Origin of the sequence: Microcoleus sp. S36b_A4 (genome assembly GCF_036700645.1) — a bacterium.
Classification (GTDB): Bacteria; Cyanobacteriota; Cyanobacteriia; order Cyanobacteriales; family Microcoleaceae; genus Microcoleus.
Map to the genome: position 1 here is coordinate 1 of NZ_JAUBPI010000027.1, position 57,671 is coordinate 57,671.

At 46.2% G+C, this 57,671-nt stretch carries 45 protein-coding genes and 1 tRNA gene (1 of these 46 running past the window's edge); 20 read left to right on the forward strand and 26 right to left on the reverse strand.

Annotated features, from left to right (window positions below; genetic code table 11):
- Nucleotides 1-874: 874 nt before the first annotated feature.
- Together QUA03_RS11070 and QUA03_RS11075 are read left to right on the forward strand one after the other, a co-directional pair.
- Nucleotides 875-5,743: a glutamate synthase-related protein gene (locus QUA03_RS11070; RefSeq protein ID WP_333212019.1), complete on the forward strand. Its 4,869-nt coding sequence runs from the start codon at nt 875-877 to the stop codon at nt 5,741-5,743.
- Between the two features lie 303 nt (nt 5,744-6,046).
- Nucleotides 6,047-6,490 carry an endonuclease domain-containing protein gene (locus tag QUA03_RS11075; RefSeq protein ID WP_333212021.1) on the forward strand — a complete coding sequence of 148 codons (444 nt, stop codon included), beginning with the start codon at nt 6,047-6,049 and terminating at the stop codon, nt 6,488-6,490.
- A gap of 314 nt (nt 6,491-6,804) precedes the next feature.
- Here the strand turns inward: QUA03_RS11075 and QUA03_RS11080 are convergent, their stop codons facing one another.
- From QUA03_RS11080 to QUA03_RS11090, 3 genes are read right to left on the reverse strand one after another with little or no spacing between them, the layout of a single operon-like run.
- Nucleotides 6,805-10,188 carry an Eco57I restriction-modification methylase domain-containing protein gene (locus QUA03_RS11080; protein WP_333212023.1) on the reverse strand — a complete coding sequence of 1,128 codons (3,384 nt, stop codon included), beginning with the start codon at nt 10,186-10,188 and terminating at the stop codon, nt 6,805-6,807.
- Nucleotides 10,189-10,242: 54 nt separating this feature from the next.
- Nucleotides 10,243-10,830 carry a Uma2 family endonuclease gene (locus tag QUA03_RS11085; RefSeq protein WP_333212024.1) on the reverse strand — a complete coding sequence of 196 codons (588 nt, stop codon included), beginning with the start codon at nt 10,828-10,830 and terminating at the stop codon, nt 10,243-10,245.
- 53 nt (nt 10,831-10,883) lie between these two features.
- Entirely contained in the window at nt 10,884-11,033 is a 150-nt protein-coding gene (locus tag QUA03_RS11090) for a hypothetical protein (protein WP_333212026.1), read from the reverse strand.
- 201 nt (nt 11,034-11,234) lie between these two features.
- Here QUA03_RS11090 and QUA03_RS11095 point away from each other — a divergent pair, with 201 nt between their 5' ends.
- The 3 genes from QUA03_RS11095 to gcvT all read left to right on the forward strand — a co-directional run bounded on the left by QUA03_RS11095 (nt 11,235) and on the right by gcvT (nt 13,008).
- The gene (locus tag QUA03_RS11095; RefSeq protein ID WP_333085722.1) at nt 11,235-11,438 is read left to right on the forward strand and encodes a hypothetical protein; all 204 of its coding nucleotides are present in this window, start codon (nt 11,235-11,237) and stop codon (nt 11,436-11,438) included.
- 153 nt (nt 11,439-11,591) lie between these two features.
- Nucleotides 11,592-11,664: transfer RNA gene (locus QUA03_RS11100), tRNA-Ala, on the forward strand.
- Nucleotides 11,665-11,856: 192 nt separating this feature from the next.
- On the forward strand, nt 11,857-13,008 hold the full coding sequence (gcvT, locus tag QUA03_RS11105) for a glycine cleavage system aminomethyltransferase GcvT (RefSeq protein WP_333212028.1): 1,152 nt from the start codon (nt 11,857-11,859) through the stop codon (nt 13,006-13,008).
- A gap of 121 nt (nt 13,009-13,129) precedes the next feature.
- On the opposite strand, the gene QUA03_RS11110 is transcribed toward gcvT, so the two are convergent.
- Nucleotides 13,130-13,963 carry an alpha/beta hydrolase gene (locus QUA03_RS11110; protein ID WP_333212030.1) on the reverse strand — a complete coding sequence of 278 codons (834 nt, stop codon included), beginning with the start codon at nt 13,961-13,963 and terminating at the stop codon, nt 13,130-13,132.
- 60 nt (nt 13,964-14,023) lie between these two features.
- On the opposite strand from QUA03_RS11110, the gene gcvH reads away from it, so the two are divergent.
- From gcvH to QUA03_RS11125, 3 genes are all read left to right on the forward strand, one after another.
- The gene (gcvH, locus tag QUA03_RS11115) at nt 14,024-14,413 is read left to right on the forward strand and encodes a glycine cleavage system protein GcvH (protein ID WP_333212032.1); all 390 of its coding nucleotides are present in this window, start codon (nt 14,024-14,026) and stop codon (nt 14,411-14,413) included.
- A gap of 438 nt (nt 14,414-14,851) precedes the next feature.
- Nucleotides 14,852-17,803 carry an aminomethyl-transferring glycine dehydrogenase gene (gene gcvP / locus QUA03_RS11120; protein ID WP_333212034.1) on the forward strand — a complete coding sequence of 984 codons (2,952 nt, stop codon included), beginning with the start codon at nt 14,852-14,854 and terminating at the stop codon, nt 17,801-17,803.
- 281 nt (nt 17,804-18,084) lie between these two features.
- Nucleotides 18,085-18,396, forward strand: a complete 312-nt coding sequence (locus tag QUA03_RS11125; protein ID WP_333212035.1) for a hypothetical protein — start codon at nt 18,085-18,087, stop codon at nt 18,394-18,396.
- A 112-nt stretch (nt 18,397-18,508) separates the two neighbouring features.
- On the opposite strand, the gene QUA03_RS11130 is transcribed toward QUA03_RS11125, so the two are convergent.
- A complete protein-coding gene (locus QUA03_RS11130; RefSeq protein ID WP_333212037.1) occupies nt 18,509-18,910 on the reverse strand; it encodes a helix-turn-helix domain-containing protein in 402 nt (133 codons plus the stop codon).
- 189 nt (nt 18,911-19,099) lie between these two features.
- Between QUA03_RS11130 and acsF the strand changes: the two genes are divergently transcribed.
- The 7 genes from acsF (at nt 19,100) to QUA03_RS11165 (ending at nt 26,850) form a co-directional block, all read left to right on the forward strand.
- Nucleotides 19,100-20,176 (forward strand): magnesium-protoporphyrin IX monomethyl ester (oxidative) cyclase, encoded by a 1,077-nt coding sequence (gene acsF, locus QUA03_RS11135; RefSeq protein ID WP_333212039.1) that lies wholly within the window; start codon nt 19,100-19,102, stop codon nt 20,174-20,176.
- A gap of 11 nt (nt 20,177-20,187) precedes the next feature.
- Nucleotides 20,188-20,934, forward strand: coding sequence for a heme oxygenase (biliverdin-producing) (locus QUA03_RS11140; RefSeq protein ID WP_333212041.1), 747 nt, complete (start codon nt 20,188-20,190; stop codon nt 20,932-20,934).
- A gap of 86 nt (nt 20,935-21,020) precedes the next feature.
- Entirely contained in the window at nt 21,021-22,418 is a 1,398-nt protein-coding gene (hemN, locus tag QUA03_RS11145; protein ID WP_333212043.1) for an oxygen-independent coproporphyrinogen III oxidase, read from the forward strand.
- 253 nt (nt 22,419-22,671) lie between these two features.
- Complete coding sequence (gene hcp, locus QUA03_RS11150) at nt 22,672-24,321, forward strand: hydroxylamine reductase (RefSeq protein ID WP_333212045.1); 1,650 nt, start codon at nt 22,672-22,674, stop codon at nt 24,319-24,321.
- A 210-nt stretch (nt 24,322-24,531) separates the two neighbouring features.
- Nucleotides 24,532-25,380: a fatty acid desaturase gene (locus QUA03_RS11155; RefSeq protein WP_333212046.1), complete on the forward strand. Its 849-nt coding sequence runs from the start codon at nt 24,532-24,534 to the stop codon at nt 25,378-25,380.
- Between the two features lie 22 nt (nt 25,381-25,402).
- A complete protein-coding gene (locus QUA03_RS11160; protein ID WP_333212047.1) occupies nt 25,403-26,218 on the forward strand; it encodes a radical SAM protein in 816 nt (271 codons plus the stop codon).
- Complete coding sequence (locus QUA03_RS11165) at nt 26,215-26,850, forward strand: 4Fe-4S single cluster domain-containing protein (protein WP_333212049.1); 636 nt, start codon at nt 26,215-26,217, stop codon at nt 26,848-26,850. Before QUA03_RS11160 ends, QUA03_RS11165 begins: the two co-directional genes overlap by 4 nt.
- An 11-nt stretch (nt 26,851-26,861) precedes the next feature.
- On the opposite strand, the gene QUA03_RS11170 is transcribed toward QUA03_RS11165, so the two are convergent.
- From QUA03_RS11170 to nfi, 12 genes are all read right to left on the reverse strand, one after another.
- A complete protein-coding gene (locus QUA03_RS11170) occupies nt 26,862-27,734 on the reverse strand; it encodes an MBL fold metallo-hydrolase (protein WP_333212050.1) in 873 nt (290 codons plus the stop codon).
- Between the two features lie 246 nt (nt 27,735-27,980).
- On the reverse strand, nt 27,981-29,219 hold the full coding sequence (locus QUA03_RS11175) for an HhoA/HhoB/HtrA family serine endopeptidase (RefSeq protein ID WP_445304845.1): 1,239 nt from the start codon (nt 29,217-29,219) through the stop codon (nt 27,981-27,983).
- 102 nt (nt 29,220-29,321) lie between these two features.
- Nucleotides 29,322-29,561, reverse strand: a complete 240-nt coding sequence (locus QUA03_RS11180) for a hypothetical protein (protein WP_333212057.1) — start codon at nt 29,559-29,561, stop codon at nt 29,322-29,324.
- A 237-nt stretch (nt 29,562-29,798) separates the two neighbouring features.
- The gene (locus tag QUA03_RS11185) at nt 29,799-30,881 is read right to left on the reverse strand and encodes an AI-2E family transporter (RefSeq protein WP_333212058.1); all 1,083 of its coding nucleotides are present in this window, start codon (nt 30,879-30,881) and stop codon (nt 29,799-29,801) included.
- A gap of 261 nt (nt 30,882-31,142) precedes the next feature.
- Nucleotides 31,143-32,213: a D-alanine--D-alanine ligase family protein gene (locus tag QUA03_RS11190; RefSeq protein ID WP_333212060.1), complete on the reverse strand. Its 1,071-nt coding sequence runs from the start codon at nt 32,211-32,213 to the stop codon at nt 31,143-31,145.
- Between the two features lie 197 nt (nt 32,214-32,410).
- The gene (gene miaB / locus QUA03_RS11195) at nt 32,411-33,751 is read right to left on the reverse strand and encodes a tRNA (N6-isopentenyl adenosine(37)-C2)-methylthiotransferase MiaB (protein WP_333212062.1); all 1,341 of its coding nucleotides are present in this window, start codon (nt 33,749-33,751) and stop codon (nt 32,411-32,413) included.
- A gap of 195 nt (nt 33,752-33,946) precedes the next feature.
- The gene (locus QUA03_RS11200) at nt 33,947-35,098 is read right to left on the reverse strand and encodes a DNA cytosine methyltransferase (protein WP_333212065.1); all 1,152 of its coding nucleotides are present in this window, start codon (nt 35,096-35,098) and stop codon (nt 33,947-33,949) included.
- A 137-nt stretch (nt 35,099-35,235) separates the two neighbouring features.
- Nucleotides 35,236-35,664, reverse strand: a complete 429-nt coding sequence (locus QUA03_RS11205; RefSeq protein WP_333212066.1) for a hypothetical protein — start codon at nt 35,662-35,664, stop codon at nt 35,236-35,238.
- A gap of 149 nt (nt 35,665-35,813) precedes the next feature.
- Entirely contained in the window at nt 35,814-37,817 is a 2,004-nt protein-coding gene (locus QUA03_RS11210) for an FHA domain-containing protein (protein ID WP_333212067.1), read from the reverse strand.
- Between the two features lie 234 nt (nt 37,818-38,051).
- The gene (locus tag QUA03_RS11215; protein ID WP_333212069.1) at nt 38,052-38,579 is read right to left on the reverse strand and encodes an FHA domain-containing protein; all 528 of its coding nucleotides are present in this window, start codon (nt 38,577-38,579) and stop codon (nt 38,052-38,054) included.
- Nucleotides 38,580-39,056: 477 nt separating this feature from the next.
- Nucleotides 39,057-39,287, reverse strand: a complete 231-nt coding sequence (locus QUA03_RS11220) for a KGG domain-containing protein (protein ID WP_333083789.1) — start codon at nt 39,285-39,287, stop codon at nt 39,057-39,059.
- Nucleotides 39,288-39,744: 457 nt separating this feature from the next.
- On the reverse strand, nt 39,745-40,392 hold the full coding sequence (nfi, locus tag QUA03_RS11225; protein WP_333212070.1) for a deoxyribonuclease V: 648 nt from the start codon (nt 40,390-40,392) through the stop codon (nt 39,745-39,747).
- Between the two features lie 726 nt (nt 40,393-41,118).
- On the opposite strand from nfi, the gene QUA03_RS11230 reads away from it, so the two are divergent.
- The gene (locus QUA03_RS11230; protein WP_333212072.1) at nt 41,119-41,952 is read left to right on the forward strand and encodes a prohibitin family protein; all 834 of its coding nucleotides are present in this window, start codon (nt 41,119-41,121) and stop codon (nt 41,950-41,952) included.
- A gap of 119 nt (nt 41,953-42,071) precedes the next feature.
- Here the strand turns inward: QUA03_RS11230 and QUA03_RS11235 are convergent, their stop codons facing one another.
- Complete coding sequence (locus QUA03_RS11235; protein ID WP_333212074.1) at nt 42,072-43,397, reverse strand: transposase; 1,326 nt, start codon at nt 43,395-43,397, stop codon at nt 42,072-42,074.
- Between the two features lie 425 nt (nt 43,398-43,822).
- Here QUA03_RS11235 and QUA03_RS11240 point away from each other — a divergent pair, with 425 nt between their 5' ends.
- Both QUA03_RS11240 and QUA03_RS11245 read left to right on the forward strand, forming a co-directional pair.
- Nucleotides 43,823-46,834 carry an EAL domain-containing protein gene (locus QUA03_RS11240; RefSeq protein WP_333212117.1) on the forward strand — a complete coding sequence of 1,004 codons (3,012 nt, stop codon included), beginning with the start codon at nt 43,823-43,825 and terminating at the stop codon, nt 46,832-46,834.
- 133 nt (nt 46,835-46,967) lie between these two features.
- Nucleotides 46,968-47,684, forward strand: coding sequence for a Uma2 family endonuclease (locus QUA03_RS11245; protein WP_333212076.1), 717 nt, complete (start codon nt 46,968-46,970; stop codon nt 47,682-47,684).
- 59 nt (nt 47,685-47,743) lie between these two features.
- On the opposite strand, the gene QUA03_RS11250 is transcribed toward QUA03_RS11245, so the two are convergent.
- From QUA03_RS11250 to QUA03_RS11260, 3 genes are read right to left on the reverse strand one after another with little or no spacing between them, the layout of a single operon-like run.
- Nucleotides 47,744-49,204, reverse strand: coding sequence for a DUF1802 family protein (locus QUA03_RS11250; protein WP_333212078.1), 1,461 nt, complete (start codon nt 49,202-49,204; stop codon nt 47,744-47,746).
- Nucleotides 49,205-49,206: 2 nt separating this feature from the next.
- Nucleotides 49,207-51,186 carry a P-loop NTPase fold protein gene (locus QUA03_RS11255; protein WP_333212079.1) on the reverse strand — a complete coding sequence of 660 codons (1,980 nt, stop codon included), beginning with the start codon at nt 51,184-51,186 and terminating at the stop codon, nt 49,207-49,209.
- A 47-nt stretch (nt 51,187-51,233) separates the two neighbouring features.
- On the reverse strand, nt 51,234-51,956 hold the full coding sequence (locus QUA03_RS11260) for a hypothetical protein (protein ID WP_333212081.1): 723 nt from the start codon (nt 51,954-51,956) through the stop codon (nt 51,234-51,236).
- A 145-nt stretch (nt 51,957-52,101) separates the two neighbouring features.
- Between QUA03_RS11260 and QUA03_RS11265 the strand changes: the two genes are divergently transcribed.
- Both QUA03_RS11265 and QUA03_RS11270 read left to right on the forward strand, forming a co-directional pair.
- Nucleotides 52,102-52,242 (forward strand): hypothetical protein, encoded by a 141-nt coding sequence (locus QUA03_RS11265; protein ID WP_333212082.1) that lies wholly within the window; start codon nt 52,102-52,104, stop codon nt 52,240-52,242.
- 93 nt (nt 52,243-52,335) lie between these two features.
- A complete protein-coding gene (locus tag QUA03_RS11270) occupies nt 52,336-52,848 on the forward strand; it encodes a rhodanese-like domain-containing protein (RefSeq protein WP_333212084.1) in 513 nt (170 codons plus the stop codon).
- A 259-nt stretch (nt 52,849-53,107) separates the two neighbouring features.
- On the opposite strand, the gene QUA03_RS11275 is transcribed toward QUA03_RS11270, so the two are convergent.
- From QUA03_RS11275 to QUA03_RS11295, 5 genes are all read right to left on the reverse strand, one after another.
- Nucleotides 53,108-53,575 carry an NUDIX domain-containing protein gene (locus QUA03_RS11275; RefSeq protein WP_333212086.1) on the reverse strand — a complete coding sequence of 156 codons (468 nt, stop codon included), beginning with the start codon at nt 53,573-53,575 and terminating at the stop codon, nt 53,108-53,110.
- Between the two features lie 37 nt (nt 53,576-53,612).
- A complete protein-coding gene (locus QUA03_RS11280) occupies nt 53,613-54,338 on the reverse strand; it encodes a peptidase (protein WP_333212088.1) in 726 nt (241 codons plus the stop codon).
- Between the two features lie 91 nt (nt 54,339-54,429).
- Complete coding sequence (gene secG, locus QUA03_RS11285; protein WP_015175238.1) at nt 54,430-54,669, reverse strand: preprotein translocase subunit SecG; 240 nt, start codon at nt 54,667-54,669, stop codon at nt 54,430-54,432.
- Between the two features lie 350 nt (nt 54,670-55,019).
- Nucleotides 55,020-56,618 carry a 2,3-bisphosphoglycerate-independent phosphoglycerate mutase gene (gene gpmI / locus QUA03_RS11290; protein WP_333212089.1) on the reverse strand — a complete coding sequence of 533 codons (1,599 nt, stop codon included), beginning with the start codon at nt 56,616-56,618 and terminating at the stop codon, nt 55,020-55,022.
- A gap of 429 nt (nt 56,619-57,047) precedes the next feature.
- Nucleotides 57,048-57,671: the 3' portion of a retropepsin-like aspartic protease gene (locus tag QUA03_RS11295; RefSeq protein WP_333212091.1), read on the reverse strand. Its footprint extends 117 nt past the window's final position; the window shows 624 of its 741 coding nt (coding positions 118-741); its start codon lies beyond the right edge, outside the window; it ends in the stop codon at nt 57,048-57,050.

Here is a 57,671-nt window from a genome sequence, read left to right on the forward strand (position 1 = left end):
ATGTCGCTCATGTTTCTGGGTCAAAAAAGCTTTATGATGTGATATTACCACGAACTGTTACTATTTTGGAGATGTCTATTGATGAGTGATATCCATTCCCGTTGTATCGGAATGATTAAACCGCAGAGGACGCAGAGGATACAGAGAAAGGGAAGAGAGAGATCAATAATTCCGATGCCAACGGATTTGAGATGACAAAACTTTGTGGGTAAAAAAATCTCAATTAGAGTTATGGAAAACTGTCAACCTTTTTCGGCTAGGCATCTTAGCGTGAGTTCTGGACGATCGCTGACAAGACTTGCACGCAAACTCTAAGTCTAATGGGTGAAATTTTATCAATTTTTTGATAAACTTGATGTTCGCGGCTTGAGAGTTGACTTCACAATAAGACAGGTTTCACCAGTTGTGAACCGCGCTGCTACATTGCACCTACCGACTGAGCGGGCAGGTTGCTTTTGTGTCTGCGGGCGCTGACGAAAGCAACTCAACAGCGCAGCAAGCAAAATAACGCTAAAGTTACTATCTACCTGTGTTCGCTGCAAGGCTACCCTTGCGGACTCAGGAAAAACCCACACAAAAAACTAGATCGGCTGCAATGTATCTAGTTGCAGGGCGGCGATCGCCCAAAGAATCACTGCTTTTTAACAGCAGGGTATTCTAGGAGACATCTCTGAGGCGATGCGAGCGAGATAATTTAAAATCTGCAAACAGGGTTTCAGTGCTAGGTACAGGCCGCATAGACGTAAATTTTTAATCAAATCAGCTTCCAATGTGCTGTCTTAAAGTTTACTAGGCTCCCACCGCTCGGCAGCCTTCTCTCTCCGAGCTATAAAAACGCATCAACACACAATCACGGAAATAACATTCAATCAACATGGGTAACACGATCGATCCAAACAGAAACGTGCATCAAACAGAGCGAGGAACTCCATTCGCCGGCCAAAGCTGGTTAGTGGAAGAAAGAGATGCCTGCGGTGTGGGGTTTATTGCCAACCAAAGCGGCGAAGCTACGCACTCGATTATTGAAAAAGCGCTTCCAGCTTTAACTTGTCTGGAACATCGCGGCGGTTGCAGCGCTGACTCGGATTCCGGCGACGGTGCGGGTTTGATGACCGCGATTCCTTGGGAATTGCTGGATGCTTGGTTTGCCGAACAGGGAATTGTGCCTCCGGCGCGGGAAAACTGCGGCGTGGGAATGCTGTTTCTGTCTCAAGATAAATTTCAAGCGACTATAGCGCGGCAGGTGGTTGAGCAAGTTCTGACCGATCGCGGGCTGAAACTTTTGGGATGGCGCAAAGTTCCCATTGTACCGTCGGTTTTGGGCGAGCAAGCGCTAGAAAATCAACCTCAAATCGAACAAGTAATTGTCAGTTCACCGCACTTAGCCGGAGACGAACTCGACAAACATCTATTTTTGGCGCGCCGCACGATCGGACACGCCCTGTCAAATCGCCCCAACTTCACCCGCCGAGACTTTTATACTTGCTCTTTCTCCTGCCGCACGATCGTCTATAAAGGCATGGTGCGATCGGCCGTACTGGCAGAATTTTACCCAGACCTAAAAAATCCCGCTTATAAAAGCTCCTTTGCCGTCTATCACCGGCGCTTCAGCACCAACACCATGCCCCGCTGGCACTTAGCCCAGCCGATGCGCTTGCTGGGACACAACGGCGAAATTAACACGCTGTTGGGCAATATTACCTGGATGAAGGCGCGGCAAGCGAATTTAGCTCACCCGAATTGGAGTCAAGCTGATATCGACACGTTTAACCCAATTGTCAATCCCGAAAGCAGCGATTCGGCAAACTTGGACAACGTGATGGAGTTGTTGGTGCACTCCGGCCGCACCCCCCTAGAATCCCTGACAATTTTGGTGCCAGAAGCCTACAAAAATCAGCCGGATTTGGCTCCCTATCCAGAAATTGTCGATTTTTACGAGTATTACAGCGGCATTCAAGAACCTTGGGACGGCCCGGCACTGCTGGTATTCAGCGACGGCAAACAAGTAGGTGCTACGCTCGATCGCAACGGTTTGCGGCCGGCCCGCTACTGCATTACTAAAGACGGTTTGGTAATTGTGGCCTCCGAAGCCGGAGTTGTGGATATTCCCGAAGCAGATATTGTCGAAAAAGGCCGTTTGGGGCCAGGACAAATGATTGCAGTTGACCTGCAAACCAAGGAAATTCTCAAAAATTGGCAACTCAAGCAGCGCATTGCTAAGCGGCATCCCTACGGCGAATGGCTGGAAAAACACCGCGAAACCTTGGAACCGCAGCCTTTTGCCGAAACAGCAACCCTAGACTCGCAAACGCTGTTGGCAACCCAAACTGCTTTCGGTTACACAGCCGAAGATTTGGACATGGTAATCGTCGAGATGGCGAGTTCTGGGAAAGAACCGACTTTCTGCATGGGCGACGACGCTCCCTTAGCTGTATTGTCAGAAAAGCCTCAGTTGCTGTACAACTATTTCAAACAGCGGTTCGCTCAAGTCACAAATCCGCCGATCGACCCCCTGCGCGAGGGGATGGTGATGTCGCTGACGATGAATGTGGGCCTGCGGGGCAATTTACTGCAAGCAGTGCCGGAAAATGCCAAGCGGCTGAAAATTGATTCTCCCGTACTCAACGACGCTGAACTGTCTTTCTTGAAAGATCAAAAGTCTTTCCCAGCTACGGAATTGTCAACTCTTTACAAAATTTCTGCTGGGCCTTCTGGTTTGAAAACAGCAGTCGAGCAACTTTGTCAAAAGGCGGCTGCTTCGGTGCGCGAGGGTTCGAGAATTCTGATTTTGAGCGATCGACTATCGAAGGAAGAAGGAAGAAGGAAGAAGGAAGAAGGAAGAGGGGAGAAGGAAGAGGGAGATTTATCTAGTGTTGGATTGAGTGCTGAATGTACTTATATTCCGCCATTCCTGGCAGTTGGTGCGGTTCACCACCACTTAATTAGCGTCGGCCTGCGGATGCAAACTTCGCTGGTTGTGGATACCGCGCAATGTTGGAGCACTCACCACTTCGCTTGTTTGATTGGTTACGGGGCGGTGGCTGTTTGCCCTTACTTGGCATTGGAAAGCGTGCGCGCCTGGTGGTCTGACAGCAAGACTCAAAACTTGATGCAGCACGGCAAAGTTCCCAATATTACCGTGGAACAGGCTCAAGCTAGATACCGCACAGCGGTGGAAAACGGCTTGCTGAAGATTATGTCGAAAATGGGGATTTCACTGCTGGCTAGCTATCAGGGGGCGCAAATCTTTGAGGCGATCGGCATTGGCGGTGATTTGCTCGATTTGGGTTTCAAAGGCACTGTTTCCCGCATCGGCGGTTTGAGTGTGGCGGAACTGGCTAACGAGGTAATGTCTTTCCACAGTCAGGCTTTCCCAGAATTGCACCTCAAAAAGCTGGAAAATTACGGCTTTGTGCAGTACCGCCGGGGCGGTGAATATCACATGAACAGCCCGGAAATGGCGAAGGCTTTGCACAAGGCTGTGACTACTTTTAACGAAGGAAGAAGGAAGAAGGAAGAAGGAAGTTCGGCAACGGATTCTGTAACGGATGTAACGGATGTAACGGATGTAACGGATGTTAGGAAGAAGGAAGAAGGAAGCAACGGTAACGGCAATGGGGCCGAACCAAAAATGACACCAATTGGTGACAAAAATGGTGAAAGTGCTTACGATCACTACGAGGTTTACAAGAAACTGCTCGAAAATCGCCCGGTAACGGCTTTGCGGGATTTGCTGGATTTTGTGAGCGATCGCCCTTCCATTGCCATTGAAGACGTAGAATCTGTAGCAGATATTGTCAAGCGCTTCGCCACCGGCGGTATGTCCCTCGGCGCTTTGTCCCCGGAAGCCCACGAAACGCTAGCGATTGCGATGAACCGCATCGGCGGCAAATCCAACTCCGGCGAAGGTGGCGAAGACCCGGTGCGCTACAAAGTGCTAAACGATGTGAGTGCGGCTGGTTTCTCACAAACGCTACCTCACTTGAAAGGTTTGCAGAACGGCGATACAGCTTCTTCATCCATCAAACAGGTAGCTTCCGGGCGTTTCGGGGTGACTCCTGAGTACCTGATGAACGCCCAACAAATCGAAATTAAAATCGCACAAGGTGCAAAACCGGGTGAAGGCGGTCAATTGCCGGGGCCGAAAGTGAGTGAGTACATTGCTTATTTGCGCCGATCGAAACCGGGTGTCACGCTGATTTCGCCTCCTCCTCACCACGATATTTATTCGATCGAGGATTTGGCCCAGTTGATTTTTGACTTGCACCAAATCAATCCGAAAGCAGGAGTTTCGGTGAAGTTGGTGTCGGAAGTCGGCATCGGGACTGTAGCTGCGGGTGTCGCCAAGGCAAATGCTGATGTGATTCAAATTTCCGGTCACGACGGCGGCACCGGTGCTTCACCACTGAGTTCGATTAAGCACGCAGGTTCTCCGTGGGAACTCGGATTGACAGAAGTTCACCGGGTGCTAATGGAAAATAAATTGCGCGATCGAGTTTTGCTGCGCGTTGACGGTGGCTTTAAAAGCGGCTGGGACGTGATTGTAGGCGCTTTAATGGGCGGCGAAGAGTACGGTTTCGGCACGGTGGCAATGATTGCAGAAGGCTGCATTATGGCTCGCGTTTGCCACATGAATAGTTGTCCGGTGGGGGTGACAACTCAACAAGAACACTTGCGGAAACGGTTCCCCGGAACACCGGAACACGTTGTTAATTTCTTCTATTTCGTAGCACAAGAAGTGCGGAGTTTGCTGGCGAAATTGGGTTATAAGTCGATCGCAGATATCATCGGCCGGGCGGATTTGCTGACAATGCGCGAGGGGGTGAAACTAACTAAAACCCAAGCGATTAATTTGGATTGTTTGACCAAGTTACCTGATACTAAGAGCGATCGATCTTTCTTGATCCACGGCGACGTACACACTAACGGGCCTGTGTTAGACGATGATTTGCTCGCGGATGCTGAGATTCAAAGTGCGATCGCCAATCACGGCACTGTTAGCAAGAGTGTAAAATTGGTGAATACCGATCGCACTGTAGGCGCACGTTTGGCAGGTGCGATCGCACAGCAACACGGTAACACTGGTTTTAGCGGTCAAATCACCCTCAACTTCACTGGTAGCGCGGGCCAAAGCTTCGGCGCGTTCAATTTGCCGGGGATGACGCTGGTACTGTCAGGCCAAGCCAACGACTACGTTGGTAAAGGGATGCACGGTGGCGAAATCGCGATCGCACCGCCGGCTGGTGCGACTTATGATGCTTCCGAAAATGCGATCGTCGGTAACACTTGTTTGTATGGTGCGACGGGGGGAACTCTGTTGGCTGCGGGCAAAGCTGGCGAACGGTTTGCGGTGCGTAACTCGATGGCGAAAGCAGTCATTGAAGGTGCGGGCGATCACTGCTGCGAGTACATGACTGGTGGCGCGATCGTCGTGTTAGGAAAAGTCGGCCGCAACGTCGGCGCTGGAATGACTGGCGGCTTGGCTTATTTCCTCGATGAAGATGGCAGTTTCCCGGCTCACGTCAACGGGGAGATTGTGAAGATGCAGCGCGTTTGTACGGCGGCTGGGGAGGCGCAATTGAAGGAGTTGATTGAGGCTCAGTGCGATCGAACCGGCAGCAAGAAAGCTGAGAATATTTTAGCAAATTGGTCGGAATATTTGCCTAAGTTCTGGCAAGTTGTGCCGCCAAGCGAAGCGAATTCGCCGGAGGCTTCGGAACAAAAGATTGCTGTGGAAGCTTAATTTTCCAGTTGATTAAATAGAAGAGGGGCGACGCGAGTTGCCCCTTTTTTTCATCTACCGGACTTACACGGATAGTTCACAAAACCTCAAAAAACCCTCTTGCTCCTCCTTAGCAACGGGGGTAAAAAAAGCCAAGCAAGAACGAAAAACCCTCTTGCTCCCCCCCTTAGCAAGGGGGGGCTGGGGGGGGGGGTAAGAAAAGCCAAGCAAGAACGAAAAACCCTCTTGCTCCCCCCCTTAGCAAGGGGGGGCTGGGGGGGGTAAAAAAAGCCAAGCAAGCAACGAAAAGACCCCAATAAAAAAATGACAAAACTTTACAACAAAACCTCAGAAAAACTCAAGCGACAGCGGCTTCGCAGAGAAATGACAAAAGCTGAAAAACGTCTCTGGGACAAAATCAAAAACAGACAGCTTGAGAATTGTAAATTTCGCAGACAGTACAGCGTAGCAGAATTTGTGATTGATTTCTACTCACCGGAAATCAAGTTAGCACTAGAAGTTGACGGTGATAGTCATTTTCAAGAAGGTGCTGTAGAATATGATGCGGAAAGGCAAGAATTTATTGAATCAGCAAGAATTAATTTTTTGAGGTTTACAAATGATAATGTTTATCATAATTTGGATGGGGTTCTAGATGTGATTGTAGATGGGATTAAATCGCTGAGAACATTAGGTGTTTTACCCCCCCCCAGCCCCCCCTTACTAAGGGGGGGAGAAAGATGGGATAACAGGGGATTAAATCGCTGAGAGCATTAGGTGTTTTACCCCCTTGCTAAGGGGGAGAGCAAGAGGGTTTTTTCGTTGTTGCTTGGCTTTTTAACCCCCCCCAGCCCCCCCTTGCTAAGGGGGGGAGCAAGATGGGATAACAGGGGATTAAATCGCTGAGAGCATTAGGTGTTTTACCCCCCTTGCTAAGGGGGGAGCAAGATGACAGGAGATTAAAAATTACCTCAAAGGTCAAGAATTAACCTTTAAATCCCGCACAAATTGCATAATTGGTCGGCGGCAAAAATTGTTATCCCAACATTCCAGACGAAGACAAACACGGCTCTAATATTAGATCAAATCTGTCGGGTGATCGGCATTCGCGGAGGTGCTGTTTTCCACATCAAATCTATTTCTTCCGGTGTCAATCCGTAAGCTTGATTAACTAAGTCGGATAAACGGTGTTCGAGTCTCAACGCCTCAGCTTTGCGAGATTGAATGGCCGGTGCATATTCATTATAAGTTTCGCGGACTGCTTTTAGTCCAGCAACGCCGAGAGGATCGGAGGATTTAGTTTTCGGCATCCGCTTTCTGATTTCTGCTACAAACTCTGCCAAAGAAAGCGCAGAAAAATCTTCGAGTTTTTGTCCTAGTTTATCAATTAAATAAGTGATTTCCAGCCAGTGCAAGACATCTCGGTGAGTTTCTTGATTAGTTTTGGCGATTTCAATTAAACGGCTGACAATTGGTTCTACTTCGGCACGAATTAAGTCAGTTGGTGGTGCGATGGGTAAAGCTTCTACCTGTTCTCTAAACATTCGCAGTGTGCCATTGATTCCTTTTTGCAAAGTGTGGTGACAAATCCACCAAGTTATTGGCGAACACAGCCACCCAAGCATATAAAAATTTCCTGTTGGCCATAGATAGCAAGTATTCACTGGGTATATCTCTTGATCGACGAAGCAAAACCAAGAATAAGTAGCCAAATCTTGAGTGATAATTTTTGGTTCTTGAAAAACGTTATAGTAGGCACACGATCGCAGTTCCCACCAGTAACGCCCTTGGTCGGAACGCTTAGACAGTTTTTCTTGCATCGGCTTCATATACTTATATACCGATGGAAATGTTTGTGAAAATACTTCCTCTGCTTTATCGTTTGCGGTACTCCACGGCCATACACTATCGCTGCTAGACTTCAGCAGAATAATCCAAAGATTTTCCCACTCTGGACTCCAGCGTTTAATGTTCTGACCTCGCAATAATGGCTTGATGATTTCAGCGGATTTAGGGTCTGCTTGCACTAGACTGTTTTTAGTAGCTTCATCAATTAAAAAAGCTTCATTCAATCCTGTTAAAATACCTCGATAAGGCTTAACCCCTGCAAAATCTTTAAGCGGAACACCCACTCGTTGAATTTTTTGCATCAAATCATCAACAGCAGGAGGTTCCAAACTCCAAGCATTCGCAGTAAAACGATCTCGCGAAATTTGATAGCCGTGTTGTTGAACGTATTGTGTAAGGTTGATATTAGCAAGTTCCTCGCGCGGAACCGGACAAACAATCACAGACGAATTAGGTTCAAATTTACCTTGCTCACTCTCGCTTTCAGTTTCAGAGATACATAGAGAAGCGTTAGGTTTTCTAATTGCGACAATACAGGGAAAAGTATCAGCATCCTCAAAAATTGGCGCGTGTCCGAAATCAATAATTTGCTCTAGTAAACCTTGACTGGCAAAGAACTTGCGTAGAGGTTCGCCGTATCCCGACCGCAGCCATTTATTTGTGACAATATACGAAAGCACTCCCCCCGGTTTGAGAATCTTTAATCCGAGTTCATAAAAGTAAGTATAAAGGTCTGCTACGCCGTTATATGATTCATAATTTGCTTGCAAGTATGGTTTAATTGGAGACAGCAACTCCTGCCGCACGTAAGGTGGATTGCCAATGACAACATCAAAACCGCCATCAGCAAAAATCTGGGAAAATTCAGCTTGCCAATCAAACGCTGTATCTGCTACATTACTGTCAGCGACGATCGAGTTTCCCGCTTTAATATTATCATCCAAATACGTCAGGGTTTTACCAGGTTCGGCCGTCTTCAACCACAGAGAAAGTTTAGTGATTTCCGCCGATTCCGGCAGCAAATCTACGCCGTACAGGTTGTTACTTAAAATGCTTCGGTCAAATTCCAGCGAGTTGCCGTCTTTTGGCTGACATCCCAAAGCATTCAATTCGCGATCGACTCTTTCGTACTGCTGCATCAAATAATCAAAAGCCGCAATCAAAAAAGCTCCCGAACCGCACGCCGGATCGATAACGCGCGTTTTTTGCAGCACCTCGTCTCGATATGCTTTCCAAAACTTAATTGCAGTTTTCTTTGCCGGCTGCACCGACACTTCAGCAACTTCGCCCATTAGGAAGAAATCGCGCAATTCTTGCTCTCGCCGCTGCAAATAGCCACCGAGAGAAACCTCGACAATATACTGAGTAATAAAAGCTGGCGTGTAAAACACACCTTGAGTTTTCCGCTTGCCTTTTTTCTGATTGTATTCCTGTCCGGTAGTTTCAGCATTTAATTCTTCCAAATCTGTAACAGACTGCTCGAAAATATGCCCCAAAATATCAACAGAAACTTCGGTATCAAAATCAAATATGGTCAGCTTATTAAGCAGACTGCATAAAGGATTTGGCACAGTCAATTGTACGTCTAAAACCGGGTCGAACTTAAATAAACCGCCGTTGTATCCGGGTACAGGAGGGTCATCATTTCCCACATCAACCCAGCGAAATACAGATTGATAATTTTCCCAAATTAATCTAGGATTGTATTGGTCTTTGTGGTTGTGAGCGTTGCTGAGGGTGTTTCGCGGCAGCAACCCTTTATCTTCACAAAAAGCAATGAATAAAACGCGGTCTAAAGTTTTTTGAGCTTTTTCGATGAGTACGCGATCGCGGTTGGGGATATCCTGCGGCGCAGTAAAGCGAAAATGTTTGACGAGAGCGAGTCGAATTGCTTTGTACTCTTGATATAATTTATTGGTAATTTCCTCTTGAGCTTCGTCAGAGTCTTTTAACAGTCTGTCAATAACAGAACCTGTTTGATCTTGGTTTTTAGGCAAAAAATTGCGGCGACACAGCAGAAAGTAAAACCGCTTAAAAGCTGCAATATCTGCCAAGTCAGTCAGAAAAAATTGTTCGTAATAAGCGGGAGTTTTATTGGTATGATAAAGTCGCAACTCTCGATAATTCGAGACAATAATCCAGCGACAATCGGGTGTATAATTAGCGTAGCGCCAACCTTGGTCAACTGCTGATTCCGATCGCCCGGATGCGGGACGGTCTAAATCATTTTTCGCTCCCTTGAGTTCGATCGGAGCAATCACTTTACCTTGCAGGGACACCGCTTTGCCTTTAGGATTGTCAGCAGCAGTAAAAAAGCCGATCGCCCCGTCAGCAGAACCGCCGCCATCAGATATCGTTTGTTCCGCGTTAATTTCCCAAGCTTTCCCCGCACCTTGAATTACCGAGCAATATCCCAAAATATCCTGAAAAATATCATTAATAAAACTGCCGTGCAGCGAAACTTCTTTAACTTCGTCTAACGTACCCGTTTTAAGTGCAGCAATCCACCTTCCCAATTTTTGGCGGCGCTGTTCCATATCTTGCGGAAAGCTAAAAGCACGCAAAGCAGTGTTGAGTGTTTTGCTGTGAAAAAGGGCGCGAGTAGAGCGATTTGTCATAAAGTTGAAAAGGCGATCGATTTAATTTTACAGCAAAAAAGCGGTTGTGAAATCCTAACTAGCGCCAGTCGTTTCAAATCTAATCCCTTCATAAATTTCGCCCAATTGAATTTGAAACGGCAGCGAAGACAAAGCCAGCACTGCATCTGCCGATTCGTATTCACTTAAAAGCCACTTATTTTCCGAAGTCTTGACAAACTGCTCGACATAAAATTTATACTGATCGATTAAAATATATTCTCGAAACTCAGGAATCGAGCGATAATAATCAAACTTATCCCCTTGATCGTAATTTTTCGTACTTTTTGACAAAACTTCAACAATCATCAAAGGATTAATTATTGTATCTGTGCGATCGTCTAAAAGCACTGGTTCGCCTTGAACAACCATCACATCTGGATAAGTATAGAGATGATAGCGCGGTATCGACAACCGTAAGTCACCGATAAAAGCCTTATAGTTTTGCCCCCGGAGCGCAAATTTTAAATGAGCATAAAAATTGCCCGCAATATCATTATGATTTGGAGTACCACCAGTCATAGGAACTATCTCGCCATCAATATATTCACTTTTAGACTCGGCCACTTCCTCTAGTGCCAAATATTCCTCTGGCGAGTAGAGTTTTTGAGTTTGGGTTAACATAGTTTATATCCTCAACAGCCGTTCATTTTATTTTAATTAAAAGTACACCTATTTTACCAAATTTGAATCGGGTCAGGGTGCGATCGCACTGCTATCAAATCAGTTATAGTCCAAGGTCGATCCTCTTCGTTGGCGTAGCCCCCGTAGGGGCGGGCTTCGCTAACGCACCCTACCCCCTCAAAAAAGCGTGAGCGTTCGCTCAAGAGTCAAAAGCGCCACATCTAAAGCTGAGCTAGCTCTCATTTACTTTGCATATTGTAATTATTAAGAAAAGCTATCATTTTTTCTCAGTAGCTTTCCGCTGCTCCCTTCGGGTTTTACAGCAAAAGTTAAATACAGGTGAGCCGATCTGCACGAAGTGAAAAGTTTTGTTACAATAGGTAAGCTGTTACAAATCGTAACTTATGCTGGTTCCTATTTTAATAATTGACGTTGCCCTCGTTGCCTGGTCTTTGCACTTAATGCAAGAGGCGATCGCGCAACGGGAATTTTCACTAATGCTAGCCGGCACCCTAGTTGCGGTCTCAGCCGCCGCTCTGCTAGTCGTCTACTTTCTCATGGGCTCTTGTTTGAGCCATTTAACCGAAATATCCCAACACACTTACTAGATCATAGTAGGCGATTGACCATTGTCCAGAAGCGAGGAGAGTTTTGTGAAAAAAAAGCCGAAAGCCTTGCCAGCCGAAGGCTCAAAACTAATTTCCCCAAAAAGCTTGACAAATATTGGTCAGTTAAGGCATGATTGAGAGCGCGAAAAGAAAGGGGAATTAGCTCAGTTGGTAGAGCACTACAATGGCATTGTAGGGGTCAGCGGTTCGAGCCCGCTATTCTCCATAAATTAAAATTAGGGATACATCACTGCTATGTCCTAATTTGTACCGAAACAGTACCACCGCGTGCTTAAATTCGATCGCGACTTGTACCGAAACACCATAGCCGTGTCCTTAAATTCGATCGTGCTACACACCCTGAAAAGCAATTTTCCCGTAAAATCAAAACAGTCTACCCGCAACCAAAGCGCTACCTGTGGCAAAGTCAACTGAACCCAACAATCCAGAGAGTCCGAGCCAACTTGCCCGCACGCCTCTGTACGACCTATCATTAGAACTCAAAGCTCGGATGGTGCCCTTTTCCGGGTGGGAGATGGCAGTACAGTACGCAGGCATCAGCAGCGAACACCAAGCAGTACGCCAGCAAGCAGGAATGTTCGACATTTCCCACATGGGAAAATTTGGTTTGAGAGGGAAACAATTAATAGAAAAATTTCAACCCTTAGTACCCTCAGACTTGAGCCGTTTGCAACCCGGTCAAGCTCAATATACAGTTTTGCTAAATGCCCAAAGCTGCATCTTAGACGACATTATTTTCTACTGCCAAGAACCCGACCCTATCACTAGCGAAGAACGTGCAGTAATCATTGTCAACGCCGCCACTCGCATCGCAGACAAAGCATGGATTACCACTCACTTAGAATTGAGCGAACTCACTTTTACAGACATCTCCGAAGATAAAGTTTTAATCGCAATTCAAGGGCCGGAATCTCTCAACTATCTCCAGCCTTTTGTAGAAGACAACCTCGCACCAATTAAGGCATTCGGTCACTTAGAAACAAATCTGTTGGAACAGCCGAGTTTTATCGCCAGAACAGGTTACACCGGCGAAGATGGGTTTGAAATCATGGTGGATACCGAAGTAGGAAAAGAACTGTGGAAAAAATTGTTAACTGCTGGCGTTGTTCCCTGCGGTTTGGGTGCGAGAGATACCTTGCGTTTAGAAGCAGCAATGGCTCTTTACGGTCAAGATATCGACGACAATATCACGCCTTTAGAGGCTGGATTGGGTTGGGTAGTTCACCTCGACACCAAAGGTGATTTTATTGGTCGTGAGGTGTTGGAACAGCAGAAAGCGAGTGGAGTATCGAAACGGTTGGTAGGGTTAGAAATGCAGGGGCGGCACATTGCACGCCACGGCTATCCGGTAATATTTGAAGGCGAAACAGTAGGAGAAGTTACTAGCGGTACATTATCGCCTACTTTGAATCGTGCGGTAGCCCTCGCGGTTGTTCCGGCAACATTAGCGAAAATCGGTCAGCAATTAGAGGTCGAAATTCGCGGTAAAAACTATCCGGCTAGTGTGGTGAAAAAACCATTTTATCGATCGCCAAACCGACCTAATTAAATTAAGTAGGTGAGCATTAATGCAGGGGCGGGCTAGAAGCCCAACCCCTACTCCCCACAATAAAGTATAAGTGTATGTGTTTTTGTGGAACGGGCTTCTAGCCCGTTGCTCATAATTATGGTCAAGAAGACTCATCTACTAGCTTAGCAAATTGTCGCAAAGTTGCAGCATAGCGATCGCCCGCCACATCCATCAAATCATTATGACCGGCCCCATCAACCCAAAAATTTAATTTCGGCTGCTTCGCCGCTGCAAACAACTTCTCTCCATGCCAAAAATGCACCACCTCATCAGCTTTACCATGAATCACCAAAACAGGCGATCGAACTTTGCCAATCTTATCAATATTCACAAACTTGTCAAAGGGTAAAAGCGGAATCCGCGTCAACACCCGAAAAGCCGAAACAAAGGAACTTTCAACCACCAAACCGCCGACTTTCTGCCGGGAAGCCAAATCAATTGCCGGCCCACCCCCCACAGAACGCCCGTAAAGAATAATTTGCTTGGCAGGTATTCCCAAATGTTGGGTTAAATAATTGTAAACTGCATCAATATCACGATAAGTATTATCCTCAGAAGGATTTCCCTGACTCGTGCCGTAACCTTGATAATCATAGGCAAACACAGCAAACCCGTTATCTCGAATCTCTCTGAGTAGCCACAAAATCCCGCCCAAGTCTTCCGCATTCCCGTGACTGTAAAGTATGGTATATTTAGCTTGCGGGTTAGTAAAATGAACAGCAGAAATTTTCACGCCATTAGCTGAGCTAACTTTGATAACTTCCGTGCTATCACTCTGACTAGATGGGGGAGGTTGAAAAATTAACCGTTCTGAAAAAAAGAAACCGTAAAAACATAGAAATGCGTAAATAAAAATTATAGAGCGCATCAGTCGTTTGACAGAAAATTCTCCAAAAAGCAAGCGTTTAATATTTTTTTTGTTCCACTTAGTCATCAATAAATGCCCATAGTTCACTAAGATTTACTTGATACTTTGTTTATTGTGAGAAAAGATATGGCACTAAAATACCCCGATGACTTGAAATACCTAGACACCCACGAATACATCCGACTCGAAGGCGAAATTGCCACCATCGGCATTAGTGCTTTTGCAGTTGACCAACTCGGCGATATCGTGTTTCTAGATTTGCCCGAAGTCGGTGCAGGGTTGGAAAAAGGCGAAGCTTTCGGTACAGTCGAGTCAGTGAAAGCGGTTGAAGACTTGAAAGCACCAGTTACCGGTACAGTTGTAGAACGCAATGATGAAATTATAGAGTCTCCCGAAAATTTGGCGGAAGACCCCTATGGCGCTGGGTGGCTGCTGAAAGTGCGCGTTGACAATCCCAGCGAAGCAGACGACGCTTTCTCGGCCCCGGATTATCGCAAAATGGTCGAAGGGGAATAGGGCATAGGGCATGGGGCATAGGGCATGGGGCATAGGGCTTGTTGATAATTCCACAATCCGCCAGGGGTTGAAACCCACGGGGCTTTTAGCACAAGTCGTCTTTAGACGACTGATACCAAATCCGGCTTAAATACCCCCTTTATCTCGCTTGTCCGCTAAGGCAGACTTCGTTTGACTCTCGACAGCGGTTTCAACCATCGACCTTAATCTACAGTCGTCTTCAGACGACTTTAGCTATGAGACAGGGGTTGAAACCCCTGTCGGACTTTGATACACGCAAAAAATCTTGCTTAGTCGGCGACCGACGACTTTAGCTATGAGAGAGGGGTTTCAACCCCTGTCGGACTCTCGGACTTTGATACACGCAGAAAATCTTCCTTGTTTTCTTAGCAAAATGTTACAAACAAAGAAGCAAAAGTCAATTCAGGAGAATCCGCCTTGGTACTCTACAGCCCTCAACTTGAACCCAGTCAGCAGCAAAACCTTTCCCCCATAAATGGTTTTGCGGGCCGGCACATTGGCCCGACACCCAACGAAATCCAGCAAATGCTCAATGTTTTGGGCATTTCCAGCCTCGATGAGTTGATTGACAAAACGGTTCCAGCGGCGATTCGCATTTCTCAACCCTTACAACTTCCCGCAGCGCAAAGCGAGTACAGCGCTTTGGCAGAATTGAAAGAAATTGCTGCAAAAAATCAGGTATTTCGATCGTACATCGGCACAGGATATCACGATTGCATAACTCCCCCCGTCATTCAGCGGAATATCCTAGAAAATCCCGGCTGGTATACAGCTTACACACCCTACCAAGCCGAAATTGCTCAAGGGCGATTGGAAGCTTTACTGAACTTCCAAACCATGATAATTGACCTCACGGGTTTGGAAATTGCCAACGCTTCTTTGCTGGATGAAGGGACTGCGGCGGCGGAAGCGATGGCGGTAAGTTACGGCGCGAGTAAAAATAAGGCAAAAGCGTTTTTTGTTTCCCAAGATTGCCACCCTCAAACTGTGGAAGTGGTGCAAACTCGCGCTAAGCCGCTGGGAATTGAGGTAATTGTCGGCGACCATCAAAGCTTTGAGTTCGATCGTACAATTTTCGGCGCTCTCCTGCAATACCCCGCCACAGACGGCGCAATTTACGACTATACCGATTTTATTCGATCGGCACACGAAGTCGGCGCATTAGTCACAGTCGCCGCCGACATTTTGAGCCTTTGCTTGCTCACACCCCCCGGCGAATTCGGCGCGGATATAGCCGTAGGAAGCACTCAGCGCTTCGGAGTGCCGATGGGATTCGGAGGGCCCCACGCAGCCTATTTCGCCACTCGAGAAGAGTTTAAACGCCAAGTTCCGGGGAGAATCGTCGGCGTTTCTAAAGATGCCAACGGCAAATCTGCTTTACGTTTGGCATTGCAAACTCGCGAACAGCACATCCGCCGCGAAAAAGCTACTAGCAATATTTGTACTGCTCAAGTTTTGCTGGCAGTGATGGCGAGTATGTATGCTGTTTATCATGGCCCGTCTGGACTCAAAGACATTGCTGAGAAAGTATGGAGTTTAACAGCACTTTTGGCATCTGGTTTAAGAAGTTTCGGATACAAAATTGGTTCTCAACCTTTCTTCGATACTTTGCGGGTAGAATTGGGAGACAAACCGCTGTCAGAACTTCTAGAAGCTACTAAAGTTCGCAAAATTAATCTCCGAGTTTTCGATGATTCGACAGTGGGAATCACTTTAGATGAAACTGTCAGCGTTGAAGATGTGCAAGAGTTATGGGAAATTTTTGCACAGAATAAAGATTATATCAGGGCAGACGGGCAGAATGCTCTCAACATTCCGCTGGATGCCGACGCATTGAGTTCCTATTTGACATTACCAGATTTTTGCGATCGCACCAGCAGCTATCTCGCCCATCCAGTTTTCAACAGCTACCATTCGGAAACTGAACTTTTGCGCTATTTGCACCGTTTAGAAGCCAAGGATTTATCGCTAAATACATCGATGATTCCCTTGGGCTCTTGCACCATGAAATTGAATGCAACAGCAGAGATGATGCCGGTGACTTGGGCGGAATTTGGCAAGATACATCCCTTTGCACCCCCCGATCAAACTCGCGGGTATCAAATGATGTTCGTGCAACTAGAACAGTGGCTGGCAGAAATCACCGGTTTTGCGGGAATTTCTTTGCAGCCAAACGCCGGTTCCCAAGGCGAATACGCGGGTTTGTTAGTTATTCGCCAATACCACGAACACCGAGGTGAATCTCACCGAAATATCTGTTTGATTCCCCAGTCAGCCCACGGTACAAATCCGGCTAGCGCGGTGATGGCGGGGATGAAAGTAGTTGCTGTCGAGTGCGATTCCCAGGGCAATATTGATGTCGCAGATTTACATAAAAAAGCCGAGAAGCACAAAAATGAACTGGCGGCGTTGATGGTGACATATCCATCTACGCACGGCGTTTTTGAGGAAGAAATTAAAGAGATTTGCGAGATTGTCCACAACTGCGGCGGACAAGTTTATATGGACGGCGCAAATATGAATGCTCAAGTTGGTTTGTGCCGCCCCGGTGATTTTGGTGCTGATGTTTGTCACTTGAATTTGCACAAAACTTTCTGTATTCCCCACGGCGGCGGCGGGCCGGGAATGGGGCCGATTGGGGTAATGTCTCATTTAGTAGAATTTTTGCCCAGTCATTCTATTCTTAACAGTCAACCGTCAACAGTCAACAGTCAACAAATATCAGTTGGTGCTGTTTCCGCCGCGCCTTGGGGAAGTGCTAGCATTTTGCCTATTTCTTGGATGTACATTCGGATGATGGGAGGAGTGGGTTTAACTGAGGCAACAAAAGTAGCAATTCTTAATGCTAATTACATGGCAAAACGCTTAGAATCTTATTATCCGGTTTTGTACAAAGGGAAAGCCGGTTTGGTGGCGCATGAATGTATTCTAGATTTGCGATTACTCAAAAAATCTGCGGCTATTGAAGTCGAAGATATTGCTAAACGGTTGATGGATTACGGCTATCACGCGCCGACAGTTTCTTGGCCGGTTGCTGGTACGGTAATGGTGGAACCTACCGAAAGCGAATCGAAGCAGGAATTAGACCGTTTTTGCGATGCGATGATTGCTATTCGAGCTGAAATTGCGGAGATTGAAAACGGTAATGTTGATGCGGAAAATAACGTCTTGAAAAATGCGCCGCACACTGCAGAATCTCTGATGGTTGATGAGTGGAATCGTCCTTATACTCGCGCGCAAGCGGCTTATCCGGCACCTTGGACTCGCGAATATAAGTTTTGGCCGGCAGTGGGCCGGATAGATAATGCGTTTGGCGATCGCAATTTTGTCTGTTCTTGTTTGCCAATGGAGGCTTACAGTCAAGGTTAAATAAGTCTCTCCGGGTACACAATGGGAATCTTACACACACACTATTGTGAGGAGTAGGGGTTGGGCTTCTAGCCCGCCCCAAAAGTTATATCAATTCCGGTTACACTCATACATGATGGGGAGTGGGGAGTGGGGGAATGTAGAATTATTGACCTTGACTTTATCATTCCCATCCAACCGGAAACGATATTAAATTTAAATGTAGAACGGCTGATTAATCTCGATAAATTGCCCGCAAATAATGTAATAAAATAATCCACCTTTACCAGGGAAAATAAAAAATGAATAGACGCTTTTTGTGGCTTACTCACGAAAATAAACCGCGTTGGATTACCCTATTATTGTTAGGTTTTTTGGCTGCTTTGGGGGTAGTGGCAACAAAAGCCTACATCAAAATGGCGATCGCGCAAACTATCGGCCTGGCTTTATCTGTTAATCTTACAGCCGATCGCCATTCAATCAGCCCCGACATCTACGGTGTAAATAAAATTAGCACTTGGAACTGCGGCTTGAGAGTATATAAATATGGTTTTAGGGCAACTTACCCGGCTAATTCTATGACTTTGGTGGCTATTCCCAAGGCTAATTCTTAGCGGGAGTTAACTTAACCCACGGAATTCACGCGCCAGAACCGAAACAATTAAACCGCAGAGGACGCTCTTGACACTGAGGAAGAGAAGAGAGAGATGAATAATTCTGACATTTTTAATCTGAAATTAGACCTGAAGCGTTCATGCGATCGTCCTTAGCATCCGAGTGTGTTAGGGGACAAATACAACTCTCCTGTCCCAGCCACTGCGATCCTACTTGATGCAAGGCTGCCATCACCGGTTGAATTTGGCGACCCTTGGGCGTGAGGGAATATTCTACACGGGGCGGAATCTCGGCATAAACACGCCGATCGACTAGCCCTTGAGATTCCAACTCTCGGAGGCGTTGGGTGAGGGTTTTGGTGCTGATGCCAGGAAGTGCCGCGAGTAATTCGTGGGTACGCCTCGCGCCTCCAAACAGTTCGCGTAGAACCAAAATTGACCATTTATTGTCCAACAAATCCAGCACAAACTGAATCGGACATTTAACCTCTACACACTGACTTGCTTCCACCATAAACTCCCTTCACAGTTGCCTTCACGATAATTTCCATATTTCTTTAGAAATGGCTCAAACGTCCTATTGGCTTCAATGCTTTACCTCAAGTAACTATAGGATACCACTGGTAACTGACTTGTGGGCGATCGCGGATTAAGGCAATGTGGTGCACAGTCATCAATTCCGAACAATCCACTCTCCACTCCTATGGTCAGTTCAATTAGTAAATCGGAGTCTGCTGGTCTGCCATCCGGCATTAAAGCACCTGTTCAAGAAACCCTATTAACACCCCGCTTTTACACCACCAATTTTGATGCCGTTGCCGAAATGGATCTGTCCGGGCAACAAGCGGAATTAGAAGCAGTTGTAGCAGAATTGCGCGCGGACTATAACCGCCACCATTTTGTCCGCAATCAAGAGTTTGAGCAATCCTGGGACAAGATTGATGGCGAAACGCGAAAGGCATTTATTGACTTTCTAGAGCGATCCTGTACCTCAGAATTTTCGGGTTTTCTGTTGTTCAAAGAACTCTCCCGCAAACTTAAGAATCGCCAACCGTTGTTATCGGAAGCCTTTAACCTACTGGCACGGGATGAAGCGCGTCATGCCGGTTTCTTGAATAAGGCGATGGCAGATTTTGGTTTGTCTCTCGATTTGGGATATTTAACAAAAAATCGTACCTACACATTCTTCCCTCCAGAATGGGTAATTTATACTGTTTATCTGTCGGAAAAGATTGGCTACTGGCGCTATATTTTGGTGTATCGCCATCTCGAACAACATCCCGAACATCAAATTTATCCCCTGTTTCGCTACTTCGAGAATTGGTGCCAAGACGAAAATCGGCATGGGGATTTCTTTAAGGCTTTGTTGCGATCGCAGCCTAAGCTTTGGAATAGCTGGAAGGCAAGACTCTGGGCGCGCTTTTTCCTCCTGACAGTGTTTGCCACCCACACAATGACGGTGTTGGAACGCTCCACATTTTATGACTCGATCGGCATCGACCCCGATGAATATAACAAGCAGGTGATTCATCACACCAATGAAACAGCAAAACGGGCGTTTCCCAGTATTTTAGATACCCACAATCCAGAATTCTTTCCCCGTTTAGATCGATGTGCGATCGCCAATCAGAAGCTAGCAGAAATCTCAAGTAACCAGCGCCCGGCCGCCATCCAATTTTGCCAAAAATTACCCTGGATTGCTGTGATTGTCTGGCAGTTGTTGCGCCTTTATTTACTGCCCTCGATTAATGCTGAATCGTCCCGAACCGCTATTAATTAGGAGATATTGCCATGACTAATCTATCGACACGCCTCCGAGAAGGCACGATGAAATCCCACACCACAGCCGAAAATACGGCATTTATGAAATGCTTTATCAAAGGCATTGTGGCACGGGAACCTTTGCGTAAACTATTTGCAGATTTGTACTTTGTTTACAGCGCCCTAGAAACGGCTTTGCAGAACCATGTCAACCACCCGATTATCGGGACTCTCTATTTCCCTGAGTTAAATCGCGTGGAGAATCTGGCTGGCGATCTAGCTTTTTATTACGGTGAAAATTGGCTGGAGGAAATTACGGCTTCGCCAGCGGGTTGTGTGTATCGCGATCGCATTCAAACCCTCTCAACAACCGATCCAGTCCTGCTGATTGCCCATGCCTACACCCGCTACATGGGTGATTTATCCGGCGGACAAAGCTTGAAAAACGTGATTCGATCGGCGTTGTCTCTGCCGCAGGATCAGGGAACAAATTTCTATGAATTTTCCCAAATCTCGACACCCGAAGCAAGGCGAGTATTTAAGGAACGCTATCGCCAAACCTTTGATGAGTTTCCGGTGGATGCTGACACGATCGAGCGAATTGTCGCCGAAGCAAATACGGCATTTACCCTTAACCAGGATGTAATGCACGAACTCGAAGCCGATGTAAAAGCGGCGATTGGAGACCATACCTTTGATTTGCTGACTCGGCAAGATCGCCCCGGTAGCACAGAAGGCCGCAGCCCTCATGCCAAGCGAGAATCTGTCGCGAAATAACTCGCCCCACGAAAACAAGATCGATCGTATCTCTAAAATATGCCGGGGTTCTGAATTTACACAACAACAGAAGGATACATTAGTTAATGAAACAGTTATCACAAACGGTTGAATTTGATGCTGCATTGTTGAATAAATACAACCAGCCTTTACCTCGCTATACCAGCTATCCACCCGCCACAGAATTAAGCACTGACTTCGATCGCCACGCATTTAAAACCGCGATCGCCGTCGGCAATCACAAACGAACCCCCTTATCGCTTTACTGCCACATTCCCTTTTGTGAAACGCCCTGTTATTTCTGTGGCTGCAATACCATCATTACCCAGCGCAAGGAGGTGGTAGAACCCTATTTAGGCTATCTCGATCGCCAAATTCACCAAGTTGCTAGTTTGGTGGATGCCGATCGGTTGGTGCATCAGTTGCACTGGGGTGGCGGCACGCCCAACTATCTCGATCGCACTCAGGTAGAGTTTCTCTGGAACCAGTTAAATCGATATTTTCGGTTCGATGACGCAGCAGAAATATCGATCGAAGTCAATCCTAGCTATATCGATCGCGAATATATTCTCTTTTTGCGACAATTAGGATTCAATCGGATTAGCTTTGGCATTCAAGACTTTAATCCCATCGTGCAGGAAGCAATCAATCGGGTGCAGCCGGAAGCGATGTTGTTTGATGTGATGGATTGGATGCGGGAAGCAGGGTTTGAAAGTGTCAATGTGGATTTGATTTACGGCTTACCTTTCCAGACACAAGCAACGTTCCAGGAAACGGTACAGAAGACCTTGCAATTAAATCCCGATCGCATTGCCGTCTTTAATTTTGCCTATGTTCCCTGGATCAAACCGGTTCAGAAACGAATGCCGGAATCTGCATTGCCGACTGCGGGTGAAAAGCTGAAAATTCTGCAAAGTACGATCGCTCAACTGACGCAAAATGGCTATGTGTTTATTGGCATGGATCACTTTGCTAAGCCCAATGATGAACTGGCGATCGCGCAACAAGCGGGGCAACTACATCGTAATTTTCAGGGTTATACCACTAAGCCCGAATCTGATCTGTTGGGCTTTGGCATGACTTCCATCAGTATGTTGCAGGATGTGTATACCCAAAACCACAAGGGACTAAAAGACTTTTATGGGGCGATCGATGCGGGTGAATTACCGATCGAAAAAGGCGTTAGACTCAATCAGGACGATATGATTCGGCGCACAGTAATCATGGAATTAATGTGTCAATTCCAACTGTCGGTGCAAGATTTGGAACAAAAATACCATCTCGGCTTCGATCTCGACTTCAATGACTATTTTGCTCATGTTTTGCCACAACTTGATGCCTTAGAAACCGATGGATTAATTAAACGTTGGGGCGATGGCATTGAAGTAACGGCGATCGGGCGCTTGCTAATTCGCAATATTGCATCCGTGTTTGATAGCTATCTCATCCCCCACTCAAGCAAACGGTTTTCCAAGTCCCTATGAATCATCGTCAATCGATTTTAGATTTTAGATTTTAGATTTTCGATTGACTTGCGCGAGATAAATGCTCTTTCTTGAGGATTTGAGATTTGAGATTTGGGATTGATTCCACGGATAAATCACGTGGCGGGTACCACCTTGGAAATTCGCTTGTCAGACTTGTCAACTCAGATTTGTTAAAGTAGTCAGGAATGGATAAATACTTTCATAACCGAGTTGTTGCTTAAATTCTAACCAATTCAAAAAGGAAAAATCAATGTTCTGTGAACAATGCGAACAAACAGCAAGCGGACAAGGATGCCATCAGTTTGGTGCTTGTGGGAAAAGTCCCCAGGTGAATGCTATCCAAGATCTGCTGATTTATTATCTGCGCGGGTTGGCTCCGATTGCCCTGAAAGCAAAGGAGTTAGGCATTGATACTCATGCAGTGGATGTCTTCACCTGCGAAACGATCTTTGCCACGATGACGAATGTCAACTTTTCCGAAAAGCGGTTTGTTGAGTATCTCCAGGAAGCGATCGCCCATCGCGCCAACCTCAAGGCTCAAGTACAGCAAGCAACAGACAATCCACCTACTTGGTCGGAAATTTCCAACTGGGAACCCAACTTTGACGACAGCCTGGTTGAGCAGGGTGAGCAGATTTCCCTCCAGTTCCTCAGTCAGTCTGCCTCGAATGTGGATATTTTCTCACTCAAACTCACAGTGCTATATGGGGTTAAGGGTCTTGCCTCCTACACCTTCCACGCCTACGAAGTGGGACAGGAAGACGAGCGGGTGTATCGTTTCATTTATGAGGCACTTGTCGCCCTCGATAACCAGACCTTGGGCTTGCAGGAGTGGGTGAATCTTGCTCTTGAGGTGGGAGCCATCAATCTGCGCTCTATGGAACTCTTGGATGCCGGACATACAGGTAGCTATGGGCACCCAATTCCCACGCCTGTTCCCCTCAATCCACGGCAAGGGAAGGCGATTCTGGTTTCAGGACATGACATCAAACAACTCGAAGGCTTACTCAAGCAAACAGCAGACACTGGAATTACTGTTTACACCCACGGCGAACTTCTACCAGCCCACGGCTATCCCAAACTAAAACAGCAGTACCCCCATCTCTACGGTCACTACGGCACTGCTTGGCAGAACCAAACCAAGGATTTTGGCAAGTTCCCCGGTGCGATCGTGATTACGACCAACTGCTTAATGCCAACCCATTCCTATTATGAAAATAAACTCTTTAGCGTTGGCCCCGTCGGCTATCCGGGTCTGATTAACTTGAGTGCGATCGACAATGGCACACCCGATTTTACTCCCGTTATTGAGAAAGCACTGGCACTTCCCGGCTTCACTGAAGATGCACCCGCCAGGGAAGTCACAGTTGGTTTTGCCCACAATACAGTCCTAGGGGTGGCAGATAAAATCATTGAGGCTGTGAAACAGCGTAAAATCCGCCATTTCTTCCTGGTGGGGGGCTGTGATGGAGCCAAACCCGATCGCAACTACTACACCGAGTTCGTAGAAAAAGTGCCTGATGATTGTGTGGTGCTAACCCTAGCTTGCGGTAAGTTTCGCTTCTTCGATCGACAAATGGGTGACATTGACGGACTACCCCGCCTGATGGATGTTGGTCAGTGCAACGATGCCTACTCCGCGATTCAGATTGCTGTAGCCCTAGCCAATGCCTTTGAGGTAGGTGTCAACGATATACCCCTTTCCATGATTCTGTCGTGGTATGAACAAAAGGCAGTAGCCGTCTTGCTAACTCTCTTGCATTTGGGGATTAAAAACATTCGTCTAGGGCCGACATTACCGGCGTTTATTTCTCCCAATGTATTCAAGCTTCTGTCGGAGAAATATAACTTACAGGCCATTACCACCCCTGATGCCGATCTAGCAGCTTGCTTGAGCTGAGTGGGACTTACTTACGCACGCGGGGTCAAAAACCCGGTTTCTGCGTCAATATCTCTGGGAGATATCAAGGATTTTTTCTCGTAAACCGCGTTTTTTGAGTAAGTCCTAATTCAATTAGTGTTCAATCAGACGCGCGCATTTATTTGACTGGTAACTGTGATTGCTTTTTCTAATGTTTATTCCCAATTTTTTTGTGTTGTGAGGTAATTGATGACCGCTAAACTGTTGCCAACAAATCCGACTCGATATCCACTGGATTGGACTGCGGTATTCTTTTTCACCACAATTCATGCTCTCGCACTTTTAGCACCCTGGTTCTTCTCCTGGTCTGCCTTGGGTATGACTCTCTTTTTGCACTGGTTATTTGGCAGTATTGGCATTTGTTTGGGCTATCACCGCCTATTGAGCCATCGCAGTTTTCAGGTTCCTAAAGGGCTGGAATATGCGATCGCCCTGATCGGTACTTTTGCTCTACAAGGAGGGCCAATTTTCTGGGTGGCGGGTCATCGGCTACACCACGCCTATACCGAGGATATCGATAAAGATCCTTACTCAGCCCGGCGGGGGTTCTGGTGGAGCCATATGTTGTGGATTTTCTATCCCCATTCAGAATTCTTCGATTATGAACAGTACCAGCGGTTTGCCCCCGATCTGACACGCGATCGATTTTATTGCTGGCTGAATCGAAACTTTTTGCTGCTGCAAATCCCCTTGGGGCTACTGCTGTATGCACTGGGGGGATGGTCATTTGTGATCTGGGGTATGTTTGTCCGATCTGTTTTACTCTGGCATAGCACCTGGTTTATTAACTCGGTCACTCACCTGTGGGGATACCGTACTTTTGAGACAAACGACAACTCCCGCAATCTTTGGTGGGCGGCTATTCTCACCTATGGCGAAGGTTGGCACAATAACCACCACGCCCATCCTAACGTTGCAAAAGCAGGCTGGCGCTGGTGGGAGTACGATCCGACTTGGTGGGCAATTTGGCTGTTAAAGAAATTGGGTCTCGCCCGAAAAGTGGTGATGCCACCGGCTCAAAATGGTACAGCTTCATAAAATTGGAGATCGACCTAAAGCCATGTCTACTGTCACTAAACCCTTCACTTCTGTTTACGGCCCAGTGCAATCCTGGCGCTTTGGACGATCGCTAGGAATTGATCCGATCGGGCCAGATTCTACTTGCTCATTTAACTGTGTGTATTGCCAGTTAGGTGAGATTGAGCACCAGAGTTGCAACCGCCAGATTTTTGTCCCGACTCAGAAAATTCAACAGGATCTGCAATCCTTCCCTGTCGGCGATGTGAACACGATCACCCTCAGCGGTAGCGGTGAGCCAACTCTGGCGTTGAATTTAGGCGAAATCCTGGTTATGGCGAAGCAAATGACCGGGAAGCCCGTTGGCGTATTAACCAACGGCAGTTTGCTGGGCGATCGCGCGGTGTGTGACGAACTGGCGATCGCCGATTGGGTAGCTGTCAAAGTTGATGCCATTGCTGCTGAATCATTCTGTCGCATCAATCGCCCCATGCCAACCATCAACCTCCAGGAAATTTGGGCCGGTTTACTTCAATTTCGCCAACTCTATTCAGGACACCTGGCAATTCAGACGATGCTACTCACCGAGTGGAACGAACAGGATCGGGCAGAGTACATCCGGCGGATGCAAGCATTACTGCCAGACGAAATCCAACTCAACACGCCGACGCGACTTTGCCCCCTAACGCATCAGCTAGAAGCACGAGGGAATGATCCGCCCAATGGCTGTTTATATCCGACAAGGCAACTCAAGCAAGTCCATCCTGAAGTGCTAAAGGTTTTTGGCGATCGCATTGAACGCGCTATAGGAATTCCAGTGCGTTACCCATTATTAAAACCAGAGGCACAGAAGCAATGAAACCTCAGAAAACAAACCCATATTTTCAGCTTTTAGACATTCCCCCAGGCTATCTCAACATCATGGGATATGTAGACGAGTCGGAAGTGAATGGGCCCGGTTGTCGAGCCGTGATCTGGGTGCAAGGATGCCTGCGGGAGTGTCCAGGTTGCTTTAATCCGGCTTCATGGTCTTTTGAGCTCAATCAACTAATCAGCGTTGATACCCTTGCCCAGCAGATTCTCAGTCACCCTCGCAACCAGGGTGTCACCTTTTCCGGCGGAGAACCCTTCTGGCAAGCTCCAGCTTTGGCAGATTTGGCACGCCAAGTCAAAGCAGCAGGGTTAAATGTCATGTCGTTTACTGGCTTTACGTTAGAACAATTGCGATCGCAACAGGGGCCCGCCGGTGTTGAGGAGTTGCTGGAACAACTCGATATTTTAATCGATGGTGCTTATGTGCAGTCTTTAGCAGTCCACTCACCCGATTCTCTCGTTTCTTCCAGCAACCAGCGCGTACATCTTTTCAATCCTGCTTTTCAGGATCAACTCACTTGGGCGAGCGATCAGATGGAGATTCATATTCTCAAAGATGGCAGTCGGATTTTCACAGGCTACCGGGGTCAACTGAATCTGGCTGAGTCGGAGTTATGAACCCGATCGCATTAAGCATCGACCATCCAAGCAATACACTTTTGCATTTGATTGCTCATTGTTTGTCGATCGGCATAATACCTGCGGCCGTGTCCCGGCAACACCCATTCAAACGAGTAATTAGCCAAATTCTGCATAGATTTGATTTGTTCTGGCCAAGAATACCAACAGACTTCGCGAAAGCCAACTAGCTGCTGCAAACTTTCCGACCAAGCAAGATGATCACCGGTGAACAAAAACTTGTTATTGTAAAGCAAAACTGTGTGACCTTTCGTGTGACCTGGCACAGATATAATCAACACATCATCGGCTAATTGATACGGTTCGCTGCCCGACAATTGAATTTCTACACTGCGAGTACCCGCGTTAATTTCGTCCGAATGAAGGATGCGATCGCACGCAAAATGATCGCGGTATTGTTGATGATCTGCCACATCGTCGCGGTGAGTCAAGTACATATAGCGAATGCCGCCCATTGCTTCTATGTTTTTGACTAGCGGCGGCACAAAACGGGGAGAATCAACTAAAATATTGCCATCGGGACGGACAATTAAATAGCTAGCTGCAGCGTAGGATTTCTCTGAATGATAGCCGCAGTGGTAGACATTTTCTGCTACAAGTGCGGGTAAAAGTTGCTGGGCTTGTTTGATGCTTTTGGGTTTTTCTACAGTGCCGATCGAACTTGTGGGACAAGACAAAAGAGCCGCGAGCGATCGGATTTCTTCAGTTTCATTAGTTGGCTGGTGGTAAACCGCAGACTGTTCTCCCGCTTGACCAAATACTTCAGGTGCCATCCACCGACAAGTATCACAGTCAATGCAGGTACTGTCTACATAAAAGTTACCGTTAATATTTTCAGTACGCCTCCGATTAATGTTAGCCATTTTTGTACCTCTTAATAACCCATATAAATTATGGTAACTTACTATAACGAGTACCCCCGACATCCCGCCGGAGGTTGAAACCCTTCTTACAGACCAATCCGGTTAAAACTCACCTCTTGCACCATTCTCAAGAAAGGGCAAGATGCCCGTTCCACAAGAGATTAATTTTCTTGTGGAACAGGCATCTTGCCTGTTCCTAAAAGGATTATTGACAATGGTGTAATATCTAAGTTGCAATCAACAATTCTACTGCTGCTGATCCGCTGGAAAAGCACCTGCTTTCACCGCCACAGTAACAGGTTGTCCGCCGCGGCTCAATTCAAGCTGCAGATCGCTGCCCACGGTACTTTTCTCCACAATTTGCTGTACGCTGCCAGCATCAGTTACTTCTGTACCGTTGATTTTCTTGATCACATCGGCAAGGCGAACTCCAGCTTGTGCCGCCGGAGAATTTTTTGCTACTCCCAAAACTAACACACCTTTATCTTCAGTCAGCCTCAATTTGGTGTTGGGATTTTGATTAAATTCTTTCTTGATTTCCGGAGTAATGCTCAACATCCGAACCCCGAGATAAGGATGTTCGGCTTTTCCTGCTGTTACTAATTGATTGGCAATTTGTTGTGCTCGATCGATCGGAATAGCAAAACCCAATCCTTGAGCGCCTTGAATAATCGCCGTATTCATGCCGATAACTTGACCGCGCTGGTTCAGCAGCGGCCCGCCAGAATTGCCGGGATTGATCGCAGCGTCGGTTTGAATAAAGCTGACGCGCTTGTCAGGAACGCCGACATCGGCGCTAGAACGGCCTGTAGCGCTAATAATGCCCACAGTCACAGTATTGTCCAAACCGAGGGGATTGCCGATCGCGATCGCCCATTCTCCCGGCTGTAATTCTTCAGATTTGCCCAAACTCACCACAGGCAAATTGTTAGCTTCTATTTTAACAACAGCCACATCAGTAACTGTATCTACGCCTAAAACTTTGCCGACAAATTCGCGGCCATCCTTCAGTTTTACCGTCACCGTATCCGCCCCATTAACCACGTGAGCGTTAGTCAAAATGCGGCCATCAGAACCAAAAACAAAACCCGAGCCGGAACCCCGTTCTACCCGATTTCCCGGTTGAATGGGAGATTCTGAACCGAAAAAGCGGCGGAATTGCTCGGGTATCTCATCTGGAACTTGGTTCGTCACCGTGCGAGACGAATTGATCCGCACCACTGCCGGGCCGACTTCCTGAACAACTTTAGTGACAAAATTAGAGTCTTGAGAGGGTAATATATTCGCAGGCAACGCTGAGATTGGCGCTGTACTTGAAGGTTCAGCTTGAATGGCGTTAGAACTTCCAGGAACTTGAGAAGTTAGGGCGTTGCACCCAACAGTTGCGGTGGAGCCGAGTAAAATAAGGGATAAAAAAGCCAGTTTTTTCGGTAAAGCAAAACGGCGAGAAGTCACAGTGGTAGCAGGCATATTTTTGGTTGACATAGTATTGATTTGATGGCAGTTAGAGCGAGAGTTATAATTATGGTTTTGCATTTTTAGCACCTACTGTAATTAAGTTAGAAGTAAAGGAGCTTTAATTTTAATTCAAGCATTTGTGATGTCTGTTTGAATGGTGGGGTTTACCCTACCAGGTGGGGTATAAACCGGACAGTCGTAAGCAAAGTGTTGATTCCAGCTTTTGAGTGCGATCGAACAGGGTCTGCACTGGCGAAGTGCTGTCTGAGTGCGATAATACAAACTACGGTAGCCAGCTCGCATATTCCGCATTTCCCGCGAACTTTTCACAGGATTGATATCCGAAGTCAACAACAATCCTGGACTCAAAAAAACCCAGGTTTCTACGCAAAATATTCGTTGTGAGCGATCGACTTTAACGTAGAAACTGGATTTTTGACCCGGCCTGCATCCAGGAATGGTAGCAGCTAAAGCACCCGAAAGCCTCACCCAAAAGCAGGAAGTAAAAAACCTCTAAAGCCGCAAGCTAAAGTACCAACTAAACCTCAGTCAAAATTGCTTGCAAAAACTCTCTTCAAATCTAAAATTGGAACCTATGGAGGAACTTTATTGCTCCATAGGTTCAATGGAACTAACCGAATCGATTTCCCTCGACTTGTTCCTCGAACTTTCCAAAACATCAACAGTATTCTTAATAAAACCAGCCATCGGCACAGCAACTAACAAACCTGCTACTCCTGCCACCTTAACCCCCACCAGCAGTGCCACTAAAATCCACACAGGATTGAGACCGATAAAACCGCCTAATAACCGAGGAGCAACCCCGCTTTCAATTATTTGCTCAATTACTGTAGCGACAGCTAAAACTGTGACGCCCAGCCAAAAGTTGTTTAATGTGATCAGCAAACTGACAATGCAAATACTGAAAGGTGCACCGAAGGGAATCATAGTCATGACACCCACACCCAAACCGAACAGAAGTCCGAAGGGAACTCGCATAATTAAAAAAGCAACAGTGATAGACAGTCCCATTAAACCCGCCAAAGTTGCTTGCCCGACGAAGTAGTTGTGGAAGCTTCGCGCCAGCAACTCTCGCAATTGAAGGCTCAGCTTGGAAGGAAACCATTTAAACAATCCTTCCCATACGCGATCGCCGTGCAAGAGCAAGTAGAATGTCACGACTATTGTGAGGAGGAAATTCAACAGACTGTCTGCAGCACCCAAACCAAATCTGAGAATTTCGCCAGTGAGAGACTGCAATTGAAATGAGAGTCGATCGCTCAATTGGGTTGTCAAACCGCTAACATCAATGCGGAGATTGCGATTTTCCGCCCAATTGTGGAATGCTTCAATCTGTTCGGTGCCAGAAACTATCCAAGTCGGCAGTCGGGTGGCGAGTTCAGTGATTTGGTTGAGCAGAATCGGGGCCAGAGTGATACCTAAAACCACCAATAGCAGTAAAGTCAAAAACAATACCGACAAAACTGCTCGATCGCGCTTCAAGCCGTATCTGTGCAGAAAGCGCACTGGATAATCTAGCAAAAAAGACAGCACTGTAGCGACTACCAAAACTGTAATCAGGGCGCGAAAATATTCAAAGACTAGGAGGGCTAACCAGCAGTTGAGTACCGCTAGGGGAAATACCAGTCCGTAAGTCCACCACTGCGGCAGTTGAGTGAAACGTCTCATCTAAGTTAACCGAGTTAAAATTTGAGATGCAAGATGCGAGATGGACACTGCTATTTGCCGTTCTCCGTTAACCATTTTATAGTGCATTTATTTATACCCGACTGCTGAAAATTCCCAGTTGCTCGACCCGCAGCGGAAATTGGGTTGCTGGCAGGCACTGCCTGCCACAACCATGTTATATCGTTTCCGCTGATATGGATATATCACCTGCGAAAAAAATATTTTTTGCTGTTGGCAAGGCAGCAGTTGGCAGGGCGCGATTCAACCTTTTTCCCCGTGCCGTTCAATAGCTAATTGGATTAAACGGTCTACTAATTCCGGAAAAGAAATGCCGTCGGCTGCCCACATTTGCGGATACATACTGGTAGCTGTAAAGCCGGGAAAAGTGTTAATTTCGTTAATCAAAACTTCTCCGGTTGATTCAATGTAGAAAAAGTCTACTCGCGCTAAACCTGCTGCGTCTATAGCCAAAAATGCTTGCACTGCCATTTCTTGGATTTGCGAGACGATCGCACCGCTGACTTTTGCCGGGATTGAACAGTCGGCTTGTCCCTGGGTATATTTTGTTTCGTAGTCGTAGAAATCGCTTTGAAAAGTGATTTCTCCCACCGTTGAAGCTTTGGGATTATCGTTACCTAAAACTGCACATTCTAATTCTCTAGCAACCACACCCGCTTCGACAATTATCCGCCTATCGTAGCTGGCGGCGCTGTCGAGTGCTGCTTCTAACTCAGCGCGCGATCGAGCTTTAGAAATTCCCACAGACGATCCCAAATTCGCAGGTTTGACAAAGCAAGGATAGCCCAAATCTGCTTCAATTTTGTCACAGAGTTTGGGGAAAACGCAAGGGTTAGACCAGATTTCGGAACGGTTGACAGCGATGTATTTTACCTGTGGCAAACCAGCTTGAGCAAAAGCCATTTTCATCGCAATTTTATCCATTCCCAGCGCCGAACCTAAAACGCCGGAACCGACAAAAGGAACTTGCAATAATTTCAGCAATCCTTGCACCGTACCATCTTCACCGTTTGGCCCGTGCAAAACAGGGAACCAAACGTCTACAGCATTAAAATTAGGAAACTGTCCAGCGGGAGAGTCGTTTTGTGCTGTTTGTTCTTCTATTTCCAGAGGTTTTCCGGTGGCTAAGACTTCTTGAGGTAATGTTCCCGACAGCCAGCGGCCGTTTTTTTGGATGTAAAAGGGCAGAACTTCGTATTTAGAGGCATTTTCGTCAGCAGCGAGGGCACGGGCGATCGCCCGCGCCGAACTAATTGAGACTTCGTGTTCGCCCGATCGCCCCCCGAACAATAGCCCGATCCGCATCGTTGTCATTTTTCACTACTCCTAGGACTTTTCGACAAATATACACGCAGAGAGCGCAACTAAGGCACATACGAACCGCTTTAAGACTACTTATCTCCTCCCTTCCACTCTTCCTCTGTGTCTTCTGCGCTCTCTGCAGTAAAAAAAATTACATCTTCTTAGAAAAGTTCACCAGTAAGCCGTCCCCTATCTCATTCCGGTGCTATTTAAAGCATTTCCCCCGTCAAACTAAAAGCGCGAATATCTGTAATTTTAACCCGCACAATTTTACCCGCCAATTCTGCAATATCGCCCTTAAAAAATGTGAGACGATTGCCGCGAGTGCGCCCCATCACCTGAGTTGGATCTTTGAGATTCTGGACTTCCACCAAAACCTCTTCAGTGCGTCCGAAATAGCGCTGCGATCGTTCCATCGCCGTTGTTGTGACTACATGATTGATTCGTTGCAGGCGATCGGCTTTCACATCCTCACTCAACTGATTTTCCCACAAAGCCGCCGGCGTCCCAGGGCGAGGCGAATAAGCCGCAGTATTCACCAAATCGAAACCAACATCTTCGATCAACTTCAAAGTCTTCTCAAACTGCGCTTCCGTCTCCCCAGGAAAACCGACAATCGCATCCGCCGTAATCGAAGCATCCGGCATATAACGGCGAATTGTATCAATGATCCGGCAGTATTTTTCCTGAGTATAACCACGCGACATCGCCTTCAAAATATCATTATCTCCCGACTGAAAAGGAATGTGAAAATGTTCGCAAACCTGGGGTAACTCCGCACAAGCCTTAATCAATCTTTCCGTAAAATAGCGCGGGTGGCTAGTAGCAAATCTGAGGCGATCGACCCCCGGCACATCCTGCACAAAATAAAGCAAATCCGTCAAAGTATGCTGGTTGCTGCCGTCCGGTTTTGTTCCCGGTAAATCGCGTCCGTAAGCATCAATATTCTGCCCCAACAAAGTTACTTCCTTGTAACCTTGACGGCCCAAATCTTCCATCTCAGCGCGAATTGCCTCCGGCATTCGCGACTGTTCAACCCCCCGAACATTCGGCACAACACAATAAGTGCAGCGTTCATTGCAGCCGTAAATTACATTCACCCAAGCAGTCACCTTGCTGTCGCGGCGCGGCTTAGTAATATCCTCCATAATTTCAACAGCTTCAGTCGCCACCACTTGATTGCCCTCAAAAACTTGTTCCAGCAAATCTTCAAGTCGGTTAGCGTGTTGTGGCCCCATTACTAAGTCTAATTCCGGTACTCTCCGCAGCAGCGCTTCACCTTCCTGCTGCGCCACGCATCCAGCTACAATTAAAGTTAAACCCGGTTCTTGGCGCTTGCGATGAGCTTGCCTTCCGAGGTTAGAATAAACTCTTTGTTCGGCATTGTCGCGAATCGTGCAAGTATTGTAGAGAATCAAGCTAGCTTCGTTCGGGTCTTCCGAGAACTCAAAGCCCATATTTTCCAGAATGCCGGCCATCCGTTCCGAGTCGGCTTTATTCATCTGGCATCCGAAAGTAGTGATGTGATAGCGGCGGGGTTTAACGGTCATGGCGAATTGCAGGCAAATAAAAAATATAGGTTTTCAACCTTAACACTTTATTATAACACTTCTGTGTTAAACGACATACGTCTGGTAATTGGGGATTTTAATAATTATAGTGTGTGCAATGCGCCCTTTATCGCTACAAATAGTTTTAGAGACCGACAAAATCTGCGAATTCGGGTATCTGGCTATTCTGTTTTTTTAGTGAGATAAAAACTGTAAAATTGTTTTGGCAATACCTTGTGCAGCCAAATAAGGAACCCCATTGCCAACAGTTTTAAACATATTAGTCAACGTCATCTTTGCCGGCAGTGCAAAATCTTTGGGCAGTGACTGAATAGCCAGTGTTTCTGCAACAGAAAGTCGGCGAAGTTTGTAAGGGTGCAAGTGAACTTCGTTATTGCCGTAACAAGCTGTGGGCGAATAACGCCATCGGTGTAATCGCTTGAAAGATTTTTTTGAATCATCTCCTTCATCAACGGAAGCAAATCGCTTAATGCCAGCTTTTGGTTGAAAATAATGTTGGGCATTGGGATGGTTGAGAACGTCATTTTTTTGGAACCAAAATTCTACCGTTAAATTTTGGGGCAGGTCATCAGGACAAGGCAAGAAGTTATCGGCTGCAAAGGCATTTCTCTCAGGCCAAGGATGAGAAAAAACTTCTGATTTGGGATATAATATCTGACTTTCCCAAGGAAATAAACTTTCGGATAACATTTGGCTTTTTTCTTCTAGGGAAATGCCCAGATTTTTGACAAGGTTTTTTCTAATCCCAATCAAAATAATTCTCTCCCTATCTTGCGGGACACCGTATTCTATCGCATTAATTAAACGTTCGGCAAAAACGTATCCCAAATCAGCCAACTGATTTTTGAGTGCGTCGTAAAAAGCTTTATGTTTTTTGGTCCTCCACAAACCTTTGACATTTTCAAATAAAAAGAAATCTGGCTGCTGCTGACAAATCAATTCAATGTATGAAGCTGAAAGTTGACCTTTATCTCCTTCCCCACCCCGATTTTTGCCACCAATAGAAAAGTCAGGACAAGGCGGCCCCGCGATAAATCCCACAATATCGTGATGCTTGCGGGCATCCTGCATTAATTCCCGCAGCCGAAAAGCTGGTTCTCCCCCTACAAGTCGAGTTACATCTGCTTCCTCTCCTTCGCAATATCCGTATTCTGGTAGTGGCAAATTCATGCACTGCCGAGAATAGCGGTATGCTTGCATGAAAGGTGGGAAAATTTCATTGACATACGCTACATTAAAGCCGATCGACTCAAAGCCCAAATCAAGGAAGCCTGAACCTGAAAAAAAAGAGAAAATACAGGGGATGGGGAATTGGGAATGGGGCATGGGGAATTGGGAATGGGGCATGGGGAATGGGGCATGGGAAATTGGGAATTGGGAATTGGTAGAATCGCCGGAGCGGGTTTATGAGATTATTGGTTTGAGGCGATTCTTGTTGGTAAAACCCGCCGCTACAGGTATTATTACAACCATTGCCCGCCTCGGAAACGCCAGTGGGGAAACAAAATCCGCATCAGTGTTTGGGATGCCAGATAAATAGCTAGCCATACTAAACTATAATGCAAAGCAAAAGCTCCCAAGTCAAAATTTTGTGCAGGTATCCCCGGCAAACCGATAATGTTGATTAAAAATAACACAAACAGTGCTTCCCAAATTCCAGCGAGTAATTGAAACGCGCCGGGCCAATCTCGATCCCAGCGGAACTGCTGGATGTAGATATATAAAGCATCCCAGCCGATGCCCAAAATCGCTACATACCCTAAAATCCAGAAAAAGATTGAGCCTGATTGGGCGGTAATTAAACCCAGAAAAAAGGGCAGCGTTACTAAAACGCCTACGGTTGCAAATAGCAATAACCGAGTTTGCCAGCGACCGAATAAAGTGGGAGTCATGCGATTTTAGATTTTAGATTTTAGATTTTAGATTACATGGTCAAATTGTTCGATTTTGAATTGATATTTTAGATTTTAGACTGAAAGCAAAGCTTGTTTAAGTCTATTAAATCCCCTACATTGCTGGTTGCCTAACTTCCTCCTTAAAATTAGCCGGGAGATTTATTTAACATCCACTTCCACCACTGCACAAACGATCGCCAAACGCTCAATTTCCGCACACCAGCCGCTCGGTTGGCGGCCAGACTTTCAACCGATCGCAAGGCGGCGTATTGCAAGCCCAGAAAACTGTCTACGGGCGCGTAAGGCCCTCCCAAAGTAATCGCGCCGGCTGCGTATACCCGGCCTTCTCCGTTGCTAGCAGAAGAATTCCGCAATTCGGGCACTTCAAAATCGTTGTTAACACTCAGCCTGCCCAAACCGTTGAGGGGAAGATTATATTGATCTACCAAATCGTTTAACAAGGGACTGGTTTTTACCTTAGCGTCCAAACCCGTAGCATCAATAATAAAATCAGCTTCTAACTTAATTTGCCCTTTAAGTTCCTTCTCCTGAATGTACGTCACCGTGCGGTTTTGACTGTCGCGCTCGACTCGCTCGACTTCACCGAAGGTAATTTGATACCATCCTTGACTTAAACCTTCTTTGACAATCCGCCGCCAGTCGCTGCGCTGGGCTGTGGTAGTTCCGCCCCAGTCGGTGAGCAACTGCGGCCGCAATTCCGGGGCGGCTTGTTCCAAAAGTACGCGGAGTTCCCCGCCCCAGCAAGCTTTCGGCCAGTTGAAAGGTTGAAATTCGTAGTGATTTTCGACGCTGCGCTCAGCGAGTTTAAATTTGTTACCTTGAGGTTTGGGCGATCGCATCAAATGCAATACTTGAATGTTGCCGTTCCGCTGTCGCGCTTCGTAAATTCGCTGCACAACGCGCGAAGCCACAATTCCCCGGCCTCTAATTAACACGCTGCCGCCGCTGGCCTCCAATTTTTCGTAAACGCCGTCGTGCTTTTCGTAAGCGTTGATAACCGACTCAAAATCCTGGGTTTTTTCGCGATAAGCCTGCAAGTCTGGCAGAAATTGAATGGCGGGATAGCCGGTGGCTAAGTGTACGTATTTGGCGATTAAAAAAGCGTGGTCGCGGTGATCCGCATTCGATCGAGAATAAGCGATCGCGTACCTGCCGTCATCTGTTTTGCGAATTCCCCGCACTCTACCGTAGCGAAACATCTGATTCCACCCAATTCGATCGACTTCCCTGTCAATAGAATCAAACACATTCACCGCGCGAGGCGTATAAGTTTCGGCAAAAGTCGGTTCAGCAAACACCTGCCACATCAACTTCAACGACATCCCTAAACGCCCTTTAAGCAATTCCTGCCAAGCTTCCCGCAAAGCATAGGGAGGCCACCCCCAAATGTTGTCTGGACAAGAGTCAGAATTCGATCGTAGGCGTTCCCGCAGCGGAATTTGAGAATTCAGGCACAGACGCAGATAGCGGGCGTAAGGCTGGTTTTCCATGCCCAAAACTGCAATTCGATCGATTTTTACGCCGCAAATTCTGAGCAAATCCACCCAAATAAAGCTGCCCAAACCGCCGCCAATGGCCGCCCAATCAACTTCTGCCACAGGGAGTCCCATAGATTCGAGCGATCGCATTGACACTTGAGAAGCGTGCAAAAATGCGATCGGCGGAAATTCTCCCCTACTAGCTGTTTGAGGAAGCTGCAACATTATTTGCTGGCCCAATGCCGGGTCTGGCCCATTGGTCTGCGGATTAAAGAAAATGTGAGAATTGACAGACGGCGTTTCTGGGGAATTAACAGCAAAAGAAATGCCGATCGCGTAGGGCCCAACTTGCAGCATATCCCCGTTTGCCAGCACGCAACGGGTTTGGCGAATGCCGTTAACAAAAGTACCGTTGCGGCTACCCGTGTCAGTAAGTAAAATACTGTTACCTTCGCTGCCAATCACTGCATGAAAGCGAGAAACTTGACTGCTGCTGAGGGCAATTCGAGAAACTCGTTTCCCGTTGATAGTGGCGGGCATAGCTTCAAAAATTCGTCCCAAAGCGATGGGTAAGTCGAGTATGGGGGATCGACAATCCCCCGTAGCTGTATCTGTCCAAGTCAGTCGCAGGCGCAAGGGTTGAGAATTCATGATTATTTTTTAAACATCAGCCGTCGGCTTTGAGCTTTCTGCAAAAAAAGATTTTTGAAGTTGAGAGTGTTTAGCGGATACCGTGATTTTCCCTTTTTCTTAAATCTTGCACCATTGTCAATTAGCCTTTTATGAACAGGCTTTCCGGCCTGTTCCACAAGAAAATTCACTCTTTGTGGAACGGGCATCTTGCCCGTTGTTGAGAATGGTGCAACATCTCTGTTTTTCCAACTTTCACGGAGAGATAACCACACTCGCCGCCGCCGCCAAAGAAGTACCGCACCACGGACACCCCGCATTCAACTGTGCGTAAGGCGAAATTCGGCTGCACTTGGGACACTGCAAACCATATTTTGAAGACCCCGTCGGCTGAAAGTTACCAGGTGCGGGAGGCCCCAGCAAAACTGTCTGGGGCGCGGCTACCTGCACCTCCGTGACATTCACCACCTCGATTTGCACTTGGCCTAAATGGATGTGACTTCCCGATTTCAATTTTGCTTCGCCTTGGGCGAGAATTTTTCCATCTACCAGGGGCGGATTGCTTTCGCGCAAATTCCGCACTGCATACTCCTGCAATTCCTGATTAAAAAATATTTCAACGTGCAGCCCCGATACGCTGGGATGCGAAAATACTATATCGCACTTCGCCGGATCGCGCCCTAGCCTCACGGTTCCCGGATTTTTGCTCGGCTGTCCGTTTTCAATTGTCTGAGTTTGACGCACCCCAGCTTCTGTCCATGCTAAAGTGAGCTGGTTTGTCATGATTGTATCGGTTGGCTCAAAAATATAAAAAAATATTAACTGATTTATTTTGAGGACGGAATTTCTCAACAAAAAACTTAATCAGAATTATTGACACAGACTCGATCGCACTTCTAAAAATATTATGTGCACCTATACAAAAAAGCCCTGACTTCGGGGCTTTTAGTGCTCCTATTGGCTTTTTTTGAGAGACTTAATGGCGCTTATCAGCTTTTGTTGCCAGCAAAATTATTGACCGCAGTGCAGCTTCGTTAAAAAATTGCTGTTCAAGATTTGCCAGCGATTGCTAAAAACTAATTCCTGGGGGGTTTTCACCTTTGCGAAGCTTTGGTGCGCTAGTAACAATTTTTGGATGTGGGGCGATCGAACTACCTCGGTAACTTCGATCGCCCCACATCCTCAAACGTTTACTGTCCTAGTGCTATCTCTCACGCTGCAACTGTGCAATCTTTCATTACAAGGCCAGCCTTGAGAGACTTAAGCTTCGCTCTTGCGGCTTTTCCGACCGCCTTCGCGACCAATTTGAGCCATATGTTCACGATTTCTGCTGACAGCTTCGCCACCTTTTTGACCAGCTTGTCTGGCTTCTTCAGAGGTGAATTCGTGTGCAGTTCCTTTCTCGTGTGCAGCTTTTCCGCCTTTGCTAGCAATTGCGCGCTGTTTTTCTGCATCCATAGAAGCGAATCCGCGTTTGCTTTTCTCAGCCATGACTGTCTCCTTGTTTTTTTCTGATTTTTTAGCTCGATCGCGCCTTCGCCTCCCACTGTCGTGGTTACTCCCAGTCAGTGGTGAGATATCCGACGGTAAATTATGAAACCTCATCAGACGAATCTAAGCTTTTGGTTTAACTCGCAGAATGAATATTTCATAACTTACAAATGTGAACTAAAAATAGTTCACGCCCGGGCACTATAGTTAGAGCCGCCAATTTTTTAAGCTGGTTACTGTCTTTCAATCATTCTATAAACCCCCCAACTTTTATACCTCTTTCTCAGGTATAGTCATTCTTTAGTTCGCTGGAAGGATGGAACCGAAAGCTGATTGGCAGTAGACTCAGAGGATTTTTCGACTTAACCGCGCCCCCTCAAAAATTAAAAGTCCAAAGACGGATGCTTTTTTGGTCTTTTTACTTTTTTTTGAGGCATTCCGCGCTTGCCACTGATCCCTATGTTAGTTGGTCTGCCGATCGAGTTGTTTCTGGTAAGCGATATTTTGGGGCGCAGCGCAGCACGTACTCGATCGCACTTATCAAGTTTACCTTATGACCTATCGAAACATACATCGGCTTTACCCCTGTTTGCGTCCTTAGCGCTGCGCCTATCGTTGATCCCTCTAGCAGCAAGGGTTGCCAACTGCCCCGGTCGAGTCCGACTTCTGAATGTTCTCCAATAAATCGATTTTTGGCAACTCCGATCGTGGGAATCCCGGTTAACACCCCCAAATGGCAGGCAAGACCGAATCTGCGGGGATGGGCTAGTCCTTGACCGTCGCACAATATCAAGTCTGGCCTCAAACTGATATTTTCTAAAGCTTCGAGAACTGCAGGCACTTCTCGAAAAGACAGGAAACCGGGAATATAAGGAAAAGTTGTAGGACTGCGAACCACAGCTTGCTGCTGCAATTGCAAGTCTGGAAAGCTCAGAACTGTTACAGCGGCCCGCGATACGTCGTTTGCACTGTCGTAGCCGACATCTACACCCGCGACGTACCGAACTGTGTCCAGTTGATTGGCGGTAATTACCTCTGACCGAAGCTGTTCTTGAATGGCGATCGCCTCTTCAACTGTCTGCGGCCAAGGGTGTCGCTGCAACATTTTGATTTTTCTTCAACCGTTCTCATCTAAGCTTAACTTATTTTCGGGCATTTTTAAACTCTGATTTTTATCGTTTTTCGCTATAAATTCCTAACTTGCCCAAGGAGTTTTTTTTCTACTCAGGAGGGTTGAGCAAGGCGGGGGTCGGCTTATTCTACATATAAAGTCTGTACGTCGCAGAGGGAAATTCTATCTTTCGTGGCTTGCAGCAACCCGCAAAGGTTTTTGCGGCACGCACCTGCCATTTACCATTAAAATTTACCCAAAAATTAGCTGTTCAATTCGGGTTTTTTCACTCTCTAAAAAGCTTTCTTTCTCCGATCGCCATTTTATCGCTTGTCAAAGAGCGATCGAGCTATCTATCTACTTCTGCTCTATCTAAAAAAATCCACTTTGTCAAGATAATTGAAACATTTATTCATCAATAATCTCACCCAGCTATAGCAATCCTAAATCATTGGTGAATTTCTTACTCCCTCCCCGAACCCGCAGGGAGGGTTGGGGTGGGGTAAAAATTTACGACTCCTGCAAGGATTGCTATACAAGTGCCATTGTTCATCCCCGCTCATAGAGCTAAGAGGTTCCCACACCCTAGTAAATATATGACTTTTGTGAAAAAAAATCAATGAATTTATGAGTTGTTGCACCCTTAACATGAAGTTATAATCTTAGATAATATCGAATATAAAACTAACATCAAGTAATACAACATAGGTGAATCAACATATGAAAACCGTGCAAAGTGTTCAGTACAACCTAGCTCTCTACTTAGTCGGTGGCATCGTCTTCATCATCGCCGCCTTAATTTTAAGACCTTTTGCCCTCGTCGGCGCAGGAGAACGGGGCGTCATGATGCGCTTCGGGAAAGTTCAAGACGTGATTTTAGATGAAGGCATCCACCCGATTTTACCGATCGTCACTTCTGTCAAAACTATCAGCGTGCGGGTACAAAAAACAGATTTGAAAGCCGATGCAGCATCCAAAGATTTGCAAAGCATTACTACAGATTTGGCAGTCAACTGGAATGTTGACCCCGCCAAAGTTAATCAAGTTTTTCAACAAGTTGGAGACGAAGAACAAATTGTGACCAGCATTCTGAGTCCGGCAATTTCGGAAGTTCTCAAAGCAGCAACTTCTAAAAAGACCGCAGAAGAAATTATCACTAAGCGCACCGAACTCAAAACAGAAATCGACAACAGCCTCAAAAAACGTTTGGAACCTTACGGCGTCATCGTCAGAGATGTTTCGTTAATAAATTTTGGCTTTTCTCCAGAATTTAGCAAAGCCATTGAATCCAAACAAATAGCCGAACAAGAAGCTAAACAAGCAGAATTTACAGTTCAAAAAGCCACCCAAGATGCTCAAGCTGAAATTAACCGTGCTAAAGGTAAAGCTGAAGCTCAACGCTTGCAGCGGCAAACATTAACAGCCGAAATTTTGCAGCAGCAAGCAATTGAAAAATGGAACGGCCAGTTTCCGACAGTAATGGGAGGAGGCGGAACTTTGCCATTAATTAATATTGCGCCGCCGACTTCTCAAGCTGCAACTCCTGCTAATTGACACTCCTCGGCCTGAAGGCGCGAGGATTCTTGAAGAATTTCTACCTCAATTTCCCTATTTCTAGAGTTCCCAGACTCCTCACGTTTGCTCAATTGAGCGTGAGGATATCTTCTGGGCGTTTAGGCGCGAACGCCCGGTTTCGCGGAGCCCCCGCGTACCAATTTCAAAGCCCGATCACAAATAGTTTTTGCTGCACCCATATCGGCGTGTTCATGATATCCACATTCAGTGCAAATGAACTTTTCGCCATCTCGATTAGACTTGTCGATATGACCGCATTTCCGACATTCTTGGCTGGAGTATTTGGGATTAATTTTGATTACGACCTTTCCTTGCTTTGCAGCCAGATACTCGATCTTTAGAATTAATTCAGCCCAACCCGCGTCAGAGATAGAACGGTTTAAACCTTTCTTTCTTGATTGCCCATTTTTCAGGAATCTACCTGTTTTTTCGTCAGCCTTTACTCGACATCGGCGCATCATCCCGGAAATATTCAAATCTTCCAGAGCAATCGCGTCAACGTTGTGAGAAACTATTTTATTGGCAACCTTCCAATGGTAAGCTTGACGCCTGTCGCTAATTTTCTGGTGGAAAAGTCCTAGTTTTTTAGCTGCTTTCTTGCGGTTTTTGCTACCGTTGGCTTTTCGGCTAACTCGTCTCTGTCTAATTTTTAGAGTGCGCTTAGCTTTTTTTGTGGTTGAAAATTTGGGATTTTCAATTTGAGTTCCATCTGAAAGATGAACTAATTTTGTAAGTCCCATATCACAGCCAATTACTTTGACAACATCCTTAAGATGTTTTGTCGTGTAGTCGGGGATAGACTTATCCTCAATGCGAACGGAGACATACCAGCCATTTTGTCGCTTCCTTACCGTACACGCTTTAACGGTAAATCCGTTCGGAATTGGGCGCGAGTTGTAAAAACGCATCCAACCTAACTTTGGTAAGTAGATTTTACTGCCTTGTATTTTTACTCCCATCATGAACGTAAAGGAAGTAAAGTTACTGCGGTTTTTGAATTTAGGAAAGCCACGCCCGTCGAAAAAATTCTTATAGGCAGTGTCCAGTCGTTTGACGTTTTGCTGTAAAACTGTCGAGTCTATCCCGGCAAACCAGGGCCTAGCTGCTTTTAATTCTGGCAATGCGGTAATTTGAATGTCGCCTGGGTTGCGTCGAGGGTTTTTAACTTTACCCTCTTTGTCTGTTTTACCTATTTTCCAAGGTTCTCCAGTAGCACCATTTTTACTGACACAACTGGTCAATGGACAAGCTTCACTTTGCGTTCGGATATCGCAATAGTTGCCTTGAATGAATTGTTGACTGTATTGAGTGATTCTGTCATTAAGACACCAGTTAAAGTGACTGCGTAACATATCCACCCAATTGGACATTTTTGAGTCTTGTGTTTGATTGGGGTGCAACTTGTAGACATAGTTTGTTAACAAGTTTAACTCCTCCTTTTTTGAGGTAATATCAGTATATATCGAAATATTTTATTGACTTAATTTGTTGTATTTTTTAACCAAAGGGCTTTAAAACTTATTCTTTTGCTTGCAAAACCGTCCTATAAGGACGGGGTTTTAAACCCATCTCTCTGATAAGCTGCTGCAGATCGTGATTGCCAGGGCGCGGGGAGAAGGGGAGAGGGGGAGAGAGTCTCAGGGGGAGAAGAATAGAGGGTTTTTCACTGCGGAAGTGAAGATGTGCTTTTTTAAATGCCGAACAGCAAGGGTAGAAAATACAACTAACCACTAAGGTGAAATCTCGCTTACTAAAATGCGGAGATACAATTTACGTTGCGCGAGTCCTGAAAAACGTTAAAGTAAGAAGCAACTCGGAAATTGTAAAGGTTTGCTTGAAAGTTCGGCTGATGGGAGATCGGGAGAACCAGTCAATTTCTAATTTAGGTGAAGTGGGGAGTGCCGACGATCGCCATACTGCATCAGAAGCACTGTGGCTAAGCGATCGAGCTTTGGCAGCTACTAGCAGTGGCATTGTCATTGCTGACGCTAATGCACCAGATTGTCCCATAATTTATTGCAATCCGGCCTTTGAACGGATGACGGGTTACTGCGCCAGTGAAATCTTGGGGCGCAATTGCCGATTTTTGCAAGGCCCGGATACCGATCGAACTACCGTAGCTAAAATCCGCGAGGCCTTGCGCCAAGGTCGAGAAATCCAGACACCAATTAAAAATTACCGCAAAGACGGCACTCCTTTTTGGAGCAAATTATCGCTATCTCCCGTGCGAGACGACAACGCTAATTTGACTCACTTCGTAGGAGTTCAATCTGACTTGGCGGAACCCATATGTGAAGTGCAGCAAGCATTGCAGCAAGCTAACGACCAACTGCAAACGATTTTGGAAGCAGTTCCGGGAACAGTATCTTGGATTAGCTCGGATTTGCGCTATTTGGGGGTTAACCAGCACTTAGCCAAACTGCATGGTTTGCCGCCGTCGGCTTTTGTTGGTCAAGATATTGGTTTTCTGGGCGCTAGCTCGGATTTTAACTGTTTTGTGGTGGAGTTTTTTGCTGGCGACGCTACGGAAGCGGTTAAAGAACTCAACGTTAAGCTACAAACCGACGGGGGAGAGTCGGAGGGATACTATTTGATTGTGGCTCAAAAGTACGATCGGGGCAAAGCAGCTTGTCTGGTAGGGATAGACATTACCGAGCGCAAGCTGGCAGAAGAAGCTCTGGTGCTGACTCGCAAGGCGGTGGAAAGTTCGAGTGACGCGATCGGCATCAGCGATGCGAACGGCACTCACATCTATCAAAATCAAGCGTTTTCTCAGCTATTTGAATGGGACACCCCAGAGGAATTTAGACTAGCCGGAGGTATATCGGCGGTTTTTGCTGACCCCGCAGTCGCCAGGGAGGTACTCGACACGATCGCCCAAGGTTATTCTTGGTTTGGTGAAATTACTAACTGCACTAAAAGCGGTCAAACTTTGCAAGTTTTGCTGCGGGCCGATGCTATTAAAGACCGCACAGGGAAAATTGTCGGTCTGATTTACATGAATACCGATATTACCGACCAGAAGCGCACGGAACAAGAGCTGCGACAAAGCGAGAAGCGCTTTCGATCGTTGATTGAAAATGCTAGAGACATTATTGTGATTCTCGACGAGAAAGGCTTTTGCCGCTATGTCTCTCCTTCCCTAGAGCGGATTTTGGGCTACCCGACGGCGGAAATCCTCGGCCGGTCTATCTTTGACTTGATTCACCCTGACGAATTGCTGATAGTGGATCAAGTTTTCAAAGGTGTCATGCAAATGCCGAAAGTTAGCCTGGGAATGGCGGAATACCGAGTACAGCACAAGGACGGTTCCTGGTGCGTGTTGGAAGCGGTGGCGACGAATTTGCTCAACGAACCTTCGGTGCGGGGAATTGTGGTCAACTGTCACGACGTGACTGAGCGCAAGATGGCTGAAGAACAACTGTTGCACGATGCTTTGCACGATGCGCTGACAGAGTTGCCGAACCGTGCTTTGTTGACTGACAGGTTGGGGCAAGCTTTTGCCCGTGCCCAACGGCATCCGAGTGAGCAGTTTGCGGTGCTGTTTCTGGATTTGGACAGGTTTAAGGTGATTAATGACAGTCAGGGACACCGCACGGGCGATCGCCTGTTGGTGGCTGTGGCTCGCCGTCTCTTGACTTGTTTGCGCCCAGGGGATACGGTGGCTCGTCTGGGGGGAGATGAGTTTGTGATTTTGCTTGAGGAAATTAAAGGTGTTGATGAGGCGATCGCCCAAGCAAAGGCAATTCTCAAAACGATCGAACGACCGCTTTATTTGGAAGGTAATAAAGTTTTAATTACTGCTAGCATCGGCATTGCTTTGAGTACCGACAAATATCAGTGGCCGGGAGATATTTTGCGCGATGCTGATATTGCAATGTACCGCGCCAAAGCTCTCGGTAAAGCTCGCTACGAAGTTTTTACCAGTGCGATGCACACTCAGGCTGTAGCTTTGATGCACTTGGAACACGATTTACGGGAGTCGGTTGAAGAACTAAATTTGAAATATTCGATAGTGGATTTTGCCTGTGGGACGGCGGCGGAAAACTCGCCGATGAGTGAAATTGATCGCAGATTGGAGCGTCCGAAGCCGCAATTGCCTACTTTAAAATTGGAATGTCCTTTTACTGTTTATTATCAGCCGATCGTTTGTTTGAAAACTGGCTCTGTTATCGGATTTGAGTCTTTGGTGCGCTGGCTGCACCCGGAACGGGGTTTAGTTTCCCCTATGGAATTTATTGCGATGGCGGAGGAAACAGGGTTAATTATGCCTTTGGGTTTGTGGGTTTTGAACGAAAGCTGTCGCCAAATTATTCAGTGGCAAAGTTTGAATTTACCTGTGGGAAACTCGCGGCTGACTGTAGCAGTAAATCTTTCCGGGAGGCAGTTTGCGGAACCGGAATCCATCCAGCAAATTAAACAAGTTTTGCAGGAAACGGGTGTTGACACTCGCTGTTTGAAGTTGGAGATTACTGAGAGTGTGGTGATGGAAGATGGGGAAGCGGCGGCGGCGATGCTTTCGCAGTTGAGAGATTTGGGTATCGGGCTGTGTATTGATGATTTCGGCACTGGCTATTCGTCTCTGAGTTATTTGCACAAGTTCCCGATTAATATTTTGAAGGTCGATCGCTCTTTTGTCAGTCGCATCGGAGAAAAGGGTGAAAATTTGGAAATCGTGCGGGCGATCGTCATGCTGGCCCGCAGTTTGGGGATGGAGGTAGTCGCAGAAGGTGTCGAAACCGCCGTCCAATTGGCTCAAATGCGGGCGATCGGCTGCGAGTACGGTCAAGGGTACTTTTTCTCTAAACCTCTCGACAGTGAGGCAGCTACAGCCTTGTTGAGGCGATCGCCCAAATGGTGAACTGAACCAAATATTTAACCGGATCAAATTGCTTGATTGTCAATAAGGGCGATCGATCTTTTCATACTCAATGCGTTGAGTGTTAAAATCAAAATTTAGTAGAATAGAGAACTATCGAGATAGGTAAAAATATATGTCTCAATCTATTGTGCCAGCAGTCGAAGAAAAACAGCTCGATACTTCGCCGACATTAACTTTTGAAGAGTACAGAGTTTATCAAAGCAATGACGATGTAAAATATGAATTGTACAAAGGCAAATTAATACCGATGGCAACGGCTAGCGCATTACATACAAGCATCTGCGAATTTTGGGTTTACAAATTGCAGCGTTACCTAGCTGAACATAATCTGGATTTAGTCGTAAAAACTTCTGTGGGAGTCAGAACAGAAGATGCTACATCCCGCATTCCCGATGTAGTTGTTTGCACAGAAAGTTTGTGGCAACAAGCTCTTGCCAGACCCGGTTCTGGCATCTTAGACTTGAGCGAAACACCTTTATTTGTAGTAGAAGTAGTGAGCCAAGATCGGCGAGCAGATTATGTACTTAAACGAACAGAATACGAACAGGCTAACGTGCCGGAATATGTGATTGTTGATCCGACACAAAACAGACAGCGGGTGCGAGTTATGGCATTTCCAGAAGGTGATGACGTTTATACACAGGTAGATTACTTGCCGGGTGAGGAAATGGTATCTGTAGTATTTCCCAATCTGAGATTATCAGTCAATGAAATTTTAGATCCGCCATTGGTGGAAGGGTTAATTAAAGCCGAACAAGCTCAATTGCAGAAAGCTGAAAGGTTGGCGGCGAGGTTGCGGGAATTGGGCGTAGATCCTGATGCTGTGTAGGAAATTGGATGAAGTACGTGAAGCGAAGCTATCCCGCTCTTAATCGCCCTTGACGTATCTCAATCATCTAGCGGCAAATCGCGCAGGAAATAAAAGCGCTCGCTTTGCCCATTATCTCCTTTAATTCGCCCTAAGTAACCAGTCAGCGGTGAAGAAAGTTCTATAGTAAAATCCTTTACTGATTCCTCTGTCAGCTTAGAATCAGTGGCGGCAAATGTAGCATTGTATTGAACTCTAATCTCAACAACCGTTGTAAAGTCGCTATCTGAGCAAAGTTGTTTAACTGCTTGTATGATTTGCGATCGCAGCCTAATTTCTCTTTCAACTTTCTCAATATAATCCTTAATTCTGTCGTCAATTTGCCGCCCCATTTCTAGATAGGGCTTGAGTTCAACTAAGTTGACAGCACCTGGATATTTAGCTTTTAACTCAACTAGCTTCTGTAAAGTCATGGCATTAATAATACTAATTTTCCATTGTTGTGCTGATTTCAACATATCCGCCGAAGGATTGCCAGGGCCAATCACTAACTTGGTATATCCTAAAATTTTATCCGCACCTAAGTGCATTCCTCCTAGTTTAATCAATTCCTCAGCAGTTCGACTAGGGATAAGCCTACCCGCTTTACACTCACCAACTAAGGGATATGGTTTGGAACAAAATAAATCCAAACCCCCAGCACCGCCTTTGTACTCATTCTCTATCTTGAATCCTAAGAATTCAAGGCTTTGACGTGTGACATTCTCAAAATCTGTCCCTGCTTGATAGTTGCTTTTTTTTTCTTGTAGTTCTATGCTGCGATTTCCCAAAGCTGCGATCGTTTTAATCCAATCTAAATCTATATCTGGTTTTGCTGCTGGTAATTTTTCCGACCAACCTAGAAACATTTTGATTTCTGCCTCTAGTTGTTTGGCTTTTGGGTTGGTGGTGGATAAATGCACTAATGCACTTTGCAACTCTTCCCATTCTGGATGTTCTGGCGGCTCTAGTTTTTCCAGCTTTTGACGGCGTTTGGCAAAGATAGAGTCGCTCAACACTGGCGTTGAATCAGTAACATTTAGGGATTTTGGCAAAGGTACAAAATTGCCGCTGGGATGCACAGACATTTCCAGCGGCTGAGGTAGTAAATAAACCCGCAGGTAAGCTACAAAAATAAACGGACGCTGCTGGAGAATTTGCTGTAATGCCTCTGTTTTCCAGACTGTTAACCGCGACAAAGCTTCTAATGATTCAGGCTCATTCACCATTTGGCACAATTCGCACCTAGCCCAAGCTTTGATCGAAACTTTATCTGAATTTAACTGAGCAAGTGCCTTTTGAGCAACGGGTAAAAAATGCGATCGATAATATCGATCGCCCGATAGCAAATCAACCGAAAGATTAGCTGGATACAAAGCAAATGTCCGCCCCGGATTCAGAAACATCCGAGGCATAGCTGCAATCATTCGTCCTTGGATTAAAGCTTCAATATCTGGAACTGGTAAAGCCAGTGCTGTTTGAAGCAAAATTGATTGGTTCATACTTAACTAAATTGGTCGCTTAGATCGCCATCATCTGTATCCTCACTGCTGGTAGGGTTGAAAAGAGCTTCTAAAAGTTGGTGTTCATCTTCCTCATCAACCACAGGCATTTGATTTGACGGATCGCTCAAAATTTCGCGCAGTAAAAGATTGTCAAAAGTTAGCTTTTTCTGAGATATGAAATTAAAAACATCGTCTTGGCTTAAATTATACTCTGTGCATTTTTCATAAACAGCACGGAGAGCAAATAACGGTTTTATTTGGTCTTCAATCAAGTACACCAACTCACCGCCTTTTTCTACTGATACGAGTTGTTCTAGTAGCTTGTATGCTGGAGAGTTTTTGCTCATTTTCTCTATTTTTGATTGGGAACGGACTAAACAACCGCGAGTCAAATCAAATTTTTGGTAATCAATTAAGCGTTTTAATCCAGCAACTAAGTCAGATTGAGAAGTTTGAATGACTGCAACACCAATCTTGATTTTTTTTCCATTTTCGACACCAATTATCTTGAAATCAATCCAATTCGCATTTTGTAATTTGGGCTTGACCTCTGTCATAATGTCATTAATTTTTACGTTGTCTACAGTCTCACCTATCAGGGTTGCAAAACCAAAGCAAATAGCATTAGCAATTGTGAAACTATCCTTCATATCCTCTCGGATGTCTTCCTCAAGTTCCTTGGTTAACGCTAACTCAAACCGCTCAACAGGAGCTTCTGGAAGTTCAGGCGTTGGAGGCATAAAAACTTTAAAATTCTCGGCACACCATCTCAAAGCTTCGCGTACAGTTGGCTTAACTCTGCCATATTCTCTCAGTTGACTTTCCTCAAATGGGTAGACCGGATGAGGAGGATTTAAATTTCTGACCTGATAAAAATCTTGCAACCATAGTTTGACTAAATCAACTAAATAATCACCATTCAACTGGTTTAAATCGATTGGTTTTCGCTGCGTGTATGTTGAAATTCGATCGGGTATACTACCAGGCATTATATTAACTGTTTTCCAAGTATCGGGGGCCATTACTGTGATGATAACTAAACCTTGACTGAGTTCTGATTGTTCGAGAGTATCGTACAAACGCTTAACAAGCTCGGCAATTACCTGCGCTGTTGTTAATCCATCACCGCTACAACTATCTCGATTTACATCTATTTCATCAAAACAAATGATTATAGGACGGTAGGAACTCACCAAATTTAAAATTTTCTGGACATTGTTAAGAGATTCTACTTCTCTCTCCTGATTAGTCTTGCCGGAATTAGTCGGCAATCCTAGTTCCTCAGCTTTAGATTTATCTAACTCTTCACCAGACAACCATTTGATAGCAAAAGGTGTTTCAGTTTCTGATAATGTCCACAAAACCGCTCGAACAATATAAGGGTCTACATTTGATCTTGTCTTAAGAAATTGCTTAGTTAGGGCTTTCATGTAATTTTTATTTTTAGTAGCCCAACTAGCACATACTTGATCAAATTGATCGAGTAGTTTTTGAGGAGAAAGATTTGGTGTAGCAGGATTAATAGCTTTGAAACATTCGTTAGCCATTGCTGCTGCTATTTCCTGGCCTTGCATGACACCTTGGCTACTTATTCGACTTAAACTGTTAACTAAAGTTTGCTGAAATTGGTATTTGATAAAGTTCAAGTCTGTGTAATTATTAACACTGGCATAAACGAATAAAGCATTGCCATTGCTTTCTAGCCTGTGGCGAGTACGATTCAAAATGTGGCTTTTTCCCACTCCCATTGAAGCAGTTAATACCAGTGAAGTCACCTTTTCTTGACTAGATTGACTTGTCTTTACTTTTTCAACTGCCTGAAAAATTGCATCGGAAGCATGAGCATTTAGAGTAGGAAGATCGGGGAACCCTTTCCCCCAAATATCTTGCTCTTTGACAATCCCAGCTTTGCTAAATGGATTGTGATTTTGAATTGCAGCATTCAGGGCTTCTATCGGGGAAACTGGTATATTGTTCATGGTTATCGGGTGTGAGGTAACGAACTACAAAAAGATTGAGAACAATTTTATGGATTTAAGCGCTTGGCGTAGTAACGCAATGTACCACCAGGAATGATGATTGAGTCTTCACGTTTATCTGGGGTGATGTCTGGGGTTTCCCCTGCCATTAGCTGAAAAATATCAGTAGCCTGCATTTCCAACAGCCATTCATTGAACTCCGATCGCCCTACCCTTTCCCCGATCGCTCGACGCATCCGATAAATCGGCACTAAATCGTCTAAGTTATAATCCCGGTTCAAGCTGTCATACACATCCAGCGCCACAGCCTTAAAATCGTCATAGGATGCGATCGTCCCTACATCCCCCTTCCCTTTCTCAACCCGAACACTAGCCGCACCATCCTGATGCCGAATCCACTTCAACAAAGAATTTCCCAGCCGAGTACCAATTTGAGAACCATCAAACTCAAACAGAGAATCCTTACTTTTCAAGCCATCCGCTAAAACTTCTTTCCCCTTCGCCGTCAATTCCACCAGCGTCACCCGATTTACCAGCGAATACTCGATCGCCCCAGTCGCCTGCAACTCGCCGAGCACTTCCAGATATCTCTGACTCGTCTCATTAGTGCGAACAATCCGCTTAGTCAACTCCCCCTTTTTCACTTTCATCTTCCCGCCGCTCAAATCCCACAAATTCAGCAGTACCCGAACTTTAGCCTTCGCATCCCACACCGCTTGCTCTTCCGGTGTCAAAGGTTTAGGCACCGCAATTTCATCTTTCTCAGACATATCTATACCTTTAAATACTTGTTTTTACTTTTAAATTTTACCAGAAACCTTGCTGGCAAACATTTAAACTTTTCCGCAAAAATCTGCGCGAGGCTACGTACAACTTATGCAAATTTTATTTAAAAATAATAAGGATTGACTAAAATTGAATTCTTTGATAAAATACCAACTCGAACAAGCGATCGCACTTCAACTTCTCTGCACCAAATGCGATCGAAACAATTTTAAGCACAGCCCGCTAGGCTCTAGCAACCTCAACAAATGTAGCGATCCCAACCGCAGCTAATAACCCGGAAACCAGCGTAACTGCGACTTTAGTTCAATGCTCGATTCTGCCTTTAGAAAGACGAATTCAAGTTAAACATCTTGTTACATTGCAATGGCAATCAAAACATTGAACAAAATTTTACCCATGAAAACTATTCCCGACCAAATTTCCAACATCAAAGACAAACTTCCCGACTTTACTCCCACACCTCCCGGTTTAAAAGCTCAAGCATCTAGCCACGACCTCAAAGCCCGTTTAGATTGGGGCGAACCCGGACTCACAATCATCGACGCTCGTGATTTTGAAAGCTTCACCAAAAGCCACATTACCGGCGCGGTAATGATGCCAATGGACGAATTAGTCGGCCGAGCACAATCGAGTTTAGAACCCATCCGCGATATCTACATTTACGGCGAAAACGACGAACAAACCGCCGAAGCCGCCAATCTTCTCCGTGCAGCAGGCTTTAGAAAAGTAGCCGAACTAAAAGGCGGAATTCCTGCTTGGAAAGCCATTGACGGCCCCATGGACGGCGCTGTCGAACACAATACTCCCGGCCCCGACGCCTATAACGTTTTTTCTCGCTTGCAACACCACGCCGAAGCTCAGAAAATCAACAAATAATCACACCGAATACCTAGATACCCGACTTATTGAAGAAGTTGGGTATCTAACCAAATAATTTGTTTGTAGTAAGGAATCGAACTCTCTCTTAAAGCTTGCAGTCACTAAGCACTAAAGTCCTTACTACAAACTTAATTGCGATCGTATAACCGGACTAGATATTAACATTCGCGGACGCAAAAGTGCTTTAACAGGCTACTTATAGCGTAAAGTTAATAATGCACATTCTACATAAACAAGTGTGTGTAGCCAAGACTGATTAACACTCCTTCCTCGCGTCCAAAAATGCTTTGACTTCCCTTAAAACTTGCCGATTCCCATCAAAAGTAATCAGCTTAACTGCATCCTCAAAGGAACTCCAGGCCGAATTTTGAACTTCCTCTACTTGCAACTGAACTTCCATTGAATTTACAAAAGCCAAAAAGTAAGTAACAGTCTTTTCAATTGATTCCCCTTCCTTCGCAGAGGAATAATGTTCCACAGAACTAGGCTTCCCTTCCTTAACAAAGGAATAACGTTCCACAAAACTAGGCTCCTCAAGCACTTCACAATCGCGGATGCCAGTTTCCTCCTCAAACTCCCGCTTCGCAGTTTCTAGCGCCGATTCTCCCGGATTCGCGTGACCTTTTGGAAACGCCCAATGTCCGGCTTGATGTTGAATCAACAAAAACAAACTATCAGTTTCAGTCGCAAAAACTGGCACAATGCCAAAAGCTTCATCTTTCATCTTTTTACTGACACGATTTTACATATCAAAACTAATATTACCACCCCAACCGAGTCGGCTGTTCATAAACCCGCTTCAAAGTATTAACATCCCTCGCTGAAATAGGCGGAGGATTTCTCACCTGAGAAAAATAAAGCACATCAGTTTCCATCAAACTGTGACCCCAAATTCCCAAAGCGTGACCCAACTCGTGCCGCGCCGTCGCCGGAATATACTTACCCACTTGAGTCGGATTCAAATAAACCGAAAACCGATGAGATAACACAGTTTTATCCCCATCCCGACGGGCGTACAATTCATAGGTAGCCTCTCCAGAACGCGATCGCAAAACCCCTTGACGCAAAGGCGGAGCCCGACGTAAAATCCTAATATCAGCCACCTCCGAACTATCCACCACTTCCAAAGGCAAATAAACCCCCCATTCCCGCACCACATCCAACACAGCCGCCACCCATTCTTCAGACTTATTAGCATCAACAGGACGCTCAATATAAACCTGAATCGGAAACTTTGACCACAACAAATGACCGAAATTTGGTGGCTTAACCTGGTCAAAATAATCACCACTATCCGTCGAATCTTGCCAATTGGCCAGCGTGGGCGGCAAAGGATGAACCTGTGGATTCGGCCAACTATTCGGGAGAGGAGAAATAGTCGCCGCCGGAGTATTAACCTGAGTAAAAATTATCAGGATAAAACAAAATAAAGCCAATCCCAAACCAGCCAGCAATCGAGATTTTACCGTAACTTTCCCCAACCGCATTTTTGCAACCGCAGATAGACACAAATAAACGCAGATGAACTTGAGATTATCTGCGTCTATCTGCGTTCATCTGCGGTTAAAAATCCAAATCTTATAACTTAGGCGCCAACCAACCAGCACTCAAAATCACAGTCAAACCCATAAAAACAATAGACAGACCCCAAGTAATCCGGTTCAGACTTGTTTCTGCACTCTTGGCGCTGGTAAACAATTGAGCTTGTCCGCCAATCCCTCCAATGCCATCGCCTTTAGGACTGTGCAGCAACACAAAAACCACCAGTCCTAAAGCAGACAAAGACCAGATAACTTGTAACACAGAAACAATATTCATAATCTGGAGTAATTGGTAATTAGTAATCAGTAATTTATTATCATATCAAATTTGGTCGATCGCCCGCAATTTATGCAGGGACACAGTGCTGTGTCCATAGGTGTCAACTTAAACCTGAAAGCCTTGATAAATCTCGTTTTTACCTGAGTCCAGATCCCCCTAAATCCCCCTTAAAAAGGGGGACTTTGATCCATTTCCGGTTTCCCCCGATCCTAGGGGCGGTGCCCCCGTGCCCGCCCTTGGCTAGGGGGGATCTAGGCTTAATAGTCAAACAGCATCCTGTGACTGGGTTTGACGTTAAATTGACACGAAGAAGGGCGAAAACCTTTGTCCCTCATCCTGCGTCCCTACTAGAGTCGGACTCGCACCGGAGTGCGATTGGCACGAACTTCAAACTCAGGCGATCGTATCATAGAGCGTCCCGTCATCTCCGGGGGCTGAGGCAACCTCAACAGCTCCAGAATCGTCGGCGCAATATCCGCCAAACAACCGTCCGCCCTCAGAGGAACATCCGTTCCGTGACCCGGAATCTTCCGACCTTCACCCTCTACCAGAATAAACGGCACGGGGTTAGTAGTGTGAGCCGTCCAGGGATTTCCGTCCTCGTCAAACATCTGCTCAGCATTTCCGTGATCAGCAATAATAATTGCCGTTCCCCCAGCTTTACTAATAGCGCTCACCAGCCGCCCCAAACATTTATCCACAGTTTCGATCGCAATTATCGTCGCATCCATCATGCCCGTATGACCAACCATATCCGGGTTAGCGTAGTTAATCACCATAAACGAATAGATGCCTCTTTCCAAAGCCGTCACCACCCCATCCGTCACCATGTCCGCCGACATCTGGGGCGCCTCATCGTAAGTCCCCACCATCGGGCTCTGCACCAACTCCCGGTGTTCCCCGATAAAAGGCTCTTCCAGACCCCCATTAAAAAAATAAGTCACATGAGCGTACTTTTCAGTTTCCGCCGTCCGCAACTGCTGCAAACCGTGCTTAGAAATCACCTCGCCCAGAATATTGTTCAAATTCTGCGGTTCAAAAGCCACCATTACCGAAAGTTTCGGGTCGTACTGAGTAAAAGTCGCAAACGCCAGCGGCTCAATTAACTGCCGTTCAAACCCCTTAAAATCGGGAGATACAAAAGCCTGAGTCAATTCTCTAGCCCTGTCCGGGCGAAAATTAAAGAAAATTACCCCATCCCCGGATGCCACCGCCCCGCGCGAAATCCGAGTCGGAACTGCAAACTCGTCGGTCACTCCTTCAGCATAGGAGGCCTGCAACACATCCACAGCCGATCGACCGTCAGGAGCACCCTCAGTCGTCATCACCTCGTAAGCGCGCTGCACCCGATCCCAGCGCTTGTCCCTGTCCATCGCGTAGTAGCGGCCGCTGATGGTCGCAATCCGACCGACCCCTACCTCTGCGATATAACTTTCAATCTTGCCTAGAGCTTCGACACCCTCTTTCGGAGTTGTATCACGGCCGTCTGTAATCGCGTGAATGCAAACCTCAGAAATTCCCTGTGCCTTTGCTAATAGCAGCAAACCCTTAATATGACTGAGATGGGAATGAACCCCACCTTCAGAACAAAGACCAGTCAGGTGCAACTTACCGCCCGTGACGCGGACTTTCTCGCAAAGCTCAACCAGCGCCCGGTTGTCGAGCAAAGAACCATCTTCCACTGCATCCGAGATCCGCACCAACTCTTGAGGAACGACGCGGCCCGCGCCCAGATTCAAGTGACCAACCTCTGAGTTACCCATTTGCCCGTCTGGCAGCCCTACCGCCCGGCCCGATGTTTTAATCAGAGTTCTGGGATAAGCAGCCCAGAGACTGTCCATCACGGGTGTTTTCGCAGCGGCGATCGCATTTCCGTCTTGTTCTTCACGATAACCCCAGCCGTCTAGAATAATCAGCACTACAGGAGATACAGACGCTTGTGCCATGTGAATACCTTATTTACAATAATTAATTTCTCGATCGTCATGATTTCCGATTTTGCGGAACATCTGCCGCTAATCAGTTTACATATTTTCTAGGCTCCGGCTGAACAATGCCAACCAAAATTCCCTCAGCCACAGCATTTTGGGAACTTATTTCGACCGGCTTGGCGAATTGTTTAATTGATTGCCTTGGCTTGTACTGTGAATCGTTGTCGCAGACTGTTACCGTTCTCACCAACAGCAGCCGTGCTTTTTTGGCCGGATTTCACGGATAGTTTAACCGTCGGTGGCTCTTGAAACACTAAGAACAATACCACATTTGGTTACATTTTGCTACCGCCTCAACCAATAATTTTAAAAGCCTTGACCGGGCTGCGAATCACTTTATAGGAAACGAGTTGAGCAAAAATTCCTTGCCTACTCCGCTCACTTTCAGCGAACATAAAATTCTACAACATCTTTTTTAATTTTGACATCGTAATTGCCAAAGAAATCGTGACCGAGCAGACCTATGGGCATTTGTTTCGCGATCGCCACTTCGACATTTTGGATCACAGCACCCCCAACCCGAATCGATCGCACTAGACCGATCGGGAACTCGACAACGCTACCGTCAGCGATCCCCGCTCTGATGGTACGCACCGGCCTCACTCCCAGTGCAGTAGCCATCCGCTGAGAAATCAAAGTGCCGCTCGCCCCGGTATCGAGAATCATCTCAAAAGTCTTGTTGCCATTGAATACCACATCAATCACCGGCGTCCCGCCAGCGCGACGCTTGATTTTAGCTTGAAATACCTGTGGATTCCCCCGTGGCTTAGGGGGTTGATTTGCTGGGGGTTTAGCGCCACCATTTGATGGGTTCCAAAACTGAGAGTACAATTGGCCAGTTGTGAATCCCGATCCCGTTATAGTCCGATTCCCTACCCTTCGGGAACCCCTGCGGGGAACGGGATAGCTGCGCCGCGCGTGCTGCTGGGAACTCACGTCGGGCAGCAATGTCATCACCTGAGTTTCTGGCTGATGTGAATCAGAATGTACCTCGCCCCCCACCGATCC

Excerpts from the sequence above, each read along its gene's own strand:
- QUA03_RS11070 (WP_333212019.1), top strand. The coding sequence starts at position 875 with ATGGGTAACACGATCGATCCAAACAGAAACGTGCATCAAACAGAGCGA.
- QUA03_RS11075 (WP_333212021.1), top strand. The coding sequence starts at position 6,047 with ATGACAAAACTTTACAACAAAACCTCAGAAAAACTCAAGCGACAGCGG.
- QUA03_RS11080 (WP_333212023.1), bottom strand. The coding sequence starts at position 10,188 with ATGACAAATCGCTCTACTCGCGCCCTTTTTCACAGCAAAACACTCAAC.
- QUA03_RS11085 (WP_333212024.1), bottom strand. The coding sequence starts at position 10,830 with ATGTTAACCCAAACTCAAAAACTCTACTCGCCAGAGGAATATTTGGCA.
- QUA03_RS11095 (WP_333085722.1), top strand. The coding sequence starts at position 11,235 with ATGCTGGTTCCTATTTTAATAATTGACGTTGCCCTCGTTGCCTGGTCT.
- QUA03_RS11110 (WP_333212030.1), bottom strand. The coding sequence starts at position 13,963 with ATGACTAAGTGGAACAAAAAAAATATTAAACGCTTGCTTTTTGGAGAA.
- gcvH (WP_333212032.1), top strand. The coding sequence starts at position 14,024 with ATGGCACTAAAATACCCCGATGACTTGAAATACCTAGACACCCACGAA.
- QUA03_RS11125 (WP_333212035.1), top strand. The coding sequence starts at position 18,085 with ATGAATAGACGCTTTTTGTGGCTTACTCACGAAAATAAACCGCGTTGG.
- QUA03_RS11130 (WP_333212037.1), bottom strand. The coding sequence starts at position 18,910 with ATGGTGGAAGCAAGTCAGTGTGTAGAGGTTAAATGTCCGATTCAGTTT.
- acsF (WP_333212039.1), top strand. The coding sequence starts at position 19,100 with ATGGTCAGTTCAATTAGTAAATCGGAGTCTGCTGGTCTGCCATCCGGC.
- QUA03_RS11140 (WP_333212041.1), top strand. The coding sequence starts at position 20,188 with ATGACTAATCTATCGACACGCCTCCGAGAAGGCACGATGAAATCCCAC.
- hemN (WP_333212043.1), top strand. The coding sequence starts at position 21,021 with ATGAAACAGTTATCACAAACGGTTGAATTTGATGCTGCATTGTTGAAT.
- hcp (WP_333212045.1), top strand. The coding sequence starts at position 22,672 with ATGTTCTGTGAACAATGCGAACAAACAGCAAGCGGACAAGGATGCCAT.
- QUA03_RS11155 (WP_333212046.1), top strand. The coding sequence starts at position 24,532 with ATGACCGCTAAACTGTTGCCAACAAATCCGACTCGATATCCACTGGAT.
- QUA03_RS11160 (WP_333212047.1), top strand. The coding sequence starts at position 25,403 with ATGTCTACTGTCACTAAACCCTTCACTTCTGTTTACGGCCCAGTGCAA.
- QUA03_RS11165 (WP_333212049.1), top strand. The coding sequence starts at position 26,215 with ATGAAACCTCAGAAAACAAACCCATATTTTCAGCTTTTAGACATTCCC.
- QUA03_RS11170 (WP_333212050.1), bottom strand. The coding sequence starts at position 27,734 with ATGGCTAACATTAATCGGAGGCGTACTGAAAATATTAACGGTAACTTT.
- QUA03_RS11175 (WP_445304845.1), bottom strand. The coding sequence starts at position 29,219 with ATGTCAACCAAAAATATGCCTGCTACCACTGTGACTTCTCGCCGTTTT.
- QUA03_RS11185 (WP_333212058.1), bottom strand. The coding sequence starts at position 30,881 with ATGAGACGTTTCACTCAACTGCCGCAGTGGTGGACTTACGGACTGGTA.
- QUA03_RS11190 (WP_333212060.1), bottom strand. The coding sequence starts at position 32,213 with ATGACAACGATGCGGATCGGGCTATTGTTCGGGGGGCGATCGGGCGAA.
- miaB (WP_333212062.1), bottom strand. The coding sequence starts at position 33,751 with ATGACCGTTAAACCCCGCCGCTATCACATCACTACTTTCGGATGCCAG.
- QUA03_RS11200 (WP_333212065.1), bottom strand. The coding sequence starts at position 35,098 with ATGCCCCATTCCCAATTCCCCATCCCCTGTATTTTCTCTTTTTTTTCA.
- QUA03_RS11205 (WP_333212066.1), bottom strand. The coding sequence starts at position 35,664 with ATGACTCCCACTTTATTCGGTCGCTGGCAAACTCGGTTATTGCTATTT.
- QUA03_RS11210 (WP_333212067.1), bottom strand. The coding sequence starts at position 37,817 with ATGAATTCTCAACCCTTGCGCCTGCGACTGACTTGGACAGATACAGCT.
- QUA03_RS11215 (WP_333212069.1), bottom strand. The coding sequence starts at position 38,579 with ATGACAAACCAGCTCACTTTAGCATGGACAGAAGCTGGGGTGCGTCAA.
- QUA03_RS11220 (WP_333083789.1), bottom strand. The coding sequence starts at position 39,287 with ATGGCTGAGAAAAGCAAACGCGGATTCGCTTCTATGGATGCAGAAAAA.
- nfi (WP_333212070.1), bottom strand. The coding sequence starts at position 40,392 with ATGTTGCAGCGACACCCTTGGCCGCAGACAGTTGAAGAGGCGATCGCC.
- QUA03_RS11230 (WP_333212072.1), top strand. The coding sequence starts at position 41,119 with ATGAAAACCGTGCAAAGTGTTCAGTACAACCTAGCTCTCTACTTAGTC.
- QUA03_RS11240 (WP_333212117.1), top strand. The coding sequence starts at position 43,823 with ATGGGAGATCGGGAGAACCAGTCAATTTCTAATTTAGGTGAAGTGGGG.
- QUA03_RS11245 (WP_333212076.1), top strand. The coding sequence starts at position 46,968 with ATGTCTCAATCTATTGTGCCAGCAGTCGAAGAAAAACAGCTCGATACT.
- QUA03_RS11250 (WP_333212078.1), bottom strand. The coding sequence starts at position 49,204 with ATGAACCAATCAATTTTGCTTCAAACAGCACTGGCTTTACCAGTTCCA.
- QUA03_RS11255 (WP_333212079.1), bottom strand. The coding sequence starts at position 51,186 with ATGAACAATATACCAGTTTCCCCGATAGAAGCCCTGAATGCTGCAATT.
- QUA03_RS11260 (WP_333212081.1), bottom strand. The coding sequence starts at position 51,956 with ATGTCTGAGAAAGATGAAATTGCGGTGCCTAAACCTTTGACACCGGAA.
- QUA03_RS11270 (WP_333212084.1), top strand. The coding sequence starts at position 52,336 with ATGGCAATCAAAACATTGAACAAAATTTTACCCATGAAAACTATTCCC.
- QUA03_RS11275 (WP_333212086.1), bottom strand. The coding sequence starts at position 53,575 with ATGAAAGATGAAGCTTTTGGCATTGTGCCAGTTTTTGCGACTGAAACT.
- QUA03_RS11280 (WP_333212088.1), bottom strand. The coding sequence starts at position 54,338 with ATGCGGTTGGGGAAAGTTACGGTAAAATCTCGATTGCTGGCTGGTTTG.
- secG (WP_015175238.1), bottom strand. The coding sequence starts at position 54,669 with ATGAATATTGTTTCTGTGTTACAAGTTATCTGGTCTTTGTCTGCTTTA.
- gpmI (WP_333212089.1), bottom strand. The coding sequence starts at position 56,618 with ATGGCACAAGCGTCTGTATCTCCTGTAGTGCTGATTATTCTAGACGGC.